Genomic DNA, 54,717 nt, shown 5'->3' on the forward strand with positions numbered 1-54,717 from the left:
GCCATGCGAATGACGACTGAGGAATCTTTTGTTAAGGTATTGCAGCTTCACGGGATCGAGCATGCTTTCGGGATCATCGGCTCTGCGATGATGCCTGTGTCGGATCTGTTTCCGAAGGCTGGGATCAGGTTCTGGGACTGCGCGCATGAGACGAATGCGGGTCTGATGGCGGACGGGTTCACGCGCTCGACCGGCAAGATGTCGATGGCGATCGCGCAGAACGGGCCGGGGGTGACGGGCTTCGTGACGCCGGTGAAGACCGCCTACTGGAACCACACGCCGCTTCTGCTGGTGACGCCTCAGGCGGCGAACCGGACCATCGGCCAGGGCGGCTTCCAGGAGATGGAGCAGATGCGGCTCTTTGCCGATTGCGTCTGCTACCAGGAGGAGGTGCGCGACGCGAGCCGCATCCCCGAGGTGCTGAACCGGGTGATCATGCAAGCCTGGCGCAACTCGGCCCCGGCGCAGATCAACATCCCGCGCGACTTCTGGACCCAGGTGATCGACGTGGAACTGCCGCAGGTGGTGGCCTTCGAGCGGCCCGCGGGCGGCGAGCAGGCGGTGGCCGAGGCGGCAAGGCTGCTCAGCGAGGCAAAATTCCCGGTCATCCTGTCGGGCGCCGGGGTGGTGCTGTCGGGGGCGATCCCGGACCTGGTGAAGCTGGCCGAGCGGCTGGATGCGCCGGTCTGCAGCAATTACCAGCACAATGACAGCTTCCCGGGCAGCCACCCGCTGGCCATGGGGCCGCTGGGCTACAACGGCTCGAAGGCCGGGATGGAGATCATCCAGAAGGCCGATGTGGTGCTGGCGCTGGGGACGCGATTGAACCCGTTCTCGACCCTGCCGGGCTACGGCATCGACTACTGGCCGAAGCAGGCCAGGATCATCCAGGTCGACATCAATGCCGACCGCATCGGGCTGACCAAGAAGGTCACGGTGGGCATCCAGGGCGATGCGGCCAAGGTGGCGCGCGGCATCCTGGCGCAGCTTGCCCCCGCGGCGGGCGATGCCGGGCGGCAGGAACGCAAGGATCTCATCGCGCAGACCAAGTCCCGCTGGGCGCAGGAGCTTTCGAGCCTCGACCACGAGGAGGATGATCCGGGCACCGAATGGAACGCCGAGGCGCGGGTCCGCGACGCCGGGCTGATGAGCCCGCGCCAGGCCTGGCGGGCGATCATGCAGGCGGTGCCGAAGGAGGCGATCGTCAGCTCGGACATCGGCAACAACTGCGCCATCGGCAATGCCTATCCAAGCTTCGAGGCCGGGCGCAAATACCTGGCGCCGGGCCTCTTCGGTCCCTGCGGCTACGGCTTCCCGGCGATCCTGGGCGCCAAGATCGGCAATCCCGAGGTGCCGGTGATCGGCTTTGCCGGCGACGGCGCCTTCGGCATCTCGATGAACGAGATGACCGCCTGCGGGCGCGCGGACTGGCCGGCGATCACCATGGTGATCTTCCGCAACTACCAATGGGGCGCGGAAAAGCGCAACACGACGCTGTGGTACGACAACAACTTCGTCGGCACCGAGCTCGACCGCGACACCTCCTATGCCGGCATCGCCCGGGCCTGCGGGCTCGCCGGCGTGCAGGTCAAGTCGCAGGAGGAGCTGACCGCGGCCCTGCACGAGGCGGTCGAGCGGCAGATGCGGGACGGCGAGACCACCTTCATCGAGGTGCTCTTGAACCAGGAGCTGGGCGAGCCCTTCCGCCGCGACGCGATGAAGAAGCCGGTGGTGGTGGCCGGCATCGACCCGGCCGACATGCGCCCGCAAAAGGGCGCGGCCTGACGCGGAAAGGCGGCGCAGGGCGCCGGCGCCCCCCGGCTTTCACCGTTTCCCAAATACTCCGGGGGGCGCTTGCCGGGCCCCGTCGAGGGGCCGGGCAAGCGCGAGGGGGCAGCGCCCCCCTCGGCGGCCGGGAAGGACCGCAGGACCGCCGGACACATCCGCCCATGAGGCCCTCTCCCGGGGCGCATGACGCCCTTCCGACGACGACCCGGCGCGGCCCCCGCCCCGGCCCCATCCCCGCATCCCGGTGACGACGATGATGACCACCCTGATCCCTTCGCGCAGCCTGCTCGGCGAGGCCTTCCCGGGCTTCGCGGTCTCGGCGCTGGTCGCGGCCACGGCGCAGTTCCTGTCGGACCATTACGGCGCCCCGGCCATGCTGCTGGCGCTGCTTCTGGGCCTGGCGCTGAACTTCCTGGCCGAGGAGGGCACCCGCACCGCGCCCGGCATCGCCTTCACCGCCCGCACCGTGCTGCGGCTCGGGGTGGCGCTTCTGGGCGCGCGGATCTCGGTCGAGATGCTGAGCGGGCTGGGGCCGCGCGCCATCGCGCTGGTGGTCGCGGGGGTGGTGCTGACCATCCTCTTCGCGCTCCTCGCCACCCGCCTCGTCGGCCGCGGCTGGCGCTTCGCGCTGCTGACCGGCGGCGCGGTGGCGATCTGCGGCGCCTCGGCGGCCATGGCCATCGCCGCGGTCCTGCCCCGGCACGAGAAATCCGAGCGCGACCTGGTCTTCACCGTGCTCTCGGTCACCGTGCTCTCGACCCTGGCCATGGTGCTCTACCCGATGCTGTCGAACGCCTTCGGCTTCACGGCGCGCGACAGCGGCGTCTTTTTGGGCGGCACCATCCACGACGTGGCCCAGGTGGTCGGCGCCGGCTTTTCCATCGGCCCCGAGGCCGGCGAGACCGCGACGCTGGTCAAGCTGATCCGCGTCTCGATGCTGGCGCCGGTGGTGCTGTGCTTCTCGCTGGCGATCCGGGCGCGCGGGCTGGCCGATGCCAGGGGCGGCAAGGCGCCGCCGCTCTTGCCGGGCTTCGTGCTGGGCTTCCTGGCGCTGGCGGCGCTGAACAGCGCCGGGCTGATCCCGCAGCCGGTCTCGGCGCTTGCCGGGCAGCTGTCCCGCTGGGCGCTGCTGATCTCGATCGCCGCGGTCGGCATCAAGACCTCGCTCGGCAGGATGCTCGAGGTCGGGGGCGGCGCCATCGCGCTGATCGTGGCCGAGACCGTGTTCCTGGGCGTCTTCGTCGTCGCCGGCCTGCATTTCTGGGGGTAGTGCCATGAAACCGCTCGAGCGCATCCACGAGGCCGCGAAGGCCCTGGACCGCCACATCATCCTGCCCGAGGGCGGGGACCCGCGCGTCGCCGAGGCCGCCCGCCGGCTGGTGGCCGAGGGGCTGGCCCGCGTCACCCTGCTGGGCGGGCCCGAGATCCCCGGCGTGGGCCGCATCGACCCGGCGGGCGCGCCCGACCTGGCCGAGCTGGCCGACCACTGGCACCGGCTGCGCGCCGCCAAGGGCATGACCGCGGAACGCGCGCTTTCCGAGATGCGCGACCCGATCCGCCAGGCGGCGATGCGGGTGCGGCTGGGCCAGGCCGACGGCACGGTGGGCGGCGCGGTCGCCACCACCGCCGACACGGTGCGCGCGGCCCTGCAGATCATCGGCCGGGCCCCCGGGGCCGGGATCGTGTCGAGCTTCTTTCTGATGCTGTCCTGCGGGCCCGGGGCGCCGGTCCGGGGCGGCATGATCTTTGCCGATTGCGGGCTGGTGATCCAGCCCGACGCGGCCGAGCTCGCCGCCATCGCGCTGTCGGCGGCCGAGAGCTGCCGGCGGCTCCTGGCCGAGGCGCCGCGGGTGGCGCTCTTGTCCTTTTCGACCGCCGGCTCGGCCGATCATCCCAGCCTGGGGCGGCTGCGCGAGGCCTTGGCGCTGATCCGCGCCGCCGCCCCGGATCTGGAGGTCGACGGCGAGCTGCAGTTCGACGCGGCGCTGGACGAGGCGATCCGGGCGAGGAAGGCCCCGGCAAGCCGCCTGACCGGCCGGCCGAACGTCTTCGTCTTTCCCGACCTCGCCTCGGGCAATATCGGCTACAAGATCGCCCAGCGCCTGGGCGGCCTCATCGCCATCGGACCCATCCTCCAGGGCCTCGCCAAACCCGCAAACGACCTCTCCAGAGGATGCTCCGTCAACGATATCGTCAATGCAACAGCAATAACCGCCATGCAAACTCAAATATGAGCCGCGCAGAGCTGGAACCGGATTTTGCCCCATGATTGCACGTTTTTCGATCCTGGCGCGTTACGTTTCAACCCGGGCCACCGATCGGTGATCGGCCCCGCAATCGCAAGCAGCCGGCCGCGTCCGAAAGGGCGTGCCAAGAGGAGGAGAAGCCATGACCGAACAGCCTGGAAACCCTGAAACCCCCCGCGCCGCGGATGCGACGGACCCCGCGCGGCGTCGCTTTCTCGGCAGGACCGGCCTGACGGCGCTGGGGACCATCCTGGGCATGGCCGTCCCGTTCGAACGCAACCTGCCCGCAGGTTTCGTGCCCGCCGCGCTGGCCCAGGACACCGGCCTCGACCTGATGGCGGGCAAGCAGGGGCTGGTGGTGCTGGGCGACCGGCCGCTGAATGCAGAGACCCCGGCGCATCTGCTGGACGACGACGTCACGCCCTATGAACGGCTGTTCATCCGCATGAACGGCCTTGTCCCGCAGACGGCGCTGGACCAGGACGCCGAGGGCTGGACGCTGAGCGTCGACGGCGAGGTCGAGACGCCGCTGGAGCTGACCATCGACGCGCTGAAGGCGCGCTTCGAGACCGTCACCCGGCGGCTGGTGATCGAATGCGGCGGCAATGGCCGGGCCTTCTTCCAGCCCGGCACCTCGGGCAACCAATGGACCGTCGGCGCGGTCGGTTGCCCGGAATGGACCGGCGTGCGGCTGGCCGATGTGCTGAAGGCGGCAGGCGTGAAGGACAGCGCCGTCTATACCGGGCATTACGGCAACGACGTGCATCTGAGCGGCGACGAGGAGCAGGAGGTCATCTCGCGCGGCGTGCCCATCGAAAAGGCGCTGGAGGAGGATGCGATCATTGCCTGGGCGATGAACGGCGAGCCGCTGCCGGCGCTGCACGGCTTTCCGCTGCGGCTGGTGGTGCCGGGCTATCCGGCCTCGGTCTCGCAGAAATACCTCAACCGCATCCGGGTCCGCGACAGGGAGCATGACGGCGCCAAGATGACCGGCGATTCCTATCGCATCCCGGCCTATCCGGTCGCGCCCGGCACCGAGGTGCCCGAGGAGGACATGGTGGTGCTGACCGAGATGCCGGTGAAGTCCATCGTCACCTTCCCCGAGACCGGGACCGAGGTGAAGGCGGGCGAGACGGTCGAGGTGCGCGGTCATGCCTGGTGCGGCAAGGGCGACGTCGCCTCGGTGCATGTCTCGCTGGATTTCGGCCAGACCTGGCAGGAGGCCGCGCTGGAGCCGCCGCCGAACCGCTTTGCCTGGCAGCGCTGGCGCGCGCAGCTGACCCTGCCGCAGCATGGCTATTACGAGGTCTGGGCGCGGGCCACCGACCAGGATGGCATCGGCCAGCCGCCACTGTCCCCGGCCTGGAACCCGCGCGGCTATGCCAACAACATCCAACACCGCATCGCGCTGGTCGCGGTCGCGTGAGGGGAGGGCGCGATGTCCAGAATTATCAAGACATTTGCCGCCGCTCTGGCCGCGCTGGTGCTGGGGGTCGGGCTGGCTGCGGCCGAGGTGCGGCCCGATCCGATGCAGGCGCTGGCGGGCCGGCCCGCCGGCGCGAACCCGCTCGACCCGATGACGGCGATCCGTGCCAAGGCGGATGCGGGCGAGGCGCGGGCGGGGAACGAGGAATTCGGCGGCCTGCCCGAGGGCGCGGGCGCCGAGGAGACCTATTACCAATGCGTCGCCTGCCATTCGACCGAGATCATCAAGCAGCAGCGCGTCACCGACCATCGCTGGGACGAGCTGTGGACCTGGATGGTCGAGGAGCAGGGCATGGTCGAGCCCGACGAGGAGACCAGAGCGCTGATCCTGACCTATCTCAAGACCAATTTCTCGTCCGAGAGGTAGGAAGGGCCGCGGCGGATGTGTCGTCCGGGTTCGAGAATCGAGCAAGGCCGCGCACAGGCGCGGCCTGCTGCGCAGCCATGGCGGAGCATATTGATATGCTACAAAGAATAGCCATTGTATCTACAAAAGATTTGCAGAAAGGGCGGCGCTTTGGCTGCAGATGATCGGGAAGATCCGTCCATGACGGCACAGAAGCCTGCGGCCGCGACGACCGATCGCAAGGGCGTGCGGATGCGTTGCGCCGCCGCATCCTGGCCATGGAGATCGCGCCCGGAGCCTTGATCGACGAGCAGGAACCGGCCGAGGAATTCGGGCTCTTCCGCCCTCCGCCCGGCCCGCGGTGGATTTTGGACCGACCCGCATCTATCGCGCCTTCCCCGACCCGAAAAGTCTGCCGCCGCCAAGGCCACGCTGGCGATCCGGGAGCGGCGGGCCGGAATCGAGCCACCGCCAACCCCTTCACGAGGACGTTCCCTGCGCCACCGCTTCTTCTGCATCGACAGCCATGCCTGCGGCAACCCGGTCCGTGTGGTCGCGGGCGGCGCCCCGCTGCTGCCGCATCTGCCGATCTTCGAACGCCGCAACCTGTTCCTGCGCGACCACGACTGGATGCGCACCGCGCTGATGTTCGAGCCGCGCGGCCATCATGTCGGGCGCGATCCTTTATCCCGCCTTCCGCGAGGATTGCGACTTCGCGGTGCTGTTCATCGCGCTGCGCCTTCCCGGCCCGGCGGCCAGCTCAATAGGGCAGGCCGACGTAGTTTTCGGCCAGTTCGCGGCGCGCGGTGTCGGATTCCGCCAGATGCGCCAGGGTGGCGCGGCGCATCTGCGCGGCGAAACCGTCCTCGCCGTCGAAACGGTGCAGCATCATGGTCATCTGCCAGCTGAAGCGCATGGCCTTCCAGATCCGCGCCAGCGCGCGGTCGGAATAGGCGTCGAGCCCCGCCTGTTCGCCCTGCTTCAGCGCCGCAATCAGCGCCTGATGCAGGTAGAACACGTCCGACACCGCCAGGTTCAGCCCCTTGGCCCCGGTCGGCGGCACGATATGCGCGGCATCGCCCACCAGGAACAGCCGGCCCCAGCGCAGCGGCTCCGAGACGAAGCTGCGCAGCGGCGCGACGGATTTCTCGATCGAGAGGCCGGTGACCAGCCGCGCCGCGGCCTGGGCGGGGATGCGGCGGCGGAACGCGGCCCAGAAGCGGTCGTCGGGCCAGTCCTCGACCCGGTCGCTCAGCGGCACCTGCACGTAATAGCGCACGAGATTGTGGTTGCGCATCGAGGCCAGCGCGAAGCCATGCGGCGAATTGGCATAGATCAGCTCGTCGGCAACCGGCGGCGTGCGCGACAGGATGCCCAGCCAGCCGAAGGGATAGACCCGCTCGAATTCGCGGCGCCGATCCTCGGGGATGGTCCTGCGCGAGACGCCGTGAAAGCCGTCGCAGCCCGCGACATAGGCGCAGCTTAGGCGGTGGCGCCGGCCGCCCTGCGTGTATTCCACCGCCGCCTGCGGCCCGTCGAGGTCGAGGATGCGTACATCCTCGACGCCGTGCAGGATGGTCGTGCCCATGGCGTCCTGCGCGTCGTAAAGGTCATGCGTGACCTCGGTCTGGCCATAGACCATGACCTGCCTGCCGGTCAGCGCCTTGAAATCGACATGCACCATCAGGTCGGCATCGGTGAACCAGGCGCCGTCATGCGCGATGCCCTCGGCATCCATGCGGGCGCCGACCCCGGCCTCGCGCAGCAGTTCAACGCTGCCCCATTCCAGGATGCCGGCGCGGATGCGCGACAGCACATGCTCGCGGCTGGCGCGTTCCAGGATGACCGTGGCGATGCCGGCGCGGTTCAGAAGCTGCGAGAGCAGCAGCCCCGAAGGCCCGCCGCCGATGATGACGACCTGAGTGTCCATGACGATGTCCGCTTGTTTCCCTGACCTGCAGCATAGGCGGCGGGCGGGCGGCGATGAATGGACGCGGACGGCAAAGACTTGTATGAATCGTGCATGAGCGTGCCCGGCCCCATCCCGGTCTTCAACCTGTTCGGCGAGACTGCCGCCTTCCCGGACGTGATCCATTGCGAGCGGATCTGGGACCGGGCGCGTCTGCACGACTGGGCGATCTCGCCGCATCGCCATCGCGAGATGATGCAGGTCTTCGCCATGCGGCAGGGCGAGGCGCAGGTGATGCTGGACGGCGATGTCGCGCGTCTGCATGACGGGCAATTCCTGTTCGTGCCGGCGCTGGTCGTGCATGGTTTCCGCTTCCGCAAGGGCAGCGAGGGCATGGTGCTGTCCTTTCCGCTGAGCGTCGCCGCCGGCTTGCAGGCCGCCTCGGCCGAGATCGGCCGGCACCTGTCGCGCCCGTTCTTCGGCGCGCTGGACGAGGGGCTGCTGACGCTGATCGGCCAGCTCTCCGACGCCTTCGCCGGCCACGGTGCCTATCGCGGGCCGCTGCTGGCGGTGCTGTCGCATGCCCTGCTGACCGCGCTTTGCGAGCTCGACCGCGCGGCCTCGGCCGAGACGGTCGGCGGCAGCCCGCAGCGGCTGCAGCGGCTGGCGGCGCTGGTCGCGGCGCATATGGCCGAGGGCTGGCGGCCCGGCGACTATGCCCGCGCGCTGGCGATCACGCCCGGCCATCTGAACCGGCTGTGCCGCGAGGCGGCGGGGGTCAGCGCCTCGCGCCATATCGAGGGGCTGGTGATGGCCGAGGCCTGCCGCCTGCTGGCCTTTACCCAGCTGCCGGTGGCCGAGATCGGCTATCGGCTGGGCTTTCACGACCCGGCGCATTTCTCGCGCCGGTTCCGGCTTTTGCGCGGCACGACGCCAAGCGCCTATCGCCGGCCCTTCATGACCGTGGCCTGACCGCTGGCACCAATCGGGCCGTCAGCCGCCCGCGACCCGGCCGGCGATCTGGCGCGCCACCTGTTCCAGCGTGGCAAGGCCCGGCGTCGCGGCGGCCTGCCGGCGGGTCATGCCGACCGCGCCGGACAGGAACCTTGCCCCGGTCGGGAACTCGACCAGCAGGCCGCGCTCGACCTCGTCCAGCACCACCCCGCGCGAGATGAACCACAGGCTGTCTGAGGCCAGGCAGATCCCCCGCCCCAGCGCCAGCGACACCGTCTCGACCAGCGGCCGGACGCTGGCCAGCCCCAGCGAGACCAGATAGGCATCGACCGAGGCGCGGATCAGCGCCGTCGCCGGCGGCAGGATCAGCGGCGCCTCGCGCAGCGCCTCGGCGGCCGGCCGGCCGGCTGCGGGATGGCCGGCGCGCGCCACCAGCACGACATCCTCCTCGTAAAGGTGATCGAAGCTCAGCCCCGCCATTTCCGAGGGGCTGGGCAGGCGGCCGATCATCAGGTCGATGCTGCCGGCGCGCAGCATGCGGATCAGGTAGTGATGCGGCCCGGTCTCGACCGCCAGCATCACGTCGGGCAGGATCTGCCGCAGTCGCAGCACCACCTGCGGAAAGAACCGCGTCGCTACCGTGGGCAGCACGCCCACCCGGATCGTGCCGCTGGTCCCCGGCTGCAGCGCCGCCGCGCCCGCCTCCAGCGCCTGCAGGGCATGGGCGGCGTGGTGGCGAAACAGCGCGCCCTGTTCGGTCAGCACCAGCCGCCGCCCCTGGCGCAGGAACAGCCGCTGCCCCAGCAGCGTCTCCAGCTCGGCCAGGGTGCGCGACAGCGCCGGCTGGGTGATGCCTTGCCGGCGGGCGACGGCGGACAGCCCGCCCTCGGCCGCGATGTCCAGAAAGGCGCGGATATGGCGCAGCTTGATCGCCGGATGCATAATTGAATGATTATACATGATCGCTCATTTAGCATTTTTCGCCCGGAACAGGCTGTGGCAGATTATGGGTGAGAGAGGAGTTGCCATGCAAGTTCTGATGCGACCCTGGGGGGCGATGCATTACCGGATCGACGGGCCCGAGGACGGGTTGCCGGTGGTTTTCGCCAATTCCCTGGGCACCGACCTGCGGCTTTGGGACGCGGTGCTGCCGCTTCTGCCGGGCATCCGCGCCATTCGCTACGACAAGCGCGGCCACGGCCTGTCCGATTCCGGCGGCCCCGTCTCGATCGCCGATCTGGCCGAGGACGCCGCGGCGCTGATCGAGGCGACCGGCGGACCGGCGGTCTTCGTCGGCCTGTCCATCGGCGGCATGATCGGCCAGGCGCTGGCCGCGCGCCGGCCCGAATTGCTGCGCGCGCTGGTGCTGTCGAACACCGCGCCCCGCATGGGCGCGCCCGAGATCTGGGCCGCCCGCATCGCCGCCATCCGCGCCGGCGGCGTCGCCAGCATCGCCGATGCGGTGCTGGAGCGCTGGTTCGCCGCCCGCTTCCGCGCCACGCCGGCGCTGCATCCCTGGCGCAACATGCTGGCCCGCTGCGACGCGCAGGGCTATATCGCCGCCTGCGAGGCCATCGCCGCCGCCGACCTGACCGAGGGCACGGCCGGCCTGCGCCTGCCGGTGCTGGTGATCGCCGGGGACCAGGACGGTTCCTCGCCGCCGGATCTGGTGCGCGGCACCGCCGATCTGATCCCCGGCGCGGATTTCCACGTCATTCCCGGCGCCGGCCATCTGCCCTGCGTCGAAACCCCCGCCGCATGGGCCGCGCTGCTGGCCCCCTTCCTTCAGGACCATCTCCGATGACCAACCGCTACGACCAGGGCATGACCACCCGGCGCCGGGTGCTGGGCGATGCCCATGTCGCCCGCGCCGAGGCCGCCAAGACCGATTTCGACGAGCCCTTCCAGAGGCTGATCACCGAATCCGCCTGGGGCGCGGTCTGGTCGCGCGACACGATCAGCCCGCGCGAGCGCTCGATGCTGACCATCGCGCTGCTGGCGGGGCTGGGCAACGACCACGAACTGGCCCTGCATATCCGCGCCACCGCCAACACCGGCGCCACGCCCGGCGACGTGATCGAGGCGCTGCTGCATGTCGCCATCTATGCCGGCGTCCCGCGCGCCAACCATGCGATCAAGATCGCCAAGGAGACCTTTGCCGAGATGGAGGCGGCCAAGCGATGACCCTCAGCAATGCAACCGACCGCGGCCCGCTGTTCTTCCGCGACCGCGACTGGCACCCGCCGGCCTATACGCCGGGCTACAAGACCTCGATGACCCGCGCCCCGCATCGCGCGCTGGTGGCGCTCGGCTCGACCCTGTCCGAGGAAACCGGCCCCGCCTTCGGCCATGACATGCTGGGCGAGCTGGACAACAATCTGGTGATGAACTTCACCGGCCAGCCCGCCATCGGCGAGCGCATCATCATGCACGGCCGGGTGCTGGACGAGACCGGCCGCGGCGTGCCGAACGTGCTGGTCGAGATCTGGCAGGCCAATGCCGGCGGCCGCTACCGCCACAAGAAGGACGGCTACCTGGCGCCGCTCGACCCGAATTTCGGCGGCTGCGGGCGCACGCTGACCGGGCCGGACGGAAGCTACGAATTCCTGACCATCCGCCCGGGCGCCTATCCCTGGCCGAACCATGTCAACAACTGGCGGCCGATGCATATCCACATCTCGGTCTTCGGCACCGGCTTCGGCCAGCGCCTGATCACCCAGATGTATTTCGAGGGCGACCCGCTGATCGCGAAATGCCCGATCGTCAACACCATCGGCCAGGACCGCGCCATCCAGGCGCTGGTGGCGCCCCTGGACATGAACCGGGCGATTCCGATGGACTGCCTGGCCTACAAGTTCGACATCGTGCTGCGCGGCCGCCGCCAGTCGTTCTTCGAAAACCGCAAGGAGGGGATGTGATGCAGGGACTGGACTATCTCAAGGAAACCCCCTCGCAGACCGCCGGCCCCTATGTCCATATCGGCCTGACCCCGAACGCGCTCGGCAATCCCGGCATCTATCCGCAGGACCTGGGCCTCTCGCCGATCCGCGAGGGCGCGCGGGGCGAGCGCATCACCATCACCGGCCGCGTCATCGACGGCGCCGGCATGGTCCTGCGCGATGCGCTTTTCGAAACCTGGCAGGCCGATGCGGATGGCATCTATCCCGGCAACGACCCGCGCGGCGCCGCCGATCCGAACGTCACCGGCTGGGCCCGGGTCGCGGCGGATTTCGACACCGGCATCTGGCGGCTGGAAACCGTCAAGCCCGGCCGCGTGCCCTTCCCGGACGGCCGGCTGATGGCGCCGCATATCAATGTCTGGCTGGTGGCGCGGGGCATCAATCTCGGGCTCCAGACGCGGATCTGCTTCGAGGACGAGGAGGCGGCCAATGCCGAATGCCCGGTCCTCGCCCGGATCGAGCACAAGGCCCGCATCCAGACGCTCATGGCGAAGCGGACCGGACCGGGCGAATACGGTTTCGACTTCAAGCTGCAGGGCGAGAACGAAACCGTCTTCTTCGACATCTGAGGGCAAGGCCATGACCGCAACCCCCTGCATCATCTGCGACGCCATCACCGGCTCGCTGCCGACCAAGGACAACAACCCGGCGGTGCCGATCTCCATCGAGGAGCAGGTCGAATCGACGCAGGAAGCCTTCGAGGCCGGCGCGACCATCGCCCATTGCCACGTCCGCGACGACGAGGGCCGGCCGAGTTCCGACCCCGAACGCTTCGCCCGGCTCAAGGAAGGGATCGAGACGCATTGCCCCGGCATGATCGTCCAGCTCTCGACCGGCGGCCGCTCGGGGGCGGGTCGCGCACGCGGCGGCATGCTGCCGCTGGCCCCCGACATGGCCTCGCTCTCGGTCGGCTCGAACAATTTCCCGACCCGGGTCTACGAGAACCCGCCGGACCTGGTGGACTGGCTGGCCGCCGAGATGGCGAAATACGATATCAAACCGGAAATCGAGGCTTTCGACCTCAGCCATATCCTCAAGGCGCATCAGATGTGGCAGGCGGGCCAGATCAAGGACCGGCCCTATGTGCAATTCGTCATGGGGGTGAAAAACGCCATGCCCGCCGACCGCGAGGTCTTCGACTATTACGTCCATACGGTGAAGCGCCTTTTCGGCGCCGATGCGCCCTGGTGCGCGGCGGGCATCGGGCCGAACCAGATCGTGCTGAACGACTGGGCGATCTCTGCCGGCGGCCATGCCCGCACCGGGCTCGAGGACAATGTCCGCCTCGACCGCGACAGGCTCGCCCCCTCGAACGCCGCGCTGGTGAAACGCGCCGTGGCGCTTTGCGAGAAATACCGCCGCCCGGTGGCGACCTGGCGGCAGGCCCGGCAGATCCTCGGCCTGCGCTCCCCCGCCGCCTGACCCCTGCCGCCTGCCTCTCGCATCTTCTTTCTTGTCCAAATATCCTCGGGGGGTCCGGGGGGCAGACGGCCCCCCGGTCCTGTCATTGCAAAAGGACCGACCGATGCCCGCCGCAGCCGCCGACAGCGCCCTTTATCGCAGCCTCTTCTCGGATGACGAGACCGCCGCGCTCTTCGCCGACAGCGCCGAGATCCGCGCCATGCTGCTGGTCGAGGGCGCGCTGGCCCGCGTGCAGGCCCGGCTGGGCCTGATCCCCGAAACCGCCAGCGCCTTCATCGAGCGCGCCGCGCGCGAGGTGCAGATCGACCCCGCCGCGCTCGGCCCCGAGACGGCGACCAACGGCGTGCCGGTCCCGGCGCTGGTCGCGGCCTTCCGCAAGGCCATGGAGGCGCCCGATCATGCGCAATACCTGCATTGGGGGGCGACCAGCCAGGACATCATGGAAACCGGTCAGGCGCTGCGGCTGCGCCGGCTGACGGGGATCTGGGACGACAGGCTCGGCCGGCTGGTCGCCGCGCTCGGCCGGCTGGCCCGCGAGCATGCCGATCTGCCGATGGCGGCGCGGACCTACGGGCAGGCGGCGACGCCGACCGGCTTCGGCGCCGTGATCGCCGGCTGGGGCCATCCGCTGCTGCGCCACCGCGCGCGGCTTCAGGCGCTGGCGCCGGACCTGGCCACCGTCTCGCTGGGCGGGGCGGCGGGCACGCTCTCGGCCATGGGGGCCGAGGGCCCCGCCGTGCGCGCCGGCCTGGCCAAGGCGCTCGGCCTGCACGATCCCGGCCACGGCTGGCATGCCGAACGCGACCGCATCGGCAATTTCGCCACCTGGATGGCGGGGCTTTGCGCCAGCCTGGGCAAGATGGGCGAGGACCTGATCCTGATGGCGCAAAGCGGCATCGGCGAAATCCGCATCTCCGGCGCCGGCGGTTCCTCCACCATGCCGCAAAAGCAGAATCCGGTCGGCCCCTCGGTGCTGGTGGCGCTGGCGCGACAGGCGGCGGCGCTGGCCTCGGCGCTGCAGGGCGCCGGCATCCACCGCCAGCAGCGCGACGGCGCGGCCTGGTTCGTGGAATGGCTGACCCTGCCGCAGCTCTGCATCTCGACCGGCCGGGCGCTGGCGCTGGCGCTGGACCTGTCGGGGCGGATCGCGCCCGATGCGCAGGCCATGGCGCGCGGGCTCGACGACGGCAGCGGGCTGATCCATGCCGAGGCCTTCACCTTCGCCCTGGCCCGCCACATGCCGCGCCCCGAGGCGCAGGCCAGGATCAAGGCGCTCTGCGCCGAGGCGCAATCCGGCGGCCAGCCGCTGCCGGCGCTGGTCGTCCGCGAATTCCCGGATCTGGACCTTTCCGCCGCCGGCGGGCTCGGCACCGCCCCGGCCGAGGCGCGGGCCTTTGCCGAGGCCGCCGGCGCCTAGCCCGGCGGCCTCGGCGATCCGCGCGGATGCGCAGCGCGTCCGCCTCGACCAAGACCGGGCGGGCAAGGCCGCTCCCCCCCAGCCGGGACGAAACCACCCGGCCATGGTGGCGCGGGGCACGGGCATCGATGCCCGGCCTCGCACCGCCGCCGGTCAATAGCTGATCGCGGCGCTTTCGCGCAGTTCCGCGACGCTGGGCTTGGGGAAGCCGAAGAATTCCAGATAGGCCGGGATCTGCTCGAACAGCATGTCGGTGCCGACCTGATAGCGGCAGCCGCGGGCGCGGGCGGCGGCAAGCAGGGGCGTGATCTCGGATTTCAGCACCACCTCGCCGACGAAGGTGGCGGGGTCGAGGCGTTCGGGATCCATGGGCAGCGGGTCGCCCTCGGTCATGCCCAAGGGCGAGGCGTTCACCGCCAGGTCGAAGCCCGCCGGGTCGTTCGCGCCGGTCTCAAGCGCGATGCCGGGATAGGCGGCGGCGATGCGGCCGGCCAGCGCCTCGGCATTGGCGGCCGCCGGGTCGTAGAGCGCCAGCCGCGCCACGCCCGCCCGGGCCAGCGAGGCGGCGATGGCCGAGCCGACGCCGCCGCAGCCGACGACCAGGGCCGAGCGGCCCTGCAGTTCCTGGCCCTTGGCCAGCACGCCGCGCACGAAGCCCTCGCCGTCGAACATGTCGGCCTCGAGCGCGCCGTCCCCGGCCAGCCGCAGCCCGTTCGCCGCGCCGGCGATGCGGGCGGTGACCGAGACGCGGTCGGCCAGCGCCAGGGTGCTGACCTTGTGCGGCATGGTGACCAGCGCGCCGTGGATGTTCGACAGCCGGAACAGCAGGCGCAGGAAATCGGGGTAATCCTCGGGCTTGCAGCCCATCGGCACCACCACGGCATCGATGCCGCGCCGCTGGAACCACGGGTTGTAGATCATCGGCGATTTGAAGGTCGTGGTCGGATAGCCCAGATGCGCGATCAGTCTGGTGGTTCCGCGGATCATGATGCCTTGCCTTTCCTGCTCGGGGGGAAAGGCCCCGGATGGACCGGGGCCTTGCGGTGGGGTTCAGCGGCTGGCGGCGGCCTCGGTCCGCAGGTGGTCGTATTCCGCCTTGGGCACCGGCGCGGCATTCGGCTTGCCCAGGTCCTCGATGCGGACCCGGTAGGTCTCGCGCGCCGACCAGGCCGCGGCGGCGGCGATGCAGCAGATGGCGAAGGTGATCGAACCCACCATCAGCGGCACATTGGTCGCGCCCGGAGGGGCGACGGTGGCGAAGAGCGCCGGCAGCAGCGCGGTGATCGTGGTGCCGATATTCTGCGAGATCGCCATCGAGGACACGCGGGTCCGGGTCGGGAACAGCTCGGGGTAGAAGCTGGGAAAGACCGCATTATAGCCCTGATAGACCACGCCCCACATCAGAAGCGACATCAGGATCGCCAGCGGCACCGAATGGATCGAGATGGCGTAGAGATAGCCGAAGGCCAAGAGGCCCGATCCCAGCGCGCCGACGATGATCGGCGGGCGGCGGCCGATGCGGTCCGACAGGTTGCCGACCAGCGGGATCACCAGGCAGGCGACGATATTGCCCAGGACCGGGATCCACAGATAGACGTCCTTGTGGAAGCCGATGCCATAGGCGGCCTGCACGGCATAGGCGGCGCCGAAGACGGTGGCGACGACCGGGATGGTGTTCATCAGCGCCATGCAGATCACCCGGATCATGTCCGGCCAGGTGGTGCGGATCGCCTCGACGACGGGCGAGCGCGGGGTGGCGTGCTCGGCCTCTTCCTGGCGGAAGGCGGGGGTTTCCTCGACCTCGCGGCGGATGATCCAGCCGGCGATGATGACGACGAAGCTCAGCAGGAACGGGATGCGCCAGCCCCAGCTGTTGAAAGCCTCGTCGGGCATGTAATGCGCCAGCGGCAGGAAGACGGCGGCGGCCAGGATCTGGCCGGCCTGCACGCCCTGCAGCGTGAAGCTGGCGAAAAAGCCGCGCCGGCCGAAGGGCGCGTGTTCCATGATCATCGAGCTGGCGCCCGAGATCTCGCCCGCCACGGCGAAGCCCTGCACCAGCCGCAGGATCACCAGAAGGATCGGGGCCAGGATGCCGACCTGCTGATAGGTCGGCAGGATTCCGACCAGCAGGGTCGAGATGCCCATCAGGAACATGCACAGGATCAGCACGTTCTTGCGGCCATGGGTGTCGCCCCAATGGCCCAGCACGAAGGCGCCGATCGGCCGGGCGACATAGCCCACGCCATAGGTCGCCAGCGAGGCGACGATGGCGACGCGCGGGTTTTCCGACGGGAAGAAGATCTGCGGAAACACCAGCGAGGCGGCGGTGGCGTAGATGAAGAAGTCGTAATATTCCAGCGCAGAGCCGATCCAGCCGCTGGCCGCAGCCTTGCCGGATTGATGCCTGCCCTTGGGCGCGATGGCCGGTGAAGCGGTCATGGGTAACCTCCCTGAAGCTGACCACGCCAGCTCCTCTGATTGCGCGGTCTGTGGCAAAAGGTCGCAAAACAGTTGAATAACGTCAAAGACCGTTTGACGCTTTGCATTAACATGATGTTAATTCATTAGCGCCGGGATGGGCCGGAATGGGGCGGCGATTCCGGGCAGGGGATTGATTTCCATGCCTGCCGCTTGCGGAATCGGCCCGATGGCCCGGTGACCGGCGGTTTTCCCGCAAGGGCGGAAAATCAGCCCTGCTCCGCCAGCTGCCGGGCGATTTTCCAGCCGAAGACCATGGCCGGGCCGATGGTCGTGCCGGGCCCCGGATAGGTGCCGCGGAAAATCGAGGCGGCGTCGTTGCCGCAGGCGTAAAGCCCGGGGATCGGCCGGCCCTCGCGGTCCAGAACCTGCCCCTCGGCATTGCAGTCGAGCCCGCCGCTGCCGGCCAGATCGACCGGAACCACGCGCAGCGCATAGAAGGGCGCCTGCCGGATCGGGCCCAGGCAGGGATTGGGCTTGACCTCGGGATCGCCGTTGAAGCGGTTCACCACCGTCGAGCCGCGGCCGAAATCGGCGTCGGAACCGGTTTCCGCGAAACGGTTGTTGGCCCGGACGCTTTCGGCCAGCCCCTGCGCATCGACTCCGATGGCGGCGGCCAGCGTGTCAAGGTTGCCTGCGCGCTGCAGATAGCCCTGCCGCAGCAGCCGCCGCAGCCCGCGCCCGCCCGGCAGGACCAGCCCCAGCCCGTAGCGGCGGATGAAACCGGAATCGACCACCAGCCAGGCCTCGGACAGGCCGGCGCGGATCATGCCCATGCAGAAATCGTGATAGCTGCCGGCCTCGTTCACGAAGCGGCGGCCGTCGCGGCCGACGGCGATCAGCCCCGGCTTGGCGCGGTCCAGGATGATATGCGGCCAGATTGCCTGCGACCCGTCCGGACGGCCGAGCAGCGAGCAGGGCATCCACAGCCCGGCGCTGTCGCCGCCATCGTCCAGCGCCGCGCCGGCGCGCTCGACCGCCAGGGCGATGCCGTCGCCGCTACTGCCCTCGGGCGCCTGCGAGAAGGCGGCGATCTGCGGCGGAAACAGCCGCTCGCGCAGGGCGCGGTTCCAGCCGATGCCGCCGGTCGCCAGCACCACGCCCCGCCGCGCCCGGATGCGGCGCCGGCCCTGCGGGGTCTCGATCACCGCGCCGATCACCGCCTGCCCGTCGCGGATGAGATCGGCCAGCGGGCTGTCGAACCAGATCGGCACCGCGCGCCGGCGCAGGCTGAAAAACAGCCGCGCCACCAGCGCATTGCCCATCAGCAGCCGGGTGCCGCGCCGATGGCCCAGCCGGTCGCGGGCATAGCGCAGCAGGATCTTCAGCGCGGTCGCCAGGTTGCCGGCGCTGGCAAAGGGGGCGAGCAGCGCCCCCAGCTCGCCGCGCGCGACCATCATGCCGCCCAGACCCATGAACACGTCGCGCGGCGGCCGCACCCGGTCGAAATCGGCCCCAAGCAGCCGGCCGTCGAATTCCACCGGTGCGAGCGCCCGCCCGCCATAGGCCGAACCGGGACCGTCCAGATAGTCGGGATGCGCGGCGGCGGCGACGAAGCGGACCTCGGAATGGCGTTCAAGCTCGGCGATGGCCTCGGGTCCCGTGGCCAGAAACGCCTCGCGCCGCGCATCGCCGCCACGGTGGCCGACGACATGGCGCAGGAAGGCGGCGGCGTCCTCGGCGCTGTCGGGCACCCCGGCCCGGTGGCTCAGCTCGGTGCCCGGCACCCAGGTCGTGCCGCCCGAGGTGGCGGTGGTGCCGCCGACCATGCCGGTCTTTTCGCAAAGCAGCACCGACAGGCCGGCGATGGCGCCGCTCAGCGCCGCCGTCATCCCGCCCGCGCCGGCGCCGATCACCAGAAGATCGACCTCTTCGTCGAAAGCCGTGGCCGTCATGCGCGATCCCTCCTCCTTGCCCCGATGCGTGGCGGAACTTGCCACAGGCGGCATAAAAATGGAAGATACTTTTATAATTGAATATTATTCCATATAATAGGAAAGGAGGAGACAGCATGACACAGGACACAAGGCGGCCGCGCCGCATTCTTCTGACCGGCGGCACCGGTTTCATCGGCCTGCGGGTGGCGGCCGCGCTGGCGACGCAGGGCATCGTCCCGCGCCTTTTCGACCTCGAAGCCGCGATCCGCCGCACCGTGCTGCCAAAGGGCTGCGAGGCGGAGGCGGGGGATGTGACCGATGCCGATTCGCTGGCGCGGGCCGGCGAGGGCTGCGACGGCATCGTGCATCTGGCCGGGCTGATGACGGTGGATTGCGCCGCCGACCCGGCGCGGGCGGTGCGGGTCAATGTGCTGGGCTCGGCGCATGTCTTCGAACTGGCGCGCCGGCTGCGGGTTCCGGTCGCCTGGCTCAGCACCGCCGGGGTGTTCGGGCCGGACAGCGCCACGCTGCCGCGGCCGATGACCGTCTACGGCGTGACCAAGCTGGCGGTCGAGGGGCTGGCGCGGGTCCATGCCGCCGATCACGGCCTGCCCAGCCTGGGGCTGCGGCCCTATATCGTCTACGGGCCGGGGATCAGCAGCGGCATCGCGGCCGGGCCGTCCATCGCGCTGGCGGCCTCGGTCCGGCGCGAGCCGGCGGTGATCCGCTTCTCGGGCCGGGTGGGCTTCGTGCATGTGGATGACGTGGCGCGGCTGCTGGCCGCGGCGATGCTGCGGCCGATGCAGGGCGCGACGGTGCTGACCATGGCCGGCGATACGCGCGAGATGGCGGACTTCACCGCCGAGTTGGCCCGGCAGAGCGGCTGGGACGGCATTACCATCGACGGCCCGCCGCTGCGCATTCCGACGGATCTCGCCTCGGACCCGGTGCCGGACTGGCTGGGCGCGCAGCCGGTCACGCCGATCGAGGAGGGCATCCGCCGCACGCTGGCGGAACTGGGCGGCTAGGCTTTCGGCATGCCCTTGGGCCGCAGGGTGCGCTTTTGCGCGGCGATGCGGAACGGGGCGTTCGGCGCGCCATAGCCGGCGTAATCGCCGCGGCGCTGCACGATCTCCAGGAAGAAGCCGCCGGGCAGGGCGGTCGAGTAGAACTGCAGGAACTGCCCGCCGGCATCCTCGTCATACATGATGTGATGGGCGCGCAGCCGGGCGGTGAAATCCGGATCGAGCCCGAATCGCGCCTCGACGTCGTCGTAGTAATTCGCCCCGATGCGCAGGAAGGGGAAGCCGCGCGCCGCCATCTCGGCCGCGGTGGCGAAGATGTCGTCGCTGGCGAAGGCGAGGTGCTGGACCGAGGAGCCGAAGGTCTCGTGCAGGAACTGCCCGGCCAGGGTGCGCCGCGTCTCGGCGCCGTTCAGGGTGATGCGCAGCCCGCCGGCCCGGATGGCCTGGCTGCGCACCAGCCCGTCGGGATCGACCACATCGACCATCGGCGCCTTTTCGGCCGTGAACAGGGTGGTGTAGAACAGCGACCAGCTGAGCATTTCGTCATAGGCCATGGTCTGGCCCAGGTGATCGACGCCGGCAAGCCCGGCGCCCGGCGGCGCGGGGGCGTCAAGGGCGAAATCCACCTCCCAGATCCGGCCCAGATCGCCCCGGCGGTCCAGCAGGCGGATCACGTTGCTGCCGGCGCCGCGGATGCCGGGGATATCAAGCTCCTGCGCGGCATGGGGCGCGACATGCGGCTCGGCCCCCAGTGCCAGGGCGCGGTCGAAGGCGGCGCGGGCGTCGGGGACCATCAGCCCGATTTCGGACACGCCGGTGCCATGCGTGACCCAAGCGCTGTGGGCGTAGCCCTCGGGCTCGGCATTGACCAGCAGGTTGACGCCGCCCTGCCGCCACAGCGTTACCTGCTTGCTGAGATGCCGGCCGGCCTTTTCGAAGCCGGCCGTGGTGAGCAGGCTCTCCAGCGGCCCGGCATCTTCGGCCGAGGTGGCGAATTCGACGAACTCGACCCGCTCGACCGGGGCGGGGGCGGGAAAGGCGGGCAGATCGACGGAGAGCGAAGGCTCGGCCCGGCGCACGCGGTCCATCAGCGCCACCAGGCTGCGATGGCCGTCGCGGGCCACCAGGCGCGGCAGCCCGGCGCGGAACTGGTCGTTGAAGATTTCCAGGCTCAGCGGTCCGTCATAGCCGGTGGCCATGACCGCGCGGGTGAAGCCGGCGACGTCCAGGTCTCCCTCGCCCGGCATGTTGCGGAAATGCCGCGACCAGTAGAGCAGGTCCATCTCGATCAGCGGCGCGTCGGCCAGCTGCACGAAGAAGATGCGGTCGCCGGGAATGCGGCGGATGCTGTCCGGATCCAGTTTGCGGCCCAGCGTGTGGAAGCTGTCGAGGATCAGGCCGACATTCGGGTGATCGGCGCGGCGCACGATCTCCCATGCGTCGCGGTGGTCGTTGACGTGCCGGCCCCAGCACAGCGCCTCGTAGCCGAGGCGGATGCCGCGCTGCGCCGCGATCTCGCCCAGTTCGCGGAAATCGGCGGCGGCGCGGTCGATGCCGCCAAGCGCCTCGGGATGGGTCGAGGAGCAGACGAGCACCAGGTCGGTGCCCAGCTCGGCCATCAGGTCGAACTTGCGCTGCGCCCGGGCGAAGGCGCGGCTGCGCAGGGGCTCGGGCAGGCCCTCGAAATCGCGGAAGGGCTGGAACAGGGTGATCTCCAGCCCATGGTCGCGGACCATGCGGCCCACCTCGGCCGGGGTGAAGTCCGAGGCGAGGAAATCCTGCTCGAAGATCTCGATCCCGTCGAATCCGGCCTGCTGGATCGCGGCGAGTTTCTCGGTAAAGCTGCCCGAAATCGATACGGTGGCAATCGAGGTCTTCATCCCGCACCCCTTTCCCTGATGCGCCAAGGGTCGCAAAGAATGGGCGTAACGGCAAATGCCGATTCTTCGCCGTGATTAACCTTGCGTTAATTCACAGCGGCGAGAAGGCCAGCGGACGCAGGATCACATGCCGTCCCGGCTGCGGCGCCGCCGGCACCGGCCCGGCGCTGCGCGGCATCAGCGCGACGGGACCGCGCGCATCGCCCGAGACCGGCTGCCACAGCGCCTCTGCCCCGGCCGGCTCCGCGCCGATCACCAGCGCGGCGCAATCGGGGGCGAAAAGCGCCGCGCCGGGGGCTGGCGCGGCATGGGCGCGCAAGCGTCCCGCCAGCGCCGCATGGAAGCGCGGCGAGGCGTGGTCGAGCCGCAGGAAACGGTTCTGCTGCGCATCGACCAGCGGGAAGGCGGCGGGGATGAAACCCCTGGTCCAGCCTTCCTCCTGCGCCAGCGCGGCGCGGCGGAATTCGCGTTCGGCCCAGTCGGCATAGCTCCACAGGTGATGGATGGTGTTCAGCGGCCCGGTCTCGGCCAGCCAATAGCCCATCAGGGGCAGGTGCCGGGTCACCAGCGGCAGGCCGCGTTCGGCCAGCAGGGCCAGGTAATCGCCCGCCGCGCCGGGTTTCAGCCGATAGCTGCGCCATTCATGGATCATGCCGGTCCCTCCTGCCGCGCAGATTGGCGCGGGCGGCGGCGCGCGGAAATGGACCGCGCGTCGGAAAGATTGGACTCAGCCCTCGGATCGCGCGGCCTGCTTGCGGAAGGCGCCGGGCGAGATGCCGACGCGCTGGGTGAAGAAGCGGTTGAAATAGGCCGGATCGTCGAAGCCGGTCAGATGCGCCACCTGCGCCACCGTGCTTTCGGTATAGACCAGATAACGCTTGGCCTCGATCACGATGCGCTCGTAAAGCAGCTCGGATGCGGTCTTGCCGCTGCGCGCCTTGCAGGCCGCGTTCAGCCGCGCCGGGGTGACGGCCAATTCGCCGGCAAAGAAGCCCAGCGAACGCTGGCTGCGGAAATGTTCTTCGAGCAGCGCGCGATAGCGCACCAGCAGGTCGTAGTCGCGGTCCGGCGTGGCGGTGCCGGCGTCCTGATGCGCGATCGACAGCCGCAGCACCACCACCAGGATGCGCATGTATTGCGCCAGGATCGCCGTGCGCCGGCCCGGGGCCGACCAGATGAATTCGCGGTGCAGCCAGTGAAAGGTGTCGATCACCGCCGGAATGTCGAGGCCGGTCCCGGCCAGCGGATAGACGGCCGGCCGGCCCGCCGCCGTCGCCAGCCGCGGATCGCCGGCCGATGCCGTGCGCAGGCAGCCAAGCGCCGCCGTCACCGCGAACCCGTCGGTGCCGGGATCGAAGTCGATCTGGTGCACGACGCCCGCCGGCACCACCAGGATGCCGGGGGCGGGGATCGGCAGCTGGCGGTCCTCCATGCGGATGCCGCCGCCGCCCGATTTCACCAGCAGCACCTGCATGTGATCGGGATGGGCATGGGGACGAATCCTCCAATCGTTCGGGCCGCTGCGTTCGCGGATCGGCTCGATATGAAGCAGGTCCAGTTCGACATCCGCCTCCTGATCTCCATAGAGATAGTAATGCGGGATGCTGCCTGCCGCCTTGTCGCCCATGCGTTCCTCCGTCCCCCGGTCGGTTGCGAATAGTGCAAGAATTGCGCGCCAGCGTCCATTGGTTCGCCATGCCCCCCGCAGTAGCAGGAAGGCAGCGAGAAAGGGAGGGAGCCAATGGGCGCGCAGGAGCATTGCGACGTGCTGGTGATCGGCTCGGGCGCCGGTGGGCTGGCCACGGCGATCACCGCCAGAAAGCACGGGCTGTCGGTGATCGTGATCGAGAAGGAGCCGGTCTTCGGCGGCACCACCGCCTTTTCCGGCGGCGTGCTGTGGATCCCCGGCAACCGCCACGGCCGGGCGCTGAACCCGGATGACACGCGCGCGGCGGCGCGGGCCTATCTGCGGGCCGAGACCGGCAATTTCCACCAGCCCGAGGCGGTCGAGGCCTTCCTGGAGGCCGGACCGAAGATGCTGGACTGGTTCGAGGCCGAGACCGAGGTGAAATTCATCCCCACGCTTTACCCCGATTATCACCCGACCGTGCCGGGCGGGGTGGATGTCGGCCGCTCGGTGCTGGCGGCGCCCTATGACAGCAGCGCGCTGGGGGAAAACCTGCGCCGCCTGCGGCCGCCCTTGGCGACCATCACCTTCATGGGGATGATGTTCAATTCCTCGAACGCGGACATCCGGCATTTCTTCAACGCCACCCGCTCGCCGACCTCGTTTGCCTATGTCGCGAAGCGGCTGGCCGCCCATGCGGCCGAGGTCGCCCGCCACGGCCGCGGCGTGCAGGTGACCAGCGGCAACGCCCTGGCGGCGCGGCTGGCCAAGACCTGCTTCGACCTCGGCATCGCCATCCTGACCGAGACCCCGGCGCTGCATCTGCTGAAGCAGGGCGGCCGCGTCACCGGCGCGCAGGTCGGCGGCGCGCAGCCGCGCAGCATCATGGCCGCGCGCGGCGTGGTGCTGGCCTGCGGCGGCTATGCGCAGGATCTGGCCCGCCGTGCCGGGATCTATGCCCATCTGAAGGCGGGGGGCGCGCATCACTCGCCGGTGCCCCCGGGCAATACCGGCGACGGCATCCGGCTGGGCGAGGCGGTCGGCGGCGCTTTCGACGCCGAATATCCGCAGCCCGCCGCCTGGATGCCGGTCAGCCTGGTGCCGGGCAAGGGCGTGTTTCCGCATCTGCTGGACCGCTACAAGCCCGGCATGATCGCGGTGCGGTCCGACGGGCGGCGCTTTGTCAACGAAAGCGACAGCTATCACGATGTCGGCGCGGCCATGGCCGCAGGCGACGGGACGGCCTGGCTGATCTGCGACCATCGCGCGATCCGCAAATACGGCCTTGGCCATGCCAAGCCGGCGCCGATGCCGCTATGGCTCTGGACCCGCAGCGGCTATCTGAAGCGCGGCCGGACGCTGGCCGATCTGGCCCGGGCTTGCGGCATCGACCCGGCAGGGCTGGAGGCGACGGTCGCGGCCTATAACCGCGGCGCGCGCGAGGGGCGGGACGAGCAGTTCCGCCGCGGCGAGACCAGCTTCAACCGCTATCTCGCCGATCCGGACCACCAGCCGAACCCCTGCGTGGCGCCGGTCGAGCGCGGCCCGTTCTACGCCGTGCGCATGGAAATGGGGGATCTGGGCACCTTCGACGGGCTCAGGACCACGGTCGAGGGCGCGGTGCTGGACCGGCAGGGCGCGGCGATCGCGGGGCTCTATGCCGTGGGCAACGACCGCGCCAGCATCATGGGCGGGAACTATCCGGGCGCGGGCATCACGCTGGGCCCGGCCATGACCTTCGGCTGGATCACCGGCCGCCATCTGGCCGGGCGCGCGGCCGCAAAGGAGGATGCAGCATGAGCTGGCTTGGACTGGAAGGCAGGACCGTCGTCATCACCGGCGCCGGCGGCGGCATCGGTCAGGCGCTGGCGCGGAACTTTGCCGCCGAGGGGGCGCGGGCAATCCTGCTGGACCGCGACCTTGACCGCTCCGGGCCGCTGGCCGAACAGCTGGGCGGCGGCGCCTTGGCGCTGGCCTGCGATCTGGCCGATCCGGGCAGCGTCGCTGCCGCCGCCGGGCGGGTCGAGGCCGAGGGCGGCGCCGAGGTGCTGGTCAACAGCGCCGCCATCCTGCGCCCCGGCGCGCTGGACAGCGTCAGCGCCGAGGATTGGTCGGCCATGCTGGCGGTGAACCTGACCGGCTACCTGACCGCGGCGCAGGCTTTCGGGCGCGGCATGTTGCGACGCGGGCGCGGTGCGCTGGTCCATGTCGCCAGCATCGCCGCCAGCCAGCCGCAGCCGGCCAGCGGCGCCTATTCCGCCTCGAAGGCGGCGGTGGCGATGCTGTCGCGGCAGCTGGCCGCCGAATGGGGTCCGCGCGGCCTGCGCTCGAACTGCGTCAGCCCCGGGCTGGTGCTGACGCCGATGTCCGCCGCCTTCTATGCTGATCCCGAGGTCAGGGCCCGGCGCGAGGCCATGGTGCCCTTGCGCCGCATCGCCTCGCCGCAGGACATCGCGGATGCGGCGCTGTATCTCGCCTCGGACCGGGCGGCCTATGTCACCGGGCAGGACATCGTGGTCGATGGCGGCTTGTCGCAAAGCCTGATGGGGCTGGTGCCGAGGCCGGGCTATGCTTAGCGAGGCGCTGGTCACCGGCGGGGCCGAGGGCATCGGCTGGGCCATCGCGCAGGCGCTTGCGGCACAGGGCTGCCGGGTCACGATCGCCGATCTCGACGGCGACAAGGCGGCGCTGCGGGCGGCGGAACTGGGCGCGGGGCATCGCGGCATCCGCTGCGACGTCACCGACGAGGTTCAGGCGCGGGCGGCGGCCGCCGTCGCGCCTTTCGGCATCCTGGTGAACAATGCCGGCATCGGCGACAGCCACCTGCCGACACTGGAACAGGATCTGACCGCCTTTCGCCGGGTGCTGGACGTGCATCTGTCGGGGACCTTCCTGATGACGCGGCAGGTGGCGCGCGGCATGCTGGCGCGCGGGCGCGGGGCGGTGGTGAACCTGTCCTCGATCGCCGGGCTGACCGGCCTGCCGCGGCGCAATGCCTATGGCGCGGCCAAGGCCGGCATCGTGGCGATGACCCGGGCCATGGCCTGCGAATGGGCGGGGCAGGGGCTGCGCGTGAACGCCGTCGCCCCGGCCTTCGTCGAGACCGCGCTGGTCCGGACGCTGGCCAGGGCGGGCCGGATCGACCTGTCGGCCATCCGCCGCCGCACGCCGCTGGGCCGGCTGATCGAGGCGCGCGAGGTGGCGGCGGCCGTGGCCTTCCTGGCCTCGGACGCGGCCTCGGGCATCACCGGGGCGGTGCTGCCGGTCGATGGCGGCTGGACCGCCTTCGGCGATTTCGGCGAGGCGAGCCGCCCCGATTGAGCGCGGCCCCGCCGGTTTGCGCGCCGGCTGCACAAGGAACGGGCAGGCGCCTTGCCCCAAGCCGGGTTTCCGGCCCCCTCCGGTGGCCCTGGGCCCGGAAAGGCGCGACAATCGGGCATGAGCCATCTCCGATTCGACGGGGCTTGCCATGATCGAACTGGTCTTCATCGCCTGCATGGGCGGCGCCCCGGCCGATTGCCGGGAACACAGCCTGATCTATACCGAGGTCACGCCCCTGGTCTGCATGCATGGCGCGCAGCCTGCGCTGGCGCAATGGGTCGAGACGCATCCCGACTGGCGCATCGCCCGCTGGTCCTGCCAGACGCTGCGCCGCGAGCGCAGCATCTGACGGGGCGGCGCCTAGGCCGCGTCCTCGATATGGCCGCCCAGGAACAGCTGGCCGACGCGCGGATCCCGAAGCAGCGCGTCGGCCCTGTCGAACATCCGGGTCTGGCCCAGTTCCAGCACCAGCCCGTAATCCGACATGGCTAGCGCCGCCTTGGCGTTCTGTTCCACCATCAGCACCGTCACCCCCTGGTCGCGCAGCCGGATCAGGGTCTGGAACACCTCCTGCACCAGGTTGGGCGACAGCCCGATCGAGGGCTCGTCGATCAGGATCAGCTTGGGGTCCAGAAGCAGGGCGCGGGCGATCTCCAGCTGCTTCTGCTGGCCGCCCGACAGCTCGATGGCCTTCTGGTCGCGTCGCTCGCGCAGCATGGGAAACTGGTCCATGACCTGCTCCATCCGCTGCCGGACCCGGGACTGGTCGCGGGCGGTGATGCCGCCCAGCTCCAGATTGTGGAACACCGACAGCTGCGGCACCACGTTGCGGCCCTGCGGCACATAGGTCACGCCGCGGGCGATCATCTCGGCCGGGCGCTTGCGGGTCACGTCCTCGCCCTCCAGCAGGATCTGGCCGGAATGGATGTTCAGCAGCCCGAAGATCGCCTTGAACACGGTGGATTTCCCGGCGCCGTTCGGCCCGATCACCGTGGTGATCGAGGCCTTGGGAATACTGAACGAGGTGCCGTTCAGGATGGTGATGCGGCCATAGCCGCCGGTGACGTCCTTGAGTTCCAGCATGTCAGCCCCCCAGATAGGCGTCGATGACCATCTGGTTCGCCCGGATCTCCTCGGGCGAGCCTTCGGCGATGATCTCGCCCTGCGCCAGCACGATGATGCGGGTGCAAAGCGACATGACGAATTCCATGTTGTGCTCGATCACCACGAAGGTGGTGCCGTGCTCGCGGTTATAGGTCATCAGCCGCTCTTTCAGATGCGCCAGCATGGTCAGGTTCACCCCGCCCGCCGGCTCGTCCAGCAGCACGATGCCGGGCCCGGCCATGAAGGCCATCGCGGCATCGACCAGCTTCTGCTGGCCGTAGGAGAGCGAGCCCGCCTCGGTGTCGCGATAGGGAGTCAGGTTGAAGAACTCGATCAGCTGCTCGGCCTTGTCGGTCAGGCCGGCGTCGGACTTGCCGAAAAGCCGGCTCAGCATCGAGCCCTCGTGCTCCTGTCCGGCCAGGATGACATTGTCGAGCACCGTCATGCGCGGAAAGACCGACAGCTGCTGGAAGGTGCGTCCGACGCCCATCAGCGACAGGTCGGCCGGCCGCACGCCGTCGGTCGAGCGGCCGTTGATCTCGCAATGGCCGGCGCTGGGGCGCAACTGGCCCAGGATGCAGTTGAACAGCGTCGACTTGCCCGAGCCGTTCGGGCCGATCAGGCCCAGGATCTCGCCCTTTTGCACGTCGAAGCTGACATCGTTCACGGCGCGGATGCCGCCGAACTGCTTCGAGATGTTGCGGACGGAAAGGACGGGGGCGGTCATAGCTGGAATCCCTTCTTCATATCGCGGCGCGTCTCGTGCCGGGGGCGGAACTGGTTCCAGATCTTCTGGCCCAGCCCGATCAGCCCCTGGGGCGAGAACACCATCAGCACGATCACCAGCGCCGAATAGATGATGAGGTAATAGCCCTCGGTGAAGCGCAGGAGTTCCGGCAGCAGGATCACCACCGCCGCGCCCAGCATCGGGCCGAAGAAGAAGCCGGCGCCGCCCACCACCACCATCAGAAGCAGCTTCAGCGAATGGATCAGCGCGAAGCTGCCCGGCTCGATGAACTGCACCAGCGGCGATTGCAGCGCCCCGGCCAGCCCCCCGAAGGCCGAGCCGATGGCGAAGGCCAGAAGCTTCTGGCGGCGGATCTTCAGCCCCAGGCTCTCAGCGCGGATCGGGTTCTCGCGCAGCGCCTTGAAGGCCCGGCCCCAGGGCGAGCGCAGGATCCACCACATCACGAAGGCCGAGACCAGGAAGCAGGCCAGCGCGAAATAGTAGAAATTCAGGTTGCTGTCGGTCGCGATGCCAAGGACCGAGGGCCGCGGCATGCCGACCAGCCCGAAGGAACCGCCGGTGATCTCTTCCTCGTTGCGCAGCACCAGGAACAGCAGCGTGTTGAAGGCCAGCGTCACGAAGGCCAGGAAATGGTGCTGCACGCGCAGCGCCGGCCAGCCAAGCAGCAGTCCGACCGCGAAGCAGGAGGTGATCGAGATCAGCGCCGCCGCGATCCAGGGCACGCCGGCCAGGGTCAAGAGCGCGGTGACATAGGCGCCGATGCCCATGAAGCCCGCCTGCGCCAGGCTGACCTGCCCGGCATAGCCCAGCGTCAGGTTCAGCCCCATGGCCGAGATCGAGAACAGCAGCCAGGAGGTCAGCGTATAGATGATGTAATTGCCCTGGCCGATGGGCGCGGCGACCAGCGCCGCGATGCCCAAGGCGATCAGGATGATGCGGGTGCGGGTCATACGGCGCGTCCCTCCTTGGTGCCAAGCAGCCCCTGCGGGCGCAGCAGGATGATGGCGATGAGCAGGATCAGCGGCATGGCCGAGCGGTATTCGGCCGAGACATAGACCGCCGAGAGGTTGTCGATGACGCCGATCAGCAGCCCGCCGACCAGCGCGCCGCGGATCTGGTTGAAGCCGCCGACGATGGCGGCGATGAAGGCCACCAGGCCCAGCGTCTCGCCATTCGAGAACTTGGCCAGGTAGATCGGCGAGATCAGCACCGAGGCGATGGTGGCCAGCGCCGCGTTGATCAGGAAGGTATACATCACCATCCGCTTCACATCGACGCCGAGGATCTCGGCCACGGCGGGGTTCTGGGCGCTGGCCTGCATGCAGCGCCCGGTGCGGGTGCGGTTCAAGAACAGCTGCAACCCGCCGATGGCCAGCATCGAGACGATCAGGTTGCCGATATCCTGCGCCGAGACGCTGGCGCCGGCGAAGTGATAGACCTTCTGCGGAAAGATCGCCGGGAAGGGCTGGGCGGTGGCGCCATAGAATTCCTTGACGCTTTCCTTCATCAGCAGGCCAAGCGCGATGGTGGCGATGACCAGCGGCAGGGTGCCATGCGGCAGCATCGGTTCGACCACCAGCTTCTTGAAGGCGACGCCCAGGATGAGAAGCGACAGCAGCAGCGAAAAGCCGATGGCGGGCCACATCGGCAGGCCCAGCCCCATGCCGACCAGCACGAAGAAGGCCGGCAGCATGACGAATTCGCCCTGCGCGAAGTTGATGGTCTGCGATGCCTGCCACAGCAGGGTGAAACCCACCGCGGCAAGGGCGTAGATGGAACCGGCGGCAAGGCCGGAGATCAGGATCTGGATTAACTCGGCCATGAGAGCCTCACGTCAGGTTGACGGATACGGGGGCAGGCCGGCGGAATGCCGGTGCCAGCCTGCCTCGCGCGCTGTGCGGGCCGATCAGTTCGGCGGCAGGATGGCCTTGACCACCTGCTTGCCGTCCTGGACCTCGACGAAGAAGCTTTCGCGCGACATTTCGCCGGTCTCGTCCCAGCTGACGTCCATCAGCACGCCGGGGCATTCGGCCACAGTCAGCGTCAGGCCGTGCATCTTGTCGGCGATGGCCTGGCTGTCCGCCTCGCCCACCATCTCGGCCACGCATTTGAGGGTATAGGCGGCCGTGTAGCCCTTGATGGCGTTGTGGTCGGGCGTGTAGTTGAACTTGGCCTTGAACTTCTCGACCATCTCGGTCATCGCCGGGATATTGGCGTCGGGGGTCAGGCCGACATGGCCCATGGCGCCGTTGGCGGCGTCGCCGGCCAGCTCGATGACCTTGTGGCCGATCAGCGTCGTCTCGCCCACCAGCGGCAGGGTCACGCCCTGCTTGCGGGCCTCGCGCAGGAAGCGGGCGCTTTCCTCCTCGGTCAGGTAGACGAAGGCGGCGTCGGCCTGGATGCCCTTCAGCTTGACCACATCGGCCGAGAAATCGGTCTGCGCCTGTTCGGTGGGCAGGTCGGCGACGATCTCGAAGCCATGGGCCTCGGCCTCCTTCAGGAAGGATTCGTGCCCGCCCTTGCCGAATTCGGTGTTGGCCCAGACCACGGCGACCTTCTTCACCCCCATTTCCTCGGCCATGTATTTGGCCATCTTGGGCACGCCCTTCTGCGAGCCGAAGGCGGTGCGGAAGATGTAGGGGTTGCCCATCCCGGTGATCGAGGGCGCCTCGGAGCCGGTGAATTGCGGGATGCCGGCCTGTTTCGCCACCAGCATGTTCACCACCGTAGAGGACGAGAACACCGTGCCGGTAATCGCCACCACCCCGTCGTCGATGGCCTTCTGCACCATGGCCCGGCTGACCTGCGGGTCGGTCTGGCTGTCATATTCGGTGACGGCGACCGGTTCGCCCAGCACGCCCCCGGCCGCGTTGATCTCCTCGAAGCCCATCCGCACGCCGTCGCGGAAATTGGTGCCGGCGGCGGCGCCGGGGCCCGAGAGCTCGACGATCGAGCCGATCTTCAGCTCGGCCAGCGCCGGCACGGCGGCCAGCGCCAGCGCGGCGGCGGCGGTCAGTGTCCTGATCATTGCGTTTCCTTCCTCCCTGGTTCGGATCCTGTTTTGCATGGGATCTCCTCTTCCTCTCCATAATCTGCCATGTCGCGTTCCACGCGAACATTGCAAAACGCGCAAAGATACATAATCGGGCGGTTATGCAGCGCCCCTGTGCCGTTCAGTCCAGCGCGATCTGCCTGACCCCCATCAGCAGTTCGGCCAGCAGCACCGCCTGCGCCTCGAACATGCCCGAGCCCGGCATCGTGCCGCAGCCTCTGGCGCGCGCGGCGGCGATCAGCGGCGGGATGGCCGGGCGGGTGACCACGTCGGCGACGAATTGCGCGGCGGTCAGCAGCCCGGCCTCGACCGGCAGCGGGTCGCCTTCGCGCATGCCCAGCGGCGTCGCGTTCGCCACCAGCGCAAAGCCGCGCGGATCGGTGCCGCCGATGCGGACCCGGCCGGGAAAGGCGGCGTCCAGCCGCGCGATCAGCGCGTCGCGCCGCGCCGCGTCGATGTCGTGCAGCGCCAGTTCCGAGGCGCCGCGCGCCAGGATCTCGTAGGCGATGGCCGAGCCGGCGCCGCCGGTCCCGACCAGCAGCGCCGGCTTGCCGGCGACGTCGAAGCCCTGCGCGGCGATGCCGTCCATGTAGCCCTGCCCGTCGGTCGCGTCGCCGATCCAGCCCCCGTCCCGGCGCAGCATGATGTTCACCGCGCCCGCGGCCCGCGCCCGCGCCGTGACGCGGCTGCAGAAGGCCAGGCAGGGCGCCTTGTGCGGCACCGTCACCACGATGCCCGGACAGTTCTGGACCGCCGCGGCCTGCGCCAGCCAGCCGGGCAGGTCCTCGGGCAGGACGTGGATCGGCACCACCATGCCGTTATGGCCGCGATCCGCCATGATCTGGCTGAGCGATGCCGGCGATTTCACCTGCCCGATCGGGTGGCCGATGATCGGGAAGAATGCCGTCTCTCCGTCGATGCGCAGCGGTTGGGCCATGCTGGTTCCTCTTTCCCTCTTGCGGACAGCGCCCCCGGGCTGGCCGCGCCTTGAAACAATCACGCGCCCCGCCGTCAGGAAATGGACGATAGGGGCGGAACATTGGATTTTCGCGCCTCTGCGCCGCGGGGGGCGATTCCGGCGCCTCATCCGGTTCGAAGCGGAAGATCGCAGAAAGTGGAATATCATTCAATATTAAAATTGACTTCCGATATTCTTTCTGGCTTGATGCCCAAGAAGGTCGGAAGGAGGGATGTCCATGGATCGGATCGCGGTCGCCGTCATTGGTGCGGGAGTCATCGGGCGCACGCATATCGACACGCTGGCGCGCCTGTCGGGGCTGCGGCTGTCGGCGCTGGTCGATCCCGCCCCCTCGGGCCGGGCGCTGGCCGAATCGCTGGGCGTGCCCTGCCTGCCGGACGCGGCGGCGCTGATCGATTCGGGGCTGGCGCAGGCCGCCATCGTGGCGACGCCGAACGAAACGCATCTGCCGGTCTCGGCCGCGTTGCTGCGCGCCGGCATCCCGGTGCTGCTGGAAAAGCCGGTGGCCGAAAGCCTCGATTCGGCGCGGCAGCTGATCGCGGTGGCGGATGAGACCGGCGTGCCGCTGCTGGTCGGCCATCACCGCCGGCACAATCCGATCATCCGCGCCGCGCATGAGGCGATCCGCGGCGGCCTGCTGGGCGATCTGGTCATGGCGACCGTGACCTGTTCGCTGGCCAAGCCCGACGATTATTTCCAGGCGCCCTGGCGGCGCAGCAAGGGTGCGGGCGGGCCGCTGCTGATCAACCTGGTGCACGAGATCGACCTGCTGCGGCATTTCTTCGGCGAGATCGCCGAGGTACAGGCCATCGCCAGCCATGCCCGCCGCGGCTTCCCGGTCGAGGACACGGCGGCGGTCTGCCTGCGCTTTGCGGGGGGCGGGCTGGCGACGCTGTGCATCTCGGACGCGGCGGTCGGGCCCTGGGCCTGGGACCTGACGGCGGGCGAGAACATGGCGCGGTTTCCGGCGCATCGCGTCCCGGCGCATCATTATGCCGGCAGCCGGGCGGGGCTGTCGCTGCCCGACCTGCTGCTGTGGCAGCCGCCCGGCGCGCCGGACTGGACGCAGGAACTGCAACCCCGGCCGCTGCCCGTCAGCCACGGCGATCCCTATGAGGCGCAGCTGGCGCATTTCGCCGATCTGGCGCGCCATGGCGGGACGCCGCGCGTCTCGGCCCGCGACGCCACCGCCAACCTGATCGTGCTGGACGCCATCCGCGCGGCGGCCGAGACGGGGCAACGCGTCGCGGTTGACCTTTCGGCGCTGAACCGCGAACCTGAAACCGCCTTCAACAGCGGAAGCGGATCATGAGCAGCGTTCTGGAAAAAGCCCTCGCCATCGTCGAACTTCTGGTCGATCACCCGATGGGCCTGCCGGTCACCACCATCGCGGCGGTGACCGAACAGCCGGCCAGCGGCGTGCACCGCACCCTGCAGGAACTGGCGCGGCTGGGCTATGTCCGGCAGTTGCAGGCAGGCGGCGATTACGCGCTGACCATCAAGCTGCCGGCCTTGGGCCTGGGCTTCATGGGCCGCGCCGGCATCACCGATGTCGCCCAGCCGGTGCTGGACCAGCTGGCCGCCGACAGCGGCGAGCTGATCCGGCTGTCGGTGATCGACGGCGAGCGGCTGATCTGGGTGGCGGTGGCGCAGGGCGCGACGCGCGGCTTGCGCTATGACCCGGGGCAGGAGCAGGGCGTGGTCGTGCACCTTGCCAGCTCGGCCGGCGGCAAGGCCTGGCTTGCCAGCATGAGCGACGACGAGGCGCTGGCGCGCGTCGGCGCGCAGGGCCTGCTGCGCCAGGCCGAGGGCATGGGGCCGAACGCGCCGACCAGCATCACCCTGCTGCTGCAGCAGCTGGCCGAGGCGCGGGCGCGCGGCTATGCCACAGCGGTGGACAGCTATATCGCCGGCATGGCAGCCATGGCGGTGCCGGTGCGCTATCACGGCGACGGGCCGGTGCTGGGCTGCCTGTCCATCGCCGGTCCGGCGGTGCGCATGACGCCCGAGCGGATGGCGGAACTGGCGCCGCGCCTTCAGGCCGCGGCCGGGGAACTGGGCGCCGCTGCCGCGGGAACCAAGTATTTTCAGGCAAATGTCAGGGCGATCGACGCCGATGCCGAGGACGGGCGGAAAAGCGCATAGGCTTTTTCCCGGCTCGCGCCCCTGACGGGCAGGAGTGAATGGACGTTTCATCCGAACGCAGGCTGGCCTGCGATGTGCTGGTCATTGGCTCGGGGGCCTCGGGGCTGGCGGCGGCGGTCACGGCGGCGCATTTCGGCCTGCGCGTGGTGCTGGCCGAGAAGGCGCCGGTCTTTGGCGGCACCTCGGCCTGGTCCGGGGGCTGGCTGTGGATTCCGCGCAATCCCTTGGCCCGCGCCGCCGGCATCGACGAGCCGCCGGAAGCGCCCCGCGAATACCTGCGCAGCGAACTCGGCAACCGCGCCAGCGACCCGCGGCTGGAGGCGTTTCTGGAGAACGGCCCCGAGATGGTGGCCTTCTTCCAGGACCATACGGCAATGCGCTGGGTGGACGGCAATGCGGTCCCGGATTTCCACGAGACTCCGGGCGCCGCGAAAGGCGGGCGTTCGGTCACGGCCATGCCCTATGACGGGCGCGAGCTGGGCGGCTGGATCGGCAAGCTGCGCCCGCCGCTGGACGTGGCGAGCCTTTGGGGCATGGGCATCGCCAGCGGCGCCGACATGCGGCATTTCTTCCGCGCCAGCCGCAGCCCGCGCTCGGCGCTATATGCGGCGGGGCGGATCGCGCGGCATCTGCGCGACCTGGCGCTGCACCGGCGCGGCATGCAGCTGGTCAACGGCAATGCGCTGGTGGCGCGGCTGCTGCGTTCGGCGCGGGACAAGGGCGTGGTGCTGCTCGACAGCGCGCCGGTCTTGGCGCTGCAGCGGCAGGGCGGCCGCGTCGCGGGTGCGCGGCTTTCGACGCCGCAGGGCGAATTGCTGGTCGAGGCGGCGCGCGGCGTGGTGCTGGCGACCGGCGGCTTCCCGCATGATCCGGCGCGGCTGGAGGCGTTGGCCCCGCGGGCAGGCGGCGGGGCGGGGCATTTCTCGGCCGCGCCGCGCGCCAATACCGGCGACGGGCTGCGGCTGGCCGAGGGGGTGGGGGCTGCCGTCGATGGCGAGCTGGCCTCGAACGTCGCGCTGGCGCCGGTGTCGCTGGTGCCGCGCCGGGACGGCCCGCCCGCGCATTTCCCGCATCTGGTCGAGCGCGCCAAGCCCGGCATCATCGCCGTGACGCCGCAGGGCCGGCGCTTCGTCAGCGAGGCCGACAGCTATCACGATTTCATGCGGGCGCTGATCGCCGCCACGCCGCCGGGCGAGCCGCCGCATTGCTGGCTGATCGCCGATCACAAGGCGCAGCGCCGCTGGGGGCTGGGCTGGTCCAAGCCCTTCCCCTTCCCGCTGGGGCCGGCGCTGCGCAGCGGCTATCTGAAGCGCGGCCGCACGCTGGAGGAACTGGCCCGCGCCTGCGCCATCCCCGGCGTGGCGCTGGCCGAGACCGTGGCCCGCTTCAATGCCCATGCCCAACGCGGCGAGGATCCCGACTTCCAGCGCGGCGAAAGCCTCTACAACCGCGTGCAGGGCGATGCGGAACAGGGGCCGAACCCCTCGCTGGGGCCGCTGCTGCGGGGGCCGTTCTACGCCGTCAGGATCGTGCCCGGCTCGCTCGGCACCTTTGCCGGGGTCAGGACCGATGCGGCGGCGCGGGTGCTGGACCGGGACGGCCAGCCGATCCCCGGCCTTTACGCCGTGGGCAACGACATGGCCTCGGTCATGGGCGGGCATTACCCGTCGGGCGGCATCACGCTGGGGCCCGGCATGACATTCGGCTATATCGCCGGCCGCGTTCTGGCCGGCCTGCCCGTGACCGGGCTTTCACAGGAGGAAACGTCATGAGCTATTACGAACTCGCCACCCTCGACACGGTGATCTTCGGCGCCGGCAAGGCCGCGCCGGGCATCGAGGCCTGGGCGGCGCAAGGGCAGGGCCGGCTGTGCGGCGCCTGGGGCACCGATATCGGCACGCTAAACCGGGTCTTTGTGCTGCGTGCCTTCGACAGCCTCGCGCAGCTTCATGAGGAGCGCGAGCGCGCCCTGCGTTCGGACAACCCCTTCGGCTGCGCCGAGCAGCTGGTGCGGCTGTCGATGGAGAGCTATCGGGCGCTCGACTTCCTGCCGCCGGTCCAGCCCGGCAGCTTCGGCCCGGTCTACGAGTTCCGGACCTACAGGACCAGGGTGAACGGCATCCTGCCCACCATGGAGAAATGGCGCGCGGCGGTGCCGGAGCGCGAGGTCTATTCGAAGCTGACCGTCGCCATGTACGGGCTGGACGGCGAACCGCGCCTGACCCAGATCTGGCCCTATGAAAGCCTGGCTGCGCGCAGCGAGGCGCGGGCGAAATCGGTCGCGGACGGCAAATGGCCGCCCAAGGGCGGGCCGGACTGGCTGTCGCCCGACATGACCAGCCAGATCGCGCTGCCGCTCGGCTTCTCCCCGCTCAAGTGAGGCTGTGATGACGCATCCGCTTTCGCTGGCCTTTCTGACCACTTTCGAGGTCGGCCCCGCCGAGGCCGTCCGCATCGCCGCCGCCACCGGCTACCAGATGGTCGGGTTGCGCATCCTGCCCGCCGCGCCGGGGGCCGAGCCGGACTATCCGCTGCTGACCGACGACCGGCTGCTGGCCGAGGTGCGCGCGGCGCTGGCCGATACCGGCATCCGGGTCGGCGATGTCGAGATCGTGCGCCTGAAGCCGGAAAACGACTGGGATCTTTTCGCCCGGTTCTGCGCCCGCTGCGAGGCGCTGGAGGCGCGCCACGTGCTTGTCGCCGGCGATGACGCGGACCTTGGCCGGCTGACCGACAGCTTCGCGCGCTTCTGCGCGCTGGCCGCGCCGCACGGGCTGACGGCGGACCTGGAATTCATGCCCTGGACCGCCGTGCCCGACCTGACCGCCGCGTGGCGGATCGTCGAGGCGGCCGGCCGGCCGAACGGCGGCGTGCTGGTCGATGCGCTGCATTACGACCGCTCGGCCACCACCCCGGCGCAGATCGCGGCGCTGCCGCGCCATCGGGTGAACTATGTCCAGCTCTGCGACGGCGCCGTGCCCTATGACCCCAGCGACGAGGGCCTGATCCGGGTGGCGCGGGGCGAGCGGCTGTTTCCGGGGCAGGGCGGCATCGACCTGATCGGCTTGGCGCGGGCGATCCCGGAGGGCGTCACCGTCAGCGTCGAGGTGCCGCATCGCGCCCTGGCCGGCAAGGTCGATGCGCTTGGCCGCGCCGCCATGGCCCATGCCGCGACCATGGCGATCCTGCGCGCGGCGGGCCGGGCCTGAACCGCATCGGCGCAGCGAATTTCCGCAAGAAATCCGCCGCATTCCCGGCTAGGATCGGCGCATGAAGGAACTGACTCTCCGCCAGGTCGAGGTGATCCGCGCCGTGATGATGGCCGGCACCATCCAGGGCGCGGCCAAGCTGTTGAACGTCTCGGCCCCCGGCATTTCCCGGCTGGTCAAGCATACCGAGGAATCGCTGGGCATCCGGCTGTTCGAGCGCAAGGCGGGGCTGTTCGTGCCCTCGACCGAGGCGGCGGCGATCTTCGAGATGGTGCATCAGGTCCATCGCCAGATGGAGAACCTGAACACCGCCGTCGCATCATTGCGCAAGGGCGAGGACGTGCGGCTGTCCTTCGCCTCGGCACCCTCGATCGCGCAATTCATCGCGGCGCGGGCGATCCGCGGCATCCGCACGCGCTTTCCCGACCTGTTCATCGACCTGAACATCCTGAAGATCGAGGAGACCTCGGACTACCTGCTGCTGGAACGCGGCGAATTCGTGCTGATGAGCTCGGCCATCGACAATTCGGCGCTGTCGAGCGCGCCGCTGGCGCATGGCCGGCTGGTCGCCATCGTCCCCGAGGGGCATCCGCTGGCGGAAAAGCCGGTGATCTCGGTGCATGATCTGGCGCGCGAGCCCTTTGTCGGCGTCGATCCCGCCGATCCCTATGGCGAGATCCTGGCCCAGCCGTTCCGCGACGCGGGGATCGAGCCGCGCTATTCCATGCGCGGCCGCTTCGCGCAGACCGTGGTCAGTCTGGTGCGCCACCGGCTGGGGGTGGCGATCATCGACGAATTCTCGGTGGCCGAGGTCTATATGCCCGGGGTGGTGCGCCGCCCGCTGGCCGAAAGCGCCGGCATCACCGCCTGGGTGGTGACGAAAAAGGACCGGCAGCTGTCGAGCTTTGCCGAATATGCCATCGGCCGGTTCCGCCGCGAGCTGGCGGTTGCCGTGGCGCGGGAAAGCTGGGACGCGCCCGCGCCCTGAAGGCGCGGCGGGGCGGGCAGGGCGGCCGGGTCGGGTTATCCGTCCGACGGCCGGTGCGCGCCCCCGCTTGCGCCATCCCGTAGCCGGATGAGCCTTGACCGGGCGCCCGGGATGGGTGCGCCGTCATCGGGCCGTGCCGATAGCCCGGATCTCGATCCGCTGCCTTGGGCAGGTTGGCTGCGGGCGTTTGCTGCGCCCCTCGGATTGGGCGATCCGGGGGGATCAGCCGTGAAGGAGGCGATTGGCGGCCTCGCGAAGCACGCTCGCCACCTCGGGATGAGAATCGGCGGCCTTGTCCTGATAGGACCGGGCCGTCTCGTGCTCGCGTCCGGGCCGCAGCAGCGGCGAACTCAGAAGCAAGTCCATCAAGAATGCCCGGAGCGCCTCGCCGCGCTTGTCATCGCCTTTCATCGTCGGATTCCTCTTCCTGTCCGCTTTGCCCGATCCTGCCGCGTGGGCGCGGCGATGTGCAGGCACCGCGACGATGAGACAATTTCAAGGGATCGGAGGAAATCCCGGACCGGTCGCGGAATGGCGTGTCATGCCGAAGCCCCGCCCGCACCGGCCGCAGGCTGAAAGCGCGGGCCGGCCGGCTTCCGGCGCTTGCGGGTCCAGGACGGGGCGGCGGGCCGGGCCATGGCTCCCGGCGCCGAAAGCGCCCGGCCGCTGCCTTCCGCCGCTCAGGTCAGGGCTTCGCAGGCCCGGGCGATGGCGGCGCAGGCCTCTTCGATGACCTCCATCGAGGTCGCGGTCGAGATGCGGAAATAGGGTTCGAGCCCGTATGCGCCGCCATGGACCGAGGCGACGCCTGCCGCTTCCAGAAGATACAGGCTGAAATCCAGGTCGTTCCTGATCGTCCTGCCGTCCGGCGTCTTCTTGCCGATCAGCCCCGCGCAGCTGGGAAAGAGGTAGAAGGCGCCGTCCGGCAGGCGGCAGGAAAGGCCGGGGATGGCATTGATCAGCGCGTGGGCGCGGTCGCGCCGCTGGCGATAGACCGCGACGGCCTCGTCGACCGAATGCTGGTCCGAGGTCAGCGCCGCGGCGGCGGCTGCCTGGCTGATCGAGGAGGGGCAGGACGACATCTGCGACTGCAGCTTGTTGATCGCATCGATCAGCGCCAGCGGCCCGACGCCGTAGCCGATCCGCCAGCCGGTCATGGCGTAGGACTTGGAGACGCCGTTGACGACCAGCGCCTGCGGTTTCAGTTCGGGCAGGACGGTCAGGATGCTGCAGGGTTCGAAATCGGCGAACCAGATCCGGTCGTAGATCTCGTCGCAGAGCACCATCACATGCGGATGGCGCAGCAGCACCTGTCCCAGCGCCCGCAACTCGTCGGCGCTGTAGGCGGCGCCGGTGGGGTTCGAGGGCGAGTTCAGGATCACCCAGCGGGTGTTGGCGGTGATCGCGGCCTCCAGCGCCTCGGGGGTCAGCTTGAAGCCGACCTCCTCGCCGCAGGGAACGACGACCGGGGTGCCGCCATTGGCGATGACCATGTCGGGATAGGACACCCAATAGGGCGCCGGGACGATGACCTCGTCCCCGGGCTCGACGGTGGCCATCAGCGCCACGAACAGCACCTGCTTGGCGCCGCCGCCGACGCAGATCTCGTTCAGTTCGCAATCGATGTTCAGCCGCGTCGCGAAGTCGTGCTGGATGGCCTTGCGCAGCGCGACCGTGCCGTTGACCGAGGTGTATTTCGTCTCGCCCCCTTCCATCGCCCGGATGGCGGCGGCCTTGATGTGGTCGGGTGTGTCGAAATCGGGCTCGCCCACGGTGAGGTTGAGGATCCTGCGTCCCTCGGCCTGCAGGTCGCGGACCTTCTGCGCGGCGGCGGTGCTGGGCGAGACGCGGATGCTGGTGACGCGCGAGGCCAGTTTGATGTTGCTCAAGGCAATCTCCATCGGTGCGGATTGTTCGGATGCCGGCGGGGCGGCGCGTTACTTGTTGCCGGTCAGGATCACGTCGTCGCCCACGCGCTTTGCGGTGCGCAGGCCGCCGGGGACCTGCAGCGTCGGCAGCAGCTCGATCAGGTTGATGTTGACGTATTGCGGCGTCCCGACCGCATATTCCACGGCATCGGCGATGTCCGAGACCTGCGGCATCTCGAAGCCTTCGTAATATTTGCGTTTCGCCTCGGCGGGGTCGATCTTCTCGACCTTGGCGAAGATGTCGGTCTCGACCCGGCCGGGGCTGATCTCGGTCACCCGGACGCGGCGGCCGAAGGCATCGACCCGCAACTGGCGCGAGACGGTATGCATCGCCGCCTTGGTGGCGTGATAGGCGATATGGCCGCCGAACTCGTAATGCCCGGCCATCGAGGTGATGTTGACGATATGGCCGCGGTCGCGTTCCATCATGCCGGGCAGCAGCAGCCGGGCCAGATGCAGGGCGGCGCGCAGGTTGACGTCGATCTGCTCGTCGATGTCGAAGGCGCTGGAGGTAAGGATGCTGCCCGGCCGCGACACGCCGGCATTGTTCACCAGCACGTCGATTTCCAGATCCTTGACCAGCGCGGTCACGGCCTCGGTGTCGGAAACGTCCACCGCATGCGGGATGACGCCGCATCGGTCCGCCAGTTCCTGCAGCTTGTCGGCGTTGCGGGCCAGGGCGTGGACGGTCAGCCCCTTGGCGCGCAGCCGCTCGGCGATCGCCCAGCCCATTCCGCCCGAGGCGCCCGTCACCAATGCCGTCTTGTAATCCGAAAATGCCATGGTTCTGTCTTTCTTCTTAATGAATGCCCGGGGGGTCAGATGTGGCGGGTCAGCGGCGCGATGGTCGCGCCGCCCGCCGTGATGCCTTCGCGCAGCCGCCGCGCCAGCTCGACCGCGCCCGCCGTGTCGGAATGGACCAGGATGGACTGCACCGGCATGGGGATGATCTGGCCGTCCACCGTGTCGACCTGCCGGTCGCGGATGACCCGCATGACGCGGGCCACGACCTGCTCGGCATCGTGGATGACCGCCCCCGGCTGGCTGCGGGGGGCAAGCTGGCCGCTGGCCAGATAGCCGCGGTCGGCCAGGAACAGGCGGACGACGTTGCCGCCCATCTCCAGCGCGGCCTTTTCCAGGGCGCTGCCCGGCAGGACCAGGAAGGCGATCTCGGGGTCGAAGGCCATGGTCGCGCGCGCCACCGCCGCCGCGATGGCGGGATCGGAGCTGGCGAGATTGCCAAGCGCGCCATGCGGATTCATGTGGGTGATGCGATGCCCGGCGCGGCCCGCCAGCCCGGCCAGCGCGCCCAGCTGATAAAGCACATGGCATTCCAGTTCCGGCAGGTCCATGTCCATCCGGCGGCGTCCGAAACCCATGCGGTCGGGAAAGCTGACATGCGCGCCCAGATCGACGCCATGCTCTCTGGCCAGCCGGATGGTGCGGTCCATGATGACCGGATCGCCGGCGTGATAGCCGCAGGCCACGTTGGCCGAGCTGATCTGCGCCATCAGCGCCTCGTCATCGGCGATGCGATAGGGGCCGAAACCCTCTCCCATGTCCGAATTGATGTCGATGATCATGGCTTGGTCTCCAATGTCAGGACGGTGTCGCCGTGGCCGAACAGGGTGCCGGATTCCGGGATCTGCGACGCGATGGTGCCATCCGCCGGGGCGGTGAGGGCGGCGCGGACGGCGCCTTGCGCGACATAGCCCAGAAGCTCGCCGGTGCGGACGGCGTCGCCGGGCGCAAGGACGGGCAGGCCGTCGTCGCTGCCGCGCGGCAGGAAGCGGCCGATGTCGGGGCTGCGCGCGGCGGCGGTCGCCGTCGCGGGTTGCGCCTGGGCCGCGGCGGCCGGTGCGGGTCCGGCCGGCAGGACCAGGCGCAGGAACATGTCCCCGCCCTCGATCTCCAGCGTGCCGACGCCATGCGCGCGCATCGCGTCCAGAAGCCGGGTAAGGTCTTGCTTGTCGAACATCACTGCCATCCCCCCTGCCGGATCCGGAACGTTTCCAGCTCGGCGCGGAGTCCGGCCAGGTTTTCCTGCTGCACCCTTGCGGCCTCGGCCGCCTCGGCCAGCGTCACCCGGCGAAAGCGCAGGCGGTCGCCCGGCCGGGCCTGCGCGATGCGCCACAGGTCGGGCTCGATGACCGCCGCGATCTTGGGATAGCCGCCCATGGTCGCGGAATCGGCCAGCTGGATGATCGGCTGCCCGCCGCCCGGCACCTGAACGATCCCCGGCGCGATCCCGTGCGAGCGCAATTCGCCCGACGCGGCATAGGCCAGCGGCTCGCCCTCCAGCCGATAGCCCTGGCGGTTGCTTTGCTGGCTGACCGCGTAGGGCGTGGTCCAGAACGCCTCGCGCGAGGCCGGGGCGAAATCCTCGTATTCGGCCGAGGGCAGGGCGCGCAATTCGATCTCTGCGACCCCCGGGGCACGCAGCGCGGGCATGGTGAGGCTGAATCCCGCAAGCGGCAGCGGCGCGGTATCCGCCGCGGCGCGCAGCAGGTCGCCGGCGGCAAGGACGCGGCCTTCCAGCCCGCCGAAGCCTTCGCGCAGCTGCGTGCTGCGCGAGCCCAGCACCGCCGGCACGTCGATCCCGCCGGGCAGGGCCAGATAGGTGCGGGCGCCCGATGTCATTGGGCCAAGCTCCAGCACCTCGCCCTCGTCCGCCATGCCCGCCCAGACCCGGGGCAGGGGGCGGCCGGCCAGCGTCGCGCCGCAGGCCGCGCCCGCCAGCGCAAAGGCGCCGGCTTGCCGGAACCGGAACCGTGCCGGGGTCAGCGGGATTTCCAGCGTCGCGGCATCCTCGCCATTGCCCAGCATCATGTTGGCGATGCCATGCGACAGGGCGTCCATGACTCCGGCGCGGCCAAGGCCCTGCGACCAGTAGCCGTCGCGGCCCAGGTCCTGCACCGTCGCGCCCGGCGGAATGAAAAGAACCTCGATCATGCCTTGACCTCGACGGGGTTGAAGCGGATCCGGTCGCCGGGCCGCAGCAGCGCGGCGGGGCTGCGTCCGGGGTCGAAGAAGGACAGGCCGGTGCTGCCGATGGTGTTCCAGCCGCTGGGGCCCGCCGAGGCCGAGACCCCGGTCTGCAACCCCGCCAGCGACAGCGACCCGCCCGGCAGCCGGGGCAGCGGCACCTTGCGGCGCGGCGTTTCCAGCCGGGGATCCAGGCCGCCCAGATAGCAATAGCCGGCATGGCTGCCGACCGCATAGACCGTGTATTCCGGCGCGGCATGCAGGCGCACCACCGCGTCCACCGGCAGGCCGGTCATCTCGGCCACCTCGGCCAGATGCGGGCCGTCATAGGCCATGTCGATGGCCAGAAGCCGGCCCTCGACCTGCTTGCGGATGCCGCTTTCCCACAGCGCGGTCAGGTCCTTCTCGATCCGGTCGAGTTCGGTAGGGACATGGTCCAGAAGCAGCGTGAGGTTCGTCATGCCGGGCACGGCTTCGCGCACGCCCTTCCAGGTGGCGGCCTCGTCGGCGACGGCCCAGATACGCTGCTGGTTGGCAAGGTCGAAGGGGCAGGGGGGCTGGAACAGCACCGCCCGGCTGCCGATCATGGAAAGCTTCGCGTCAGGCATGGCGGGATTTCCGGGTTTCGAGCCAATGTTCGAGATGGTGGATGCTGACCCCCCCGGCCGAGAAGCCGGGCTCTGCCAGCATCTGCCGGTGCAGGGGGATATTCGTCGAGACGCCTTCCACCCGCGCCTCGGCCAGCGCGGTGCGGGCGCGGGCCAGCGCCTCGTCGCGGTCGCCGCCATGGGCGATGATCTTGCCGATCATCGAATCGTAGCTCGCCGGGATCTCCGAACCGGCGCCCACATGGGTATCCACGCGGATGCCCGGCCCGCCGGGCATATGCATCGCCGTGATCCGGCCGGGGCTGGGGGCGAAGCTCTGCGGATCCTCGGCATTGATCCGGCATTCGATGGCATGGCCGTGGGCGCGCACCTGGTCCTGGGTGATCGGCAGCGGCTTGCCGCGCGCCACGTCGATCTGCATGGCCAGGATGTCCAGCCCGGTGACCATTTCCGTCACCGGATGCTCGACCTGGATGCGGGTGTTCATCTCGATGAAATAGAACTGCCCGTCCTCGTAGAGGAATTCGAAGGTGCCGGCGCCGACATAGCCGATCCGGCGGCAGGAGGCGGCGCAGCGTTCGCCGATTTCCGCGATCAGCGCCCGGTCGATGCCCGGCGCCGGCGCCTCTTCGATCAGCTTCTGGTGGCGGCGCTGCATCGAGCAGTCGCGGTCGCCCAGCCACAGCGCATGTCCATGTGCATCGGCCAGCACCTGGATCTCCACATGGCGCGGCCTTTCGAGGAATTTCTCGATATAGATGTCGGCATTGCCGAAGAAGCGGCCGGCCTCTTGCCGGGTGACCATGAAGGCATCGGCCAGTTCGGATTCGGTCCGCACGACGCGCATGCCGCGCCCGCCGCCGCCGCCGGCCGCCTTCAGGATGACGGGATAGCCGATCCCGGCGGCGATCCGGCGGATGGCGTCGGGATCGTCCGGCAGCACGCTGTCCGGGCCGGGCACGCAGGGCACGCCGGCGGCGATCATGGCGCGCTTGGCCTCGACCTTGTCGCCCATCATCCGCATGACCGGGGCGCCGGGTCCGACCAGCCGCCGGCCCGCGGCCTCGACGGCCTCGGCGAATTCCGGGCGCTCGGAGAGGAAGCCATAGCCGGGATGGATCAGGCCCGCGCCGCTGGCCTCGGCGGCTGCCAGAAGCGCGGGGATGTTCAGATAGCTCTTGGCGGCCGGTGCGGGCCCGATGCAGATCGCCTGATCGGCCAGGTGCAGCCAGGCGGCGTCGCGATCCGCCTCGGAATGCGCGCAGACGACGCGCAGGCCAAGCCGGCGGCAGGCGCGGATGATGCGCAGGGCGATCTCGCCCCGGTTGGCCACCAGCAGGCAGTCCATGTCGATCGCGGCCATCAGCGGATCCTCATCAGCGGCGCGCCCGCCTCGACCGTCACGCCGTCTCCGACCATGATGGCCTCGACGGTGCCGGCATGGGGCGCGGGGATGGCGGTCATCATCTTCATCGCCTCGATGACGCAGATCGTCTGGCCGGCCTCGACGCGGGCGCCGACCTCGACAAAGGCCGTCCCGCCGGATTCGGGGCGCAGGTGGCACAGGCCCGCCAGCGGGGCGGTGACGGCATCTGCCTCGGGCGCCGCCGGGGCGGCCTGCGCCGCCTCGATGGCGGGTTGCGCGGGCAGAGGGGCGTCGCCCGCGCCGCGGCGGATGGTGATACGGTGCCCCTCGGCCGAAAAGGCGAACTCGGCCAGATGGTTTTCGGCGGCCCATTCCATCCCCGAGATGATGGAGTCGATGGTGATCGGCATGCGAAGGGCGTCGTCCCTGTGCGAAGTTGCGTTCTCTTGCGATTGGTAGCACCGCCGCTTCGCAATGATGTCAGAGCGGTTTCGCATGACCCGGGCAGGGGCATCGCGAAACCCGATCACATCAGATGCAGACGCTCTTATGCCTGGGACTGCGTCCTTCCTATGCTGCCGGCCGATCACCGCCGGCCCCGGCCGCGGCATTCCAGCAAGGAGAAGCACGACGTGCCCCATATCATCACCAGGATCGAACGTGCCGCCCCGGCGGATGTGGCCGCCCTGTCGAAATTCGGCAGCGCCACGATTCACGAGGCGCAGGGCCGGCTGGGCGCGCTGAGCTCGCGCCTGAAGCCCGTGGACCGCGCCATGTCGGTCTGCGGCCCCGCCTTCACCGTGCAAAGCGCGCCGCGCGACAACATCATGCTGCAGCTGGCGATCCATTACGCCCAGCCCGGCGATGTCATCATCGTCTCGGCCGGGGAATACGAGGAGGCGGGCTGCTTCGGCGACGTTCTGGCCAATGCCTGCCTGGCCAAGGGCATCGCCGGCGTGGTCACCGATACCGGGGTGCGCGACACGCAGGAGTTGATCCGGCTGGGCCTGCCGGTGTTCTCGCTGAGCGTCTGCATCAAGGGCACGGTCAAGGAAACCCTGGGCCAGATCAACGGCGACATCGTCATCGGCGGTCAGGTGGTGCGGCCGGGCGACGTGATCCGCGGCGATGCCGACGGTCTGGTCGTCGTGCGCCGCGAGCATGCCGCCGAGGTGGCGCGCAAATCCGCCGCGCGCGAAGCCGACGAGGCCGGCTATATCGAGGCCTACAAATCGGGCCGGACGGTGATCGACGTCTGCAATCTCGAGGCGGTGCTGAAGGCCAAGGGCCTGACCACCGATCTTTGACGAGGCCGTCCCGCGTCCCCGGGACGCGGGGGCCGTCAGGCCGATGATTCCCGCACGATCAGGTCGGTCTGGATTTCGATCCGGGCCGGCGCCGCGTCGGAATCCTGCCGCAGCAGGGCGACGATCAGATCCGCGGCCTTGCTGCCGATGCTGCCGGCATGGACATCGATCGTGGTCAGGCGGGGCACGCTGATCCTGCCGATCTCGTAATTGCCGAAGCCGGCCACCGCCAGGTCGCCGGGGATGCCGATGCCCCGCCTCTGGCATTCCGAGATCACCCCGAAAGCCACCAGATCCGAGACGCAGACGACTGCCCGGGTCCCTGGCTGGCTGTCCAGCAAGGCCCCGAGCGCCTGCGCCCCTTCGGCCATGCCGACCGGGGCGGTGCCGGCGGGAACCAGCCGCGTGTCGTCCAGCCCGTGGCGGCGCATCGCCTCGACAAAGCCGCTGCGGCGCTGGCCGCCGCGCGGATCGCGCGGCGATTCACCACCGATGAAGGCGATGTTGCGATAGCCCGAGGCGACCAGGTGATCCACCAGCCGGCCGATGCAGGCGGTGTTGGAAAAGCCCACGACATGCCGGATCGGCTGGGCGGGCAGGTCCCAGATTTCGATCACCGGGATCCGTGTCGCGCGCAGCATCTGCCGCGTCCTGCGCGTGTAGTCGCCCACGGTCAGGACGAGCGCCTCGGGCTTGCGGCGCAGCAGCTGGCCGATCAGCCTTTCCTCTTCCTCGGGGTCGTATTCGGTATTGGCCAGCAGGATCTGCAAGCCGTTCCGCGACAGCCCGCGCGAGAGCTGCCGCACGGTTTCCGCGAAATTCGCGTTGTTGATCGAGGGCACGGTGACCGCCACGAAGCCGGAGCGGTTCTGCCGGAGGCTGGCGGCGGTCGCGTCGAAGACATAGCCCAGTTCCTCGGCCTTGGCCAGAATCCGGGCGCGTGTCTGCGGGTTGACGCCCTCGTCGCCGCGAAACGCGCGCGAGACGGTCATCGCGGAAACGCCGACTGCCTTGGCGATATCCGCCATCTTCACGGTTCCGCTGTGAAATCCGTCCCTGCTCATGCCGCCACATGCCCCTGCCGAAAGGCAGGCTAGACGCTGCGGGATGCGGCCACAACACCCCGGCGGCATGGGACAGGATGCCGCGGCAGGCCGTCCGCCGCCCGCCCGGCATGGCGGGATGACGCAAGCCTAGAGCGAGACACTGATCGCCCCGTCCACATAGAGCGTGTGCCCGTTCACGAAGCTCGATGCGTCCGAGGACAGAAAGACGCAGGCCCCCACCAGTTCCTCGACCAGGCCCCAGCGCCCGGCAGGGGTGCGCTTTTCCAGCCAGGCCGAGAAATCGGGGTCCGCGACCAGCGCGGCGTTCAGCGGCGTGTCGAAATATCCCGGCGCGATGGCGTTGCATTGCAGCCCGTGGCGGGCCCAGTCCGTCGCCATGCCCTTGGTCAGGTTGCCGACGGCGCCCTTGGTGGCGGTATAGGGGGCGATGCCCGGCCGCGCCAATGCGGTCTGGACCGAGCAGATGTTGACGATCTTGCCGCGCCCGCGCCGGATCATGTGCCGCGCCACCGCCTGCCCGACGTGAAAGACCGAGGCGATATTGGTCTGCAGCAGGGCCTCGAACCGGTCGGCCGGGAAATCCTCGAGCGGCGTGCGATATTGCATGCCGGCATTGTTGACCAGGATGTCGATGGGACCGGCCGAAGCTTCGAAACCGTCGATGGCGGCGCGGACCTCGTCATGGCGGGTCACGTCGAAGGGCAGGGCCCGGATCTCGGCCCCGGGCAGTTCCGCCTGCAATGCGGCGCGCGCCTCCTCCAGCCGTTTTGGATCCCGGCCGTTCAGCACCACTGCGGCGCCGCTTTTCGCCAGTCCCCGTGCCAGCGCATGGCCGATGCCCTGCGACGACCCCGTCACCAGCGCGCGGCGGCCCGCCAGCCCGAACAGGCTTTCAACAAATCCATTCGTCCCGGCCATCCCGTTCCTCCGTTTGGGTCTCGACAAATCCGTTCGACTCGTGTTTTGTTATCGATAACTATCCGAGTCAAGGGCCCGCTGAAAGGGCGACCGGAAAATCCCGCACCATAATGGAGAACACGATGAGCAAGCCGGTGGTCCTGCAGATGGGGGCCTATCCCGAATGGGACGAAGTTCCGCTGAAGGCGGATTACGACCTGCGTCGCTATTTCGAGGCCGCGGACAAGGAGGCCTTCCTGGCCGAATGCGGCGCCGAGGTGCGGGCCATCGCCACCCGCGGCGAACTGGGCGCCAGTCGCAAGATCATCGAGGCCTGCCCGAATCTCGAACTGATCTCGGTCTATGGCGTGGGCTTCGACGCGGTCGATCTGGAAGCCTGCCGCGAGCGGGGGATCCGGGTGACGAACACGCCCGACGTGCTGACCGGGGACGTGGCCGATCTGGGTGTCGCGATGATGCTGGCCGTCGCGCGCGGCATCGTCGGCGCCGAAGCCTGGGTGCGCAGCGGCAACTGGGCGGCCAAGGGCAATTATCCGCTGCAGCGCCGCATCTGGGGCAGGAAGGCCGGTATCCTGGGGCTGGGCCGGATCGGCTTCGAGATCGCGCAGCGTTTGCGCGGCTTTGGCATGGATATCGCCTATTCCGACGTCGCGGCCAAGGACTATGCCGCCGATCTGACCTTCATCGCCGATCCGGTTGCGCTGGCGCGGCATTCGGAGTTCCTGTTCGTCGCCCTGGCGGCCTCGGGCCAGACCCGGCACATCGTCAATAGCGAGGTGATCGAGGCACTTGGTCCCGAGGGCGTGCTGGTCAATGTCTCGCGTGCGTCCAACATAGACGAGGCGGCGCTGATCGCCGCGTTGCAAGACGGCCGGCTGGGCGCGGCGGCGCTGGATGTTTTCGATAACGAACCCCAGATCGACCCGCGCTTCCTGGAGCTGCCGAACGTGCTCCTGCAGCCGCATCAGGCCTCGGGCACCGTCGAGACGCGCAAGGCGATGGGCGAACTGGTCCGCAACAACCTGGCGGCGCATTTCGCCGGCCAGCCCCTGCTTACCCCGGTTGTCTGAGGCCGTCATGAAAGCGATTGTCATCCACGCCGCCAAGGATCTGCGCATCGAGGAACGCGAGCCCGAGGCGCTTGGCCCGGGACAGGTGCGCATCCGCCTTGCGGCCGGCGGGGTCTGCGGATCGGACCTGCATTACTACAACCACGGCGGCTTCGGGGCGGTGCGGCTGCGCGAGCCGATGATCCTGGGCCATGAGGTCTCCGGCCATGTGGTCGAATGCGCGCCGGACGTGGCGGGGCTCGTTCCCGGCGATCTGGTCGCCGTCTCGCCCTCGCGCCCCTGCGGTGATTGCGGCTATTGCCGCGAGGGGCTGCCCAACCATTGCGAGAACATGCGCTTCTATGGCTCGGCCATGCCGTTCCCGCATATCCAGGGCGCGTTCCGGCAGGAACTGGTGGCGGATGCCGCGCAATGCGTGCTGGCCAACGGCCTGACGCCGGGCGAGGCGGCGATGGCCGAGCCTCTGGCGGTCACGCTGCACGCCGCGCGCCGGGCGGGCGAGTTGCTGGGCAAGCGCGTGCTGGTCACCGGCTGCGGGCCCATCGGCCTGTTGTCGATCCTGTCGGCGCGGCTGGCGGGCGCGGGCGAGATCGTCGCCACGGACCTGTCGGATTTCACGCTGGCGATGGCGCGGGAATGCGGTGCGGACGCGGTCGTCAACACCGGTGCGGCGCCCGACGGTCTGTCGCCCTTTGCCGCCGGCAAGGGCAGTTTCGACGTGCTGTTCGAATGCACGGGTGTTGCCGCGGCCATCGCGCCGGCCATCGCGGCCATGCGGCCGCGCGGCGTGGTCGTCCAGCTTGGGCTGGGCGGTGACATGCCGCTGCCGATGACGGCGATCACCGCCAAGGAGCTGGACCTGCGCGGTTCCTTCCGGTTCCACCCGGAATTCGCGACCGGCGTCCAGGCCATGCTGGCGGGCCGGATCGACGTCAAGCCGCTGATCACCCACGAAATCGCCCTGGACGAGGCCGAAACGGCGTTCCGGCTGGCCTCGGACCGTTCGGCGGCGATCAAGGCGCAGATCCTCTTCGCCTGAGCCGAGACGTCAGCCTTGGCCTGAACCGGAGGCCGCCGAGGAACGCGCTGCCTCTGTTGCCAGCCGCACCAGATGATCGCGCACCACGGCGGCCGCTTCCGAAAGCGGCAGCTGGGCCGAGACGCAGATCGCCATCGCGACTTTCATGTTGGGGCGCCGGATGCGGTAGCTTCGGGCATCGGGGACGCGGCGCAGCACGGCCTGCGCCGCCGATGCGGGCAGGATGGTGCAGCCCAGCCCCTCGGCCAGCGCGTTCGACAGATAGGAAATCGACTCTGTCTCGGCGACCACTTGGGCGCTGCTCCCGACGCGCGACAGCGTCGTTTCGATCACCTGGCGGACGGTATGGATCGGGCTCGGCAGGATCAGCGGCTGGGACACGGCTTCTGCGAACGAGATCTCGCCATCCTCCGGCTCGGCGATCTGCGTTCCGACGAAATACAGCTCTTCCGTCGAGATCGGCTCGAAGCTGAGGCTGGGGATCTTGCCGGGATCGAAGATCAGCGCGATGTCCGTCTTACCGGTCATGATCTGTTCGCTGATCACGCCGCCGCCGACTGCCTCATTGGCATAAAGCAGGATGCCCGGATGCTTTTCGCGGATGGTCCGCATCAGCTGCGTCGCCACCAGCGAGCCGAGGCCCAGCGGCGCGAACACGACGCTGACCGCGCCGGTAATCTCCTCGGAGGAGGTGGCGATGTCCTGCTCGGCCTGGTTCATCTGCCGGATGATCATCTGGCAATGGCGATACAGGACCTTGCCCGCCTCGGTCGGGATGACGCCGCGCTTCGAGCGCAGCAGCAGCGGCTTGCCGAAATGGGTTTCCAGCGCGGCGATCTGCTGGCTCAGCGCCGGCTGGGCGATGTGCAGGATCGCCGAGGCGCGGGTGATGCTACCGATGTCCACGATCTTCATGAAGGCGTAAAGCCTGCGTATGTCCATGATAGCACGTCCTTAAAGCACGATTCTGCCGGTTCCCGCCGGTCATTCTATTTGGTCCATGCCCTTTGCGCACCGATGTATAAGCATTCGCGATCATGTCAGACCGAACTGTTCTTTTCGCGACGACCGGCCTGTCCGCTAGGGTAGCAGGTGCAACGGTCACAAAACTGCAAAACAGCCGCTCCGCAGCGATATGCCGTTGGTCCGGCTCGCTTGCGGTAAGTGCCAAGATAGGGAGAGATTGATGTTCCTCAAGCCGATCGCGTTGGGGGCTGCGGCTGCGCTTGCCCTGGCAAGCGCCGCTGTGGCGCAAACCCGGCTCAGCTTGTCCGAAGTGCTGCCGGACGGTAATTTCATGGCGGAAAACGCCAAGAGCTTCGCCGAGGCCGTCAAGGAGGCGACCGATGGCGAGGTCGTCATCAATGTCGCCACCTCCGGGTCGTTGGGCTTCAAGGGGCCCGACCAGTTGGGCGCGGTGCGCGACGGGCTTGCCGACATGGCCGATATCAACATCAGCCAGCAGGTCGGGATGAACCCGCTGTTCGGCGCCGAAGGCGTGCCCTTCCTTGTCGAATCGATGGAGGAGCTGAAGGAATATCACACCTTCCTGCGCCCCGAGTTCGAGAAGCTGGCCGAGCAATACAACCAGAAGATCCTCTACATGGTGCCGTCGCCGGCCCAGTATGTCTATCTGAAGACCCAGGTCGACGATATCGGCGATTTTCGCGGCATCACGGTGCGCGGTGCCGACAAGAACACCGTCGATATCGTCAGCAGCCTTGGCATGGACGGCATCGCCATGCCCTGGGGCGAGCTGCTGCCGGCGCTGGCTTCGGGCCGGGTCAGCGGCGTTGCGACTTCCGCCACCTCGGGCGTGGACGGCAAGTTCTGGGAATTCCTCAGCCATATCTATCCGACCAACCATACCTGGGGGTCGAACGCGGTGACGATCAACCTCGATTCCTGGAACAGGCTCACGCCGGAGCAGCAGGCCGCCATCGAGAAGGTCGCCGCCGAGCTTGAGCCGCAATTCTGGGAAAGCTCGCGCGAGAGCGACGGGAAAAGCCTTGAGATCATGACCGGCCACGGCATGCAGCTGGTCGAGCTGTCGGACGAGCTGAAGGCCCAGATCGCCGAGAAGGCCAAGCAGGTTCAGGCGGAATTCTTCGACCGCGTTCCTGCGGCCAAGCCGATTGCCGATGCCTATCTCGCGTCGAAAGGCGGCAACTGAGATGGCCGGAGAGCAGCATGTCGCCTCCAAGGCCGTCGCTGAACGCGGTGCTGCCGCTGCCCTGCAAAGGGCGGCGGACTTCGCCTCGCTGGTCGCGGCCTGGCTTGCCGGTCTCTGCGTCCTCGGCCTGACCCTGCTCGTGCTGATCGACACCACGATGGCCTTGATCAGCCGTTATGTCCCGTCCTTTCCGACGGGTACCGGAATCGGCTGGGAATACAGTGCCTATCTAATGGGCGCGGCCTTCCTGCTCGGCTCGGGCATGACGTTGCGCGCGGGCCTGCAACTGCGGGTGGAGCTGCTGCTCTCGATGGGCAAGGGCCGCTACGCCCGGATGTTCGAGATATTCGCCGCCATCCTGGGCTCCGGTGTCACGCTTCCTCTGGCGGTCTGGCTTGCGCAGTTCACGCATCGCACCTGGAGCTATGGCGAGGTTTCCCAGGACAGTTTCACGCCCCTGTGGATCCCGCAGCTGGTGCTGACCATCGGCGCGGCCGTGCTGGCCTTCCAGATGGTTGCCCGACTCGTCACCGCCATCAGCGGCAACATTGTCGACAAACCCAGCCTCGGTGCCGCGAGCGCCATCGAGTAAGCCACAGCGCCCCTGCGCGCGAAACCAGGAATATCGGGGAGAAACATGGGCGCTATCGTCGCAAGCCTGTTCGGGCTTCTTTTCGGCACATTGGCCATCGGGGCCTGGATCGGAATCGCCTTGCTGGCCACGGCCATCGGCCTGGCAATGATGTTCACCGGCCTGCCCGTCGACAGGCTGTTTCCGCAATACCTGTTCAACATCCTGACCACGCCCGACCTGGTCGCGTTGCCGCTTTTCATCCTGATGGGCGAGTTCCTGTTCCGCACGCGCCTGTCGGAGACCCTGTTCAGCGGCCTGGCTCCATGGGCGGGCCTGCTTCCGGGCCGGCTGCTGCATGTCAATGTCGTGGGCTGCTCGATCTTTGCGGCGATCTCGGGATCCTCGGCCGCGACGACGCAGGTCGTCGGCCGCATGACCCTGAAGGAACTGCTGGCCCGGGGCTATTCGCCCGATCTGGCCATCGGGAGCCTTGCGGGCGCCGGCACGCTGGGATTCCTGATCCCGCCCTCGACGGTGATGATCATGTACGGCGTGCTGGCCAATGAATCGATCCTGCGGCTTTTCACCGCCGGCTTCATTCCGGGCGTCCTGCTTGCCCTGGTCTTTGCCGTCTACATCATGATCCGCGCCAGCGCCAAGCCTGACCTGGTGCCCGAAAATGAACGCGCCTTGCGCCACATGCCCTTCCGCCAGCGTCTTGC

At 69.2% G+C, this 54,717-nt stretch carries 55 protein-coding genes and 1 pseudogene (1 of these 56 only partly in view); 30 read left to right on the forward strand and 26 right to left on the reverse strand.

Annotated features, from left to right (window positions below; translation table 11 throughout):
• Positions 1–3: 3 nt before the first annotated feature.
• The 6 genes and pseudogenes from xsc to L632_RS24855 form a co-directional block, all read left to right on the forward strand.
• The gene (gene xsc, locus L632_RS0107395; RefSeq protein ID WP_028712788.1) at positions 4–1,785 is read left to right on the forward strand and encodes a sulfoacetaldehyde acetyltransferase; all 1,782 of its coding nucleotides are present in this window, start codon (positions 4–6) and stop codon (positions 1,783–1,785) included.
• 256 nt (positions 1,786–2,041) lie between these two features.
• Positions 2,042–3,058, forward strand: coding sequence for a YeiH family protein (locus L632_RS0107400; RefSeq protein WP_028712789.1), 1,017 nt, complete (start codon positions 2,042–2,044; stop codon positions 3,056–3,058).
• Positions 3,059–3,062: 4 nt separating this feature from the next.
• On the forward strand, positions 3,063–4,022 hold the full coding sequence (pta, locus tag L632_RS0107405; RefSeq protein WP_028712790.1) for a phosphate acetyltransferase: 960 nt from the start codon (positions 3,063–3,065) through the stop codon (positions 4,020–4,022).
• Between the two features lie 154 nt (positions 4,023–4,176).
• Positions 4,177–5,460, forward strand: coding sequence for a sulfite oxidase (locus tag L632_RS0107410; RefSeq protein ID WP_028716552.1), 1,284 nt, complete (start codon positions 4,177–4,179; stop codon positions 5,458–5,460).
• A gap of 12 nt (positions 5,461–5,472) precedes the next feature.
• Positions 5,473–5,886 carry a hypothetical protein gene (locus L632_RS0107415; RefSeq protein WP_028713086.1) on the forward strand — a complete coding sequence of 138 codons (414 nt, stop codon included), beginning with the start codon at positions 5,473–5,475 and terminating at the stop codon, positions 5,884–5,886.
• Between the two features lie 528 nt (positions 5,887–6,414).
• Positions 6,415–6,477, forward strand: a pseudogene (locus tag L632_RS24855) (hypothetical protein); the annotation flags it as partial.
• Between the two features lie 148 nt (positions 6,478–6,625).
• Here the strand turns inward: L632_RS24855 and pobA are convergent.
• Positions 6,626–7,795 (reverse strand): 4-hydroxybenzoate 3-monooxygenase, encoded by a 1,170-nt coding sequence (gene pobA / locus L632_RS0107425; RefSeq protein ID WP_028713084.1) that lies wholly within the window; start codon positions 7,793–7,795, stop codon positions 6,626–6,628.
• Between the two features lie 93 nt (positions 7,796–7,888).
• On the opposite strand from pobA, the gene L632_RS0107430 reads away from it, so the two are divergent.
• Positions 7,889–8,746, forward strand: coding sequence for a helix-turn-helix domain-containing protein (locus L632_RS0107430; protein ID WP_036697588.1), 858 nt, complete (start codon positions 7,889–7,891; stop codon positions 8,744–8,746).
• 21 nt (positions 8,747–8,767) lie between these two features.
• Here L632_RS0107430 and L632_RS0107435 read toward each other — a convergent pair whose 3' ends face one another.
• Positions 8,768–9,688 carry a LysR substrate-binding domain-containing protein gene (locus tag L632_RS0107435; protein ID WP_084637829.1) on the reverse strand — a complete coding sequence of 307 codons (921 nt, stop codon included), beginning with the start codon at positions 9,686–9,688 and terminating at the stop codon, positions 8,768–8,770.
• Between the two features lie 67 nt (positions 9,689–9,755).
• On the opposite strand from L632_RS0107435, the gene pcaD reads away from it, so the two are divergent.
• The 6 genes from pcaD (at position 9,756) to L632_RS0107465 (ending at position 14,527) form a co-directional block, all read left to right on the forward strand.
• Entirely contained in the window at positions 9,756–10,532 is a 777-nt protein-coding gene (pcaD, locus tag L632_RS0107440) for a 3-oxoadipate enol-lactonase (protein ID WP_028713081.1), read from the forward strand.
• Positions 10,529–10,912 carry a 4-carboxymuconolactone decarboxylase gene (pcaC, locus tag L632_RS0107445; RefSeq protein ID WP_028713080.1) on the forward strand — a complete coding sequence of 128 codons (384 nt, stop codon included), beginning with the start codon at positions 10,529–10,531 and terminating at the stop codon, positions 10,910–10,912. The genes pcaD and pcaC overlap by 4 nt, the downstream gene beginning before the upstream one ends.
• Positions 10,909–11,646 carry a protocatechuate 3,4-dioxygenase subunit beta gene (gene pcaH, locus L632_RS0107450; RefSeq protein ID WP_028713079.1) on the forward strand — a complete coding sequence of 246 codons (738 nt, stop codon included), beginning with the start codon at positions 10,909–10,911 and terminating at the stop codon, positions 11,644–11,646. The genes pcaC and pcaH overlap by 4 nt, the downstream gene beginning before the upstream one ends.
• Positions 11,646–12,257: a protocatechuate 3,4-dioxygenase subunit alpha gene (gene pcaG / locus L632_RS0107455; protein WP_036697590.1), complete on the forward strand. Its 612-nt coding sequence runs from the start codon at positions 11,646–11,648 to the stop codon at positions 12,255–12,257. Before pcaH ends, pcaG begins: the two co-directional genes overlap by 1 nt.
• Before the next feature lie 10 nt (positions 12,258–12,267).
• Complete coding sequence (locus L632_RS0107460; protein WP_028716554.1) at positions 12,268–13,110, forward strand: 3-keto-5-aminohexanoate cleavage protein; 843 nt, start codon at positions 12,268–12,270, stop codon at positions 13,108–13,110.
• Between the two features lie 103 nt (positions 13,111–13,213).
• The gene (locus L632_RS0107465) at positions 13,214–14,527 is read left to right on the forward strand and encodes a lyase family protein (RefSeq protein ID WP_028716555.1); all 1,314 of its coding nucleotides are present in this window, start codon (positions 13,214–13,216) and stop codon (positions 14,525–14,527) included.
• A 153-nt stretch (positions 14,528–14,680) separates the two neighbouring features.
• Here L632_RS0107465 and L632_RS0107470 read toward each other — a convergent pair whose 3' ends face one another.
• The 3 genes from L632_RS0107470 to L632_RS22185 form a co-directional block, all read right to left on the reverse strand.
• Positions 14,681–15,514: a shikimate dehydrogenase gene (locus L632_RS0107470; RefSeq protein ID WP_028713075.1), complete on the reverse strand. Its 834-nt coding sequence runs from the start codon at positions 15,512–15,514 to the stop codon at positions 14,681–14,683.
• A 63-nt stretch (positions 15,515–15,577) separates the two neighbouring features.
• On the reverse strand, positions 15,578–16,966 hold the full coding sequence (locus L632_RS0107475; protein ID WP_028716556.1) for an MFS transporter: 1,389 nt from the start codon (positions 16,964–16,966) through the stop codon (positions 15,578–15,580).
• Positions 16,967–17,214: 248 nt separating this feature from the next.
• The gene (locus tag L632_RS22185) at positions 17,215–18,900 is read right to left on the reverse strand and encodes an FAD-binding protein (RefSeq protein ID WP_036697640.1); all 1,686 of its coding nucleotides are present in this window, start codon (positions 18,898–18,900) and stop codon (positions 17,215–17,217) included.
• A 116-nt stretch (positions 18,901–19,016) separates the two neighbouring features.
• Here L632_RS22185 and L632_RS0107485 point away from each other — a divergent pair, with 116 nt between their 5' ends.
• Complete coding sequence (locus L632_RS0107485; RefSeq protein ID WP_036697594.1) at positions 19,017–19,910, forward strand: NAD(P)-dependent oxidoreductase; 894 nt, start codon at positions 19,017–19,019, stop codon at positions 19,908–19,910.
• On the opposite strand, the gene L632_RS0107490 is transcribed toward L632_RS0107485, so the two are convergent.
• The 3 genes from L632_RS0107490 to L632_RS0107500 form a co-directional block, all read right to left on the reverse strand.
• On the reverse strand, positions 19,907–21,787 hold the full coding sequence (locus L632_RS0107490; protein WP_028713072.1) for a bifunctional sugar phosphate isomerase/epimerase/4-hydroxyphenylpyruvate dioxygenase family protein: 1,881 nt from the start codon (positions 21,785–21,787) through the stop codon (positions 19,907–19,909). The two genes, L632_RS0107485 and L632_RS0107490, sit on opposite strands and share 4 nt — an antisense overlap.
• Before the next feature lie 91 nt (positions 21,788–21,878).
• Complete coding sequence (locus L632_RS23460; RefSeq protein WP_051416236.1) at positions 21,879–22,439, reverse strand: NIPSNAP family protein; 561 nt, start codon at positions 22,437–22,439, stop codon at positions 21,879–21,881.
• Positions 22,440–22,514: 75 nt separating this feature from the next.
• A complete protein-coding gene (locus L632_RS0107500) occupies positions 22,515–23,414 on the reverse strand; it encodes a helix-turn-helix domain-containing protein (protein ID WP_028713071.1) in 900 nt (299 codons plus the stop codon).
• 114 nt (positions 23,415–23,528) lie between these two features.
• On the opposite strand from L632_RS0107500, the gene L632_RS0107505 reads away from it, so the two are divergent.
• The 4 genes from L632_RS0107505 to L632_RS0107520 all read left to right on the forward strand — a co-directional run bounded on the left by L632_RS0107505 (position 23,529) and on the right by L632_RS0107520 (position 27,084).
• The gene (locus L632_RS0107505; RefSeq protein WP_028713070.1) at positions 23,529–25,214 is read left to right on the forward strand and encodes an FAD-dependent oxidoreductase; all 1,686 of its coding nucleotides are present in this window, start codon (positions 23,529–23,531) and stop codon (positions 25,212–25,214) included.
• A complete protein-coding gene (locus L632_RS0107510; RefSeq protein ID WP_028713069.1) occupies positions 25,211–25,990 on the forward strand; it encodes an SDR family NAD(P)-dependent oxidoreductase in 780 nt (259 codons plus the stop codon). The genes L632_RS0107505 and L632_RS0107510 overlap by 4 nt, the downstream gene beginning before the upstream one ends.
• Positions 25,983–26,735: an SDR family NAD(P)-dependent oxidoreductase gene (locus L632_RS0107515; protein WP_028713068.1), complete on the forward strand. Its 753-nt coding sequence runs from the start codon at positions 25,983–25,985 to the stop codon at positions 26,733–26,735. Before L632_RS0107510 ends, L632_RS0107515 begins: the two co-directional genes overlap by 8 nt.
• 148 nt (positions 26,736–26,883) lie before the next feature.
• Positions 26,884–27,084 (forward strand): hypothetical protein, encoded by a 201-nt coding sequence (locus tag L632_RS0107520; protein ID WP_024845239.1) that lies wholly within the window; start codon positions 26,884–26,886, stop codon positions 27,082–27,084.
• A gap of 11 nt (positions 27,085–27,095) precedes the next feature.
• On the opposite strand, the gene L632_RS0107525 is transcribed toward L632_RS0107520, so the two are convergent.
• From L632_RS0107525 to L632_RS0107550, 6 genes are all read right to left on the reverse strand, one after another.
• The gene (locus L632_RS0107525) at positions 27,096–27,818 is read right to left on the reverse strand and encodes an ABC transporter ATP-binding protein (RefSeq protein WP_024845238.1); all 723 of its coding nucleotides are present in this window, start codon (positions 27,816–27,818) and stop codon (positions 27,096–27,098) included.
• A gap of 1 nt (position 27,819) precedes the next feature.
• Positions 27,820–28,566: an ABC transporter ATP-binding protein gene (locus L632_RS0107530; protein WP_028713067.1), complete on the reverse strand. Its 747-nt coding sequence runs from the start codon at positions 28,564–28,566 to the stop codon at positions 27,820–27,822.
• Positions 28,563–29,537 carry a branched-chain amino acid ABC transporter permease gene (locus tag L632_RS0107535; RefSeq protein WP_028713066.1) on the reverse strand — a complete coding sequence of 325 codons (975 nt, stop codon included), beginning with the start codon at positions 29,535–29,537 and terminating at the stop codon, positions 28,563–28,565. The genes L632_RS0107530 and L632_RS0107535 overlap by 4 nt, the downstream gene beginning before the upstream one ends.
• On the reverse strand, positions 29,534–30,409 hold the full coding sequence (locus L632_RS0107540) for a branched-chain amino acid ABC transporter permease (RefSeq protein ID WP_028716557.1): 876 nt from the start codon (positions 30,407–30,409) through the stop codon (positions 29,534–29,536). The genes L632_RS0107535 and L632_RS0107540 overlap by 4 nt, the downstream gene beginning before the upstream one ends.
• An 84-nt stretch (positions 30,410–30,493) precedes the next feature.
• Positions 30,494–31,615, reverse strand: coding sequence for an ABC transporter substrate-binding protein (locus tag L632_RS0107545; RefSeq protein ID WP_028716558.1), 1,122 nt, complete (start codon positions 31,613–31,615; stop codon positions 30,494–30,496).
• A gap of 145 nt (positions 31,616–31,760) precedes the next feature.
• Positions 31,761–32,576, reverse strand: coding sequence for a shikimate dehydrogenase (locus L632_RS0107550; protein WP_036697598.1), 816 nt, complete (start codon positions 32,574–32,576; stop codon positions 31,761–31,763).
• 259 nt (positions 32,577–32,835) lie between these two features.
• Here L632_RS0107550 and L632_RS0107555 point away from each other — a divergent pair, with 259 nt between their 5' ends.
• The 6 genes from L632_RS0107555 (at position 32,836) to L632_RS0107580 (ending at position 38,960) form a co-directional block, all read left to right on the forward strand.
• Positions 32,836–33,930: a Gfo/Idh/MocA family protein gene (locus L632_RS0107555; protein ID WP_028716560.1), complete on the forward strand. Its 1,095-nt coding sequence runs from the start codon at positions 32,836–32,838 to the stop codon at positions 33,928–33,930.
• Positions 33,927–34,763 carry an IclR family transcriptional regulator gene (locus L632_RS0107560; protein WP_028716561.1) on the forward strand — a complete coding sequence of 279 codons (837 nt, stop codon included), beginning with the start codon at positions 33,927–33,929 and terminating at the stop codon, positions 34,761–34,763. The genes L632_RS0107555 and L632_RS0107560 overlap by 4 nt, the downstream gene beginning before the upstream one ends.
• Positions 34,764–34,801: 38 nt before the next feature.
• Positions 34,802–36,535, forward strand: a complete 1,734-nt coding sequence (locus L632_RS0107565) for an FAD-dependent oxidoreductase (RefSeq protein WP_028716562.1) — start codon at positions 34,802–34,804, stop codon at positions 36,533–36,535.
• Positions 36,532–37,143, forward strand: coding sequence for an NIPSNAP family protein (locus L632_RS0107570; protein WP_028713059.1), 612 nt, complete (start codon positions 36,532–36,534; stop codon positions 37,141–37,143). Before L632_RS0107565 ends, L632_RS0107570 begins: the two co-directional genes overlap by 4 nt.
• A 7-nt stretch (positions 37,144–37,150) precedes the next feature.
• Positions 37,151–37,972: a sugar phosphate isomerase/epimerase gene (locus L632_RS0107575; protein WP_028713058.1), complete on the forward strand. Its 822-nt coding sequence runs from the start codon at positions 37,151–37,153 to the stop codon at positions 37,970–37,972.
• Between the two features lie 61 nt (positions 37,973–38,033).
• Positions 38,034–38,960, forward strand: a complete 927-nt coding sequence (locus tag L632_RS0107580) for a LysR family transcriptional regulator (RefSeq protein ID WP_028716563.1) — start codon at positions 38,034–38,036, stop codon at positions 38,958–38,960.
• A 222-nt stretch (positions 38,961–39,182) separates the two neighbouring features.
• Here the strand turns inward: L632_RS0107580 and L632_RS0107585 are convergent, their stop codons facing one another.
• The 9 genes from L632_RS0107585 to L632_RS0107625 form a co-directional block, all read right to left on the reverse strand.
• Positions 39,183–39,371: a hypothetical protein gene (locus L632_RS0107585; protein WP_028713056.1), complete on the reverse strand. Its 189-nt coding sequence runs from the start codon at positions 39,369–39,371 to the stop codon at positions 39,183–39,185.
• Between the two features lie 269 nt (positions 39,372–39,640).
• Complete coding sequence (locus L632_RS0107590; protein WP_028716564.1) at positions 39,641–40,849, reverse strand: aspartate transaminase; 1,209 nt, start codon at positions 40,847–40,849, stop codon at positions 39,641–39,643.
• 48 nt (positions 40,850–40,897) lie between these two features.
• Entirely contained in the window at positions 40,898–41,671 is a 774-nt protein-coding gene (locus tag L632_RS0107595; protein WP_028716565.1) for an SDR family oxidoreductase, read from the reverse strand.
• Positions 41,672–41,706: 35 nt separating this feature from the next.
• The gene (locus L632_RS0107600; protein WP_028716566.1) at positions 41,707–42,471 is read right to left on the reverse strand and encodes a LamB/YcsF family protein; all 765 of its coding nucleotides are present in this window, start codon (positions 42,469–42,471) and stop codon (positions 41,707–41,709) included.
• Positions 42,468–42,866, reverse strand: coding sequence for a hypothetical protein (locus tag L632_RS0107605; RefSeq protein ID WP_028716567.1), 399 nt, complete (start codon positions 42,864–42,866; stop codon positions 42,468–42,470). Before L632_RS0107605 ends, L632_RS0107600 begins: the two co-directional genes overlap by 4 nt.
• A complete protein-coding gene (locus L632_RS22195) occupies positions 42,866–43,840 on the reverse strand; it encodes a biotin-dependent carboxyltransferase family protein (RefSeq protein ID WP_051476392.1) in 975 nt (324 codons plus the stop codon). The genes L632_RS0107605 and L632_RS22195 overlap by 1 nt, the downstream gene beginning before the upstream one ends.
• Positions 43,837–44,481, reverse strand: a complete 645-nt coding sequence (pxpB, locus tag L632_RS0107615) for a 5-oxoprolinase subunit PxpB (protein WP_028716568.1) — start codon at positions 44,479–44,481, stop codon at positions 43,837–43,839. The genes L632_RS22195 and pxpB overlap by 4 nt, the downstream gene beginning before the upstream one ends.
• Positions 44,474–45,844, reverse strand: a complete 1,371-nt coding sequence (gene accC / locus L632_RS0107620) for an acetyl-CoA carboxylase biotin carboxylase subunit (protein ID WP_028716569.1) — start codon at positions 45,842–45,844, stop codon at positions 44,474–44,476. Before accC ends, pxpB begins: the two co-directional genes overlap by 8 nt.
• Positions 45,844–46,257: an acetyl-CoA carboxylase biotin carboxyl carrier protein subunit gene (locus tag L632_RS0107625; protein ID WP_028716570.1), complete on the reverse strand. Its 414-nt coding sequence runs from the start codon at positions 46,255–46,257 to the stop codon at positions 45,844–45,846. The genes accC and L632_RS0107625 overlap by 1 nt, the downstream gene beginning before the upstream one ends.
• A 222-nt stretch (positions 46,258–46,479) precedes the next feature.
• Here L632_RS0107625 and L632_RS0107630 point away from each other — a divergent pair, with 222 nt between their 5' ends.
• Entirely contained in the window at positions 46,480–47,154 is a 675-nt protein-coding gene (locus L632_RS0107630; RefSeq protein ID WP_028716571.1) for a 4-carboxy-4-hydroxy-2-oxoadipate aldolase/oxaloacetate decarboxylase, read from the forward strand.
• A 35-nt stretch (positions 47,155–47,189) separates the two neighbouring features.
• Here the strand turns inward: L632_RS0107630 and L632_RS0107635 are convergent, their stop codons facing one another.
• Together L632_RS0107635 and L632_RS0107640 are read right to left on the reverse strand one after the other, a co-directional pair.
• Positions 47,190–48,218, reverse strand: coding sequence for a LacI family DNA-binding transcriptional regulator (locus tag L632_RS0107635; protein ID WP_232215693.1), 1,029 nt, complete (start codon positions 48,216–48,218; stop codon positions 47,190–47,192).
• Between the two features lie 129 nt (positions 48,219–48,347).
• Positions 48,348–49,139 carry an SDR family oxidoreductase gene (locus L632_RS0107640; RefSeq protein ID WP_028716572.1) on the reverse strand — a complete coding sequence of 264 codons (792 nt, stop codon included), beginning with the start codon at positions 49,137–49,139 and terminating at the stop codon, positions 48,348–48,350.
• Between the two features lie 122 nt (positions 49,140–49,261).
• On the opposite strand from L632_RS0107640, the gene L632_RS0107645 reads away from it, so the two are divergent.
• Entirely contained in the window at positions 49,262–50,209 is a 948-nt protein-coding gene (locus tag L632_RS0107645; protein WP_028713044.1) for a 2-hydroxyacid dehydrogenase, read from the forward strand.
• A 7-nt stretch (positions 50,210–50,216) separates the two neighbouring features.
• Positions 50,217–51,248, forward strand: coding sequence for an L-idonate 5-dehydrogenase (locus tag L632_RS0107650; protein WP_028713043.1), 1,032 nt, complete (start codon positions 50,217–50,219; stop codon positions 51,246–51,248).
• A 9-nt stretch (positions 51,249–51,257) separates the two neighbouring features.
• Here L632_RS0107650 and L632_RS0107655 read toward each other — a convergent pair whose 3' ends face one another.
• The gene (locus L632_RS0107655; protein WP_028716573.1) at positions 51,258–52,190 is read right to left on the reverse strand and encodes a LysR substrate-binding domain-containing protein; all 933 of its coding nucleotides are present in this window, start codon (positions 52,188–52,190) and stop codon (positions 51,258–51,260) included.
• Positions 52,191–52,434: 244 nt separating this feature from the next.
• Here L632_RS0107655 and L632_RS0107660 point away from each other — a divergent pair, with 244 nt between their 5' ends.
• The 3 genes in view from L632_RS0107660 to L632_RS0107670 are tightly spaced (at most 45 nt apart) and all read left to right on the forward strand, a layout consistent with a single transcriptional unit that may run on beyond the window.
• Complete coding sequence (locus L632_RS0107660; RefSeq protein ID WP_036697604.1) at positions 52,435–53,421, forward strand: TRAP transporter substrate-binding protein; 987 nt, start codon at positions 52,435–52,437, stop codon at positions 53,419–53,421.
• Position 53,422: 1 nt separating this feature from the next.
• Positions 53,423–54,013, forward strand: coding sequence for a TRAP transporter small permease subunit (locus L632_RS0107665; RefSeq protein ID WP_028713041.1), 591 nt, complete (start codon positions 53,423–53,425; stop codon positions 54,011–54,013).
• 45 nt (positions 54,014–54,058) lie between these two features.
• Positions 54,059–54,717 carry the 5' portion of a TRAP transporter large permease gene (locus L632_RS0107670; RefSeq protein WP_028716574.1) on the forward strand. The gene runs 646 nt beyond the window's last position, so 659 of the gene's 1,305 nt are visible here — the first part of the coding sequence; its start codon is at positions 54,059–54,061; its stop codon lies beyond the right edge, outside the window.

This window comes from Paracoccus sp. J39 (assembly GCF_000518925.1).
GTDB lineage: Bacteria > Pseudomonadota > Alphaproteobacteria > Rhodobacterales > Rhodobacteraceae > Paracoccus.

What these genes read in the sequence shown, in the direction of transcription:
- L632_RS0107600 (WP_028716566.1), bottom strand. Translation starts at nt 42,471, where the DNA reads ATGATCATCGACATCAATTCGGACATGGGAGAGGGTTTCGGCCCCTAT.
- L632_RS0107520 (WP_024845239.1), top strand. Translation starts at nt 26,884, where the DNA reads ATGATCGAACTGGTCTTCATCGCCTGCATGGGCGGCGCCCCGGCCGAT.
- L632_RS0107515 (WP_028713068.1), top strand. Translation starts at nt 25,983, where the DNA reads ATGCTTAGCGAGGCGCTGGTCACCGGCGGGGCCGAGGGCATCGGCTGG.
- L632_RS23460 (WP_051416236.1), bottom strand. Translation starts at nt 22,439, where the DNA reads ATGATCCATGAATGGCGCAGCTATCGGCTGAAACCCGGCGCGGCGGGC.
- L632_RS22195 (WP_051476392.1), bottom strand. Translation starts at nt 43,840, where the DNA reads ATGATCGAGGTTCTTTTCATTCCGCCGGGCGCGACGGTGCAGGACCTG.
- L632_RS0107475 (WP_028716556.1), bottom strand. Translation starts at nt 16,966, where the DNA reads ATGACCGCTTCACCGGCCATCGCGCCCAAGGGCAGGCATCAATCCGGC.
- L632_RS0107540 (WP_028716557.1), bottom strand. Translation starts at nt 30,409, where the DNA reads ATGGCCGAGTTAATCCAGATCCTGATCTCCGGCCTTGCCGCCGGTTCC.
- pobA (WP_028713084.1), bottom strand. Translation starts at nt 7,795, where the DNA reads ATGGACACTCAGGTCGTCATCATCGGCGGCGGGCCTTCGGGGCTGCTG.
- L632_RS0107525 (WP_024845238.1), bottom strand. Translation starts at nt 27,818, where the DNA reads ATGCTGGAACTCAAGGACGTCACCGGCGGCTATGGCCGCATCACCATC.
- L632_RS0107595 (WP_028716565.1), bottom strand. Translation starts at nt 41,671, where the DNA reads ATGGCATTTTCGGATTACAAGACGGCATTGGTGACGGGCGCCTCGGGC.
- L632_RS0107500 (WP_028713071.1), bottom strand. Translation starts at nt 23,414, where the DNA reads ATGGGCGACAAGGCGGCAGGCAGCATCCCGCATTACTATCTCTATGGA.
- L632_RS0107510 (WP_028713069.1), top strand. Translation starts at nt 25,211, where the DNA reads ATGAGCTGGCTTGGACTGGAAGGCAGGACCGTCGTCATCACCGGCGCC.
- L632_RS0107625 (WP_028716570.1), bottom strand. Translation starts at nt 46,257, where the DNA reads ATGCCGATCACCATCGACTCCATCATCTCGGGGATGGAATGGGCCGCC.
- L632_RS0107565 (WP_028716562.1), top strand. Translation starts at nt 34,802, where the DNA reads ATGGACGTTTCATCCGAACGCAGGCTGGCCTGCGATGTGCTGGTCATT.
- L632_RS0107400 (WP_028712789.1), top strand. Translation starts at nt 2,042, where the DNA reads ATGATGACCACCCTGATCCCTTCGCGCAGCCTGCTCGGCGAGGCCTTC.
- L632_RS0107650 (WP_028713043.1), top strand. Translation starts at nt 50,217, where the DNA reads ATGAAAGCGATTGTCATCCACGCCGCCAAGGATCTGCGCATCGAGGAA.
- L632_RS0107575 (WP_028713058.1), top strand. Translation starts at nt 37,151, where the DNA reads ATGACGCATCCGCTTTCGCTGGCCTTTCTGACCACTTTCGAGGTCGGC.
- L632_RS0107660 (WP_036697604.1), top strand. Translation starts at nt 52,435, where the DNA reads ATGTTCCTCAAGCCGATCGCGTTGGGGGCTGCGGCTGCGCTTGCCCTG.
- pcaH (WP_028713079.1), top strand. Translation starts at nt 10,909, where the DNA reads ATGACCCTCAGCAATGCAACCGACCGCGGCCCGCTGTTCTTCCGCGAC.
- L632_RS0107555 (WP_028716560.1), top strand. Translation starts at nt 32,836, where the DNA reads ATGGATCGGATCGCGGTCGCCGTCATTGGTGCGGGAGTCATCGGGCGC.
- L632_RS0107605 (WP_028716567.1), bottom strand. Translation starts at nt 42,866, where the DNA reads ATGTTCGACAAGCAAGACCTTACCCGGCTTCTGGACGCGATGCGCGCG.
- pcaC (WP_028713080.1), top strand. Translation starts at nt 10,529, where the DNA reads ATGACCAACCGCTACGACCAGGGCATGACCACCCGGCGCCGGGTGCTG.
- L632_RS0107640 (WP_028716572.1), bottom strand. Translation starts at nt 49,139, where the DNA reads ATGGCCGGGACGAATGGATTTGTTGAAAGCCTGTTCGGGCTGGCGGGC.
- L632_RS0107410 (WP_028716552.1), top strand. Translation starts at nt 4,177, where the DNA reads ATGACCGAACAGCCTGGAAACCCTGAAACCCCCCGCGCCGCGGATGCG.
- L632_RS0107560 (WP_028716561.1), top strand. Translation starts at nt 33,927, where the DNA reads ATGAGCAGCGTTCTGGAAAAAGCCCTCGCCATCGTCGAACTTCTGGTC.
- L632_RS0107570 (WP_028713059.1), top strand. Translation starts at nt 36,532, where the DNA reads ATGAGCTATTACGAACTCGCCACCCTCGACACGGTGATCTTCGGCGCC.
- L632_RS0107460 (WP_028716554.1), top strand. Translation starts at nt 12,268, where the DNA reads ATGACCGCAACCCCCTGCATCATCTGCGACGCCATCACCGGCTCGCTG.
- L632_RS0107550 (WP_036697598.1), bottom strand. Translation starts at nt 32,576, where the DNA reads ATGGCCCAACCGCTGCGCATCGACGGAGAGACGGCATTCTTCCCGATC.
- L632_RS0107430 (WP_036697588.1), top strand. Translation starts at nt 7,889, where the DNA reads ATGAGCGTGCCCGGCCCCATCCCGGTCTTCAACCTGTTCGGCGAGACT.
- accC (WP_028716569.1), bottom strand. Translation starts at nt 45,844, where the DNA reads ATGGCCGCGATCGACATGGACTGCCTGCTGGTGGCCAACCGGGGCGAG.
- L632_RS0107530 (WP_028713067.1), bottom strand. Translation starts at nt 28,566, where the DNA reads ATGACCGCCCCCGTCCTTTCCGTCCGCAACATCTCGAAGCAGTTCGGC.
- L632_RS0107415 (WP_028713086.1), top strand. Translation starts at nt 5,473, where the DNA reads ATGTCCAGAATTATCAAGACATTTGCCGCCGCTCTGGCCGCGCTGGTG.
- L632_RS0107665 (WP_028713041.1), top strand. Translation starts at nt 53,423, where the DNA reads ATGGCCGGAGAGCAGCATGTCGCCTCCAAGGCCGTCGCTGAACGCGGT.
- L632_RS0107535 (WP_028713066.1), bottom strand. Translation starts at nt 29,537, where the DNA reads ATGACCCGCACCCGCATCATCCTGATCGCCTTGGGCATCGCGGCGCTG.
- L632_RS0107635 (WP_232215693.1), bottom strand. Translation starts at nt 48,218, where the DNA reads ATGAGCAGGGACGGATTTCACAGCGGAACCGTGAAGATGGCGGATATC.
- pcaG (WP_036697590.1), top strand. Translation starts at nt 11,646, where the DNA reads ATGCAGGGACTGGACTATCTCAAGGAAACCCCCTCGCAGACCGCCGGC.
- L632_RS0107585 (WP_028713056.1), bottom strand. Translation starts at nt 39,371, where the DNA reads ATGAAAGGCGATGACAAGCGCGGCGAGGCGCTCCGGGCATTCTTGATG.
- L632_RS22185 (WP_036697640.1), bottom strand. Translation starts at nt 18,900, where the DNA reads ATGACGGCCACGGCTTTCGACGAAGAGGTCGATCTTCTGGTGATCGGC.
- L632_RS0107465 (WP_028716555.1), top strand. Translation starts at nt 13,214, where the DNA reads ATGCCCGCCGCAGCCGCCGACAGCGCCCTTTATCGCAGCCTCTTCTCG.
- L632_RS0107505 (WP_028713070.1), top strand. Translation starts at nt 23,529, where the DNA reads ATGGGCGCGCAGGAGCATTGCGACGTGCTGGTGATCGGCTCGGGCGCC.
- pcaD (WP_028713081.1), top strand. Translation starts at nt 9,756, where the DNA reads ATGCAAGTTCTGATGCGACCCTGGGGGGCGATGCATTACCGGATCGAC.
- L632_RS0107645 (WP_028713044.1), top strand. Translation starts at nt 49,262, where the DNA reads ATGAGCAAGCCGGTGGTCCTGCAGATGGGGGCCTATCCCGAATGGGAC.
- L632_RS0107490 (WP_028713072.1), bottom strand. Translation starts at nt 21,787, where the DNA reads ATGAAGACCTCGATTGCCACCGTATCGATTTCGGGCAGCTTTACCGAG.
- L632_RS0107580 (WP_028716563.1), top strand. Translation starts at nt 38,034, where the DNA reads ATGAAGGAACTGACTCTCCGCCAGGTCGAGGTGATCCGCGCCGTGATG.
- L632_RS0107435 (WP_084637829.1), bottom strand. Translation starts at nt 9,688, where the DNA reads ATGTATAATCATTCAATTATGCATCCGGCGATCAAGCTGCGCCATATC.
- xsc (WP_028712788.1), top strand. Translation starts at nt 4, where the DNA reads ATGCGAATGACGACTGAGGAATCTTTTGTTAAGGTATTGCAGCTTCAC.
- pta (WP_028712790.1), top strand. Translation starts at nt 3,063, where the DNA reads ATGAAACCGCTCGAGCGCATCCACGAGGCCGCGAAGGCCCTGGACCGC.
- L632_RS0107485 (WP_036697594.1), top strand. Translation starts at nt 19,017, where the DNA reads ATGACACAGGACACAAGGCGGCCGCGCCGCATTCTTCTGACCGGCGGC.
- L632_RS0107470 (WP_028713075.1), bottom strand. Translation starts at nt 15,514, where the DNA reads ATGATCCGCGGAACCACCAGACTGATCGCGCATCTGGGCTATCCGACC.
- L632_RS0107655 (WP_028716573.1), bottom strand. Translation starts at nt 52,190, where the DNA reads ATGGACATACGCAGGCTTTACGCCTTCATGAAGATCGTGGACATCGGT.
- pxpB (WP_028716568.1), bottom strand. Translation starts at nt 44,481, where the DNA reads ATGCCTGACGCGAAGCTTTCCATGATCGGCAGCCGGGCGGTGCTGTTC.
- L632_RS0107545 (WP_028716558.1), bottom strand. Translation starts at nt 31,615, where the DNA reads ATGATCAGGACACTGACCGCCGCCGCCGCGCTGGCGCTGGCCGCCGTG.